At 63.8% G+C, this 57,671-nt stretch carries 48 protein-coding genes and 6 tRNA genes (2 of these 54 only partly in view); 26 read left to right on the top strand and 28 right to left on the bottom strand.

The features are described 5' to 3' along the window. The 12 genes from CLAM6_RS03435 to hemA form a co-directional block, all read right to left on the bottom strand. Positions 1 to 89, bottom strand: partial view of a glutamine synthetase family protein gene (locus CLAM6_RS03435; protein WP_052384404.1) — the beginning only. The gene continues 1,294 nt to the left of window position 1, outside the view; the window shows 89 of its 1,383 coding nt (coding positions 1-89); the start codon lies at positions 87 to 89; its stop codon lies beyond the left edge, outside the window. A gap of 73 nt (positions 90 to 162) precedes the next feature. Further along, positions 163 to 1,227, bottom strand: a complete 1,065-nt coding sequence (locus CLAM6_RS03430; protein ID WP_153635159.1) for an ABC transporter substrate-binding protein — start codon at positions 1,225 to 1,227, stop codon at positions 163 to 165. 69 nt (positions 1,228 to 1,296) lie between these two features. Next, positions 1,297 to 2,361: an ABC transporter substrate-binding protein gene (locus CLAM6_RS03425; RefSeq protein ID WP_153635158.1), complete on the bottom strand. Its 1,065-nt coding sequence runs from the start codon at positions 2,359 to 2,361 to the stop codon at positions 1,297 to 1,299. 112 nt (positions 2,362 to 2,473) lie between these two features. After that, a complete protein-coding gene (locus CLAM6_RS03420) occupies positions 2,474 to 3,274 on the bottom strand; it encodes an ABC transporter permease (RefSeq protein ID WP_153635157.1) in 801 nt (266 codons plus the stop codon). After that, entirely contained in the window at positions 3,271 to 4,194 is a 924-nt protein-coding gene (locus CLAM6_RS03415) for an ABC transporter permease (RefSeq protein WP_107335442.1), read from the bottom strand. Before CLAM6_RS03415 ends, CLAM6_RS03420 begins: the two co-directional genes overlap by 4 nt. 2 nt (positions 4,195 to 4,196) lie before the next feature. Further along, the gene (locus CLAM6_RS03410; protein ID WP_242007734.1) at positions 4,197 to 5,525 is read right to left on the bottom strand and encodes an ABC transporter ATP-binding protein; all 1,329 of its coding nucleotides are present in this window, start codon (positions 5,523 to 5,525) and stop codon (positions 4,197 to 4,199) included. A gap of 75 nt (positions 5,526 to 5,600) precedes the next feature. After that, entirely contained in the window at positions 5,601 to 6,938 is a 1,338-nt protein-coding gene (locus CLAM6_RS03405) for an NAD(P)/FAD-dependent oxidoreductase (protein WP_153635156.1), read from the bottom strand. A gap of 267 nt (positions 6,939 to 7,205) precedes the next feature. Beyond that, positions 7,206 to 7,958, bottom strand: a complete 753-nt coding sequence (locus tag CLAM6_RS03400) for a HesA/MoeB/ThiF family protein (RefSeq protein WP_153635155.1) — start codon at positions 7,956 to 7,958, stop codon at positions 7,206 to 7,208. A 72-nt stretch (positions 7,959 to 8,030) separates the two neighbouring features. Next, a complete protein-coding gene (locus tag CLAM6_RS03395; RefSeq protein ID WP_043335877.1) occupies positions 8,031 to 8,531 on the bottom strand; it encodes an Lrp/AsnC ligand binding domain-containing protein in 501 nt (166 codons plus the stop codon). A 287-nt stretch (positions 8,532 to 8,818) separates the two neighbouring features. Beyond that, entirely contained in the window at positions 8,819 to 9,667 is an 849-nt protein-coding gene (gene prmC, locus CLAM6_RS03390) for a peptide chain release factor N(5)-glutamine methyltransferase (RefSeq protein WP_107335445.1), read from the bottom strand. A gap of 1 nt (position 9,668) precedes the next feature. Then, positions 9,669 to 10,754, bottom strand: coding sequence for a peptide chain release factor 1 (prfA, locus tag CLAM6_RS03385; protein WP_043335881.1), 1,086 nt, complete (start codon positions 10,752 to 10,754; stop codon positions 9,669 to 9,671). After that, positions 10,751 to 12,022: a glutamyl-tRNA reductase gene (hemA, locus tag CLAM6_RS03380; RefSeq protein ID WP_043335883.1), complete on the bottom strand. Its 1,272-nt coding sequence runs from the start codon at positions 12,020 to 12,022 to the stop codon at positions 10,751 to 10,753. The genes prfA and hemA overlap by 4 nt, the downstream gene beginning before the upstream one ends. Positions 12,023 to 12,620: 598 nt before the next feature. Between hemA and CLAM6_RS03375 the strand changes: the two genes are divergently transcribed. The 8 genes from CLAM6_RS03375 (at position 12,621) to ychF (ending at position 20,016) form a co-directional block, all read left to right on the top strand. After that, a complete protein-coding gene (locus CLAM6_RS03375; protein ID WP_172978615.1) occupies positions 12,621 to 14,387 on the top strand; it encodes a tetratricopeptide repeat protein in 1,767 nt (588 codons plus the stop codon). Positions 14,388 to 14,509: 122 nt separating this feature from the next. Next, the gene (gene lolB / locus CLAM6_RS03370; protein WP_153635153.1) at positions 14,510 to 15,154 is read left to right on the top strand and encodes a lipoprotein insertase outer membrane protein LolB; all 645 of its coding nucleotides are present in this window, start codon (positions 14,510 to 14,512) and stop codon (positions 15,152 to 15,154) included. A 62-nt stretch (positions 15,155 to 15,216) separates the two neighbouring features. Further along, positions 15,217 to 16,089 carry a 4-(cytidine 5'-diphospho)-2-C-methyl-D-erythritol kinase gene (ispE, locus tag CLAM6_RS03365; protein ID WP_131431347.1) on the top strand — a complete coding sequence of 291 codons (873 nt, stop codon included), beginning with the start codon at positions 15,217 to 15,219 and terminating at the stop codon, positions 16,087 to 16,089. A gap of 29 nt (positions 16,090 to 16,118) precedes the next feature. After that, positions 16,119 to 16,193 (top strand) — tRNA-Gln (locus tag CLAM6_RS03360). Positions 16,194 to 16,265: 72 nt separating this feature from the next. Then, the gene (locus CLAM6_RS03355; protein WP_172978614.1) at positions 16,266 to 17,207 is read left to right on the top strand and encodes a ribose-phosphate pyrophosphokinase; all 942 of its coding nucleotides are present in this window, start codon (positions 16,266 to 16,268) and stop codon (positions 17,205 to 17,207) included. Between the two features lie 179 nt (positions 17,208 to 17,386). Beyond that, positions 17,387 to 18,022 carry a 50S ribosomal protein L25/general stress protein Ctc gene (locus CLAM6_RS03350; protein ID WP_043335898.1) on the top strand — a complete coding sequence of 212 codons (636 nt, stop codon included), beginning with the start codon at positions 17,387 to 17,389 and terminating at the stop codon, positions 18,020 to 18,022. Positions 18,023 to 18,051: 29 nt separating this feature from the next. Next, positions 18,052 to 18,636 carry an aminoacyl-tRNA hydrolase gene (gene pth, locus CLAM6_RS03345; protein ID WP_043335900.1) on the top strand — a complete coding sequence of 195 codons (585 nt, stop codon included), beginning with the start codon at positions 18,052 to 18,054 and terminating at the stop codon, positions 18,634 to 18,636. Between the two features lie 288 nt (positions 18,637 to 18,924). Then, complete coding sequence (ychF, locus tag CLAM6_RS03340) at positions 18,925 to 20,016, top strand: redox-regulated ATPase YchF (RefSeq protein ID WP_153635152.1); 1,092 nt, start codon at positions 18,925 to 18,927, stop codon at positions 20,014 to 20,016. A 184-nt stretch (positions 20,017 to 20,200) separates the two neighbouring features. Here ychF and CLAM6_RS03335 read toward each other — a convergent pair whose 3' ends face one another. Beyond that, positions 20,201 to 21,151, bottom strand: coding sequence for a LysR family transcriptional regulator (locus tag CLAM6_RS03335; protein WP_153635151.1), 951 nt, complete (start codon positions 21,149 to 21,151; stop codon positions 20,201 to 20,203). Between the two features lie 194 nt (positions 21,152 to 21,345). Here CLAM6_RS03335 and CLAM6_RS03330 point away from each other — a divergent pair, with 194 nt between their 5' ends. Together CLAM6_RS03330 and CLAM6_RS03325 are read left to right on the top strand one after the other, a co-directional pair. Beyond that, positions 21,346 to 22,680: a D-amino acid dehydrogenase gene (locus CLAM6_RS03330; protein WP_153635150.1), complete on the top strand. Its 1,335-nt coding sequence runs from the start codon at positions 21,346 to 21,348 to the stop codon at positions 22,678 to 22,680. Between the two features lie 81 nt (positions 22,681 to 22,761). Next, positions 22,762 to 22,838, top strand: a tRNA-Met gene (locus CLAM6_RS03325). A gap of 212 nt (positions 22,839 to 23,050) precedes the next feature. On the opposite strand, the gene CLAM6_RS03320 is transcribed toward CLAM6_RS03325, so the two are convergent. Then, positions 23,051 to 24,379: a M18 family aminopeptidase gene (locus CLAM6_RS03320; RefSeq protein WP_153635149.1), complete on the bottom strand. Its 1,329-nt coding sequence runs from the start codon at positions 24,377 to 24,379 to the stop codon at positions 23,051 to 23,053. A 293-nt stretch (positions 24,380 to 24,672) separates the two neighbouring features. Here CLAM6_RS03320 and CLAM6_RS03315 point away from each other — a divergent pair, with 293 nt between their 5' ends. Then, positions 24,673 to 26,781, top strand: a complete 2,109-nt coding sequence (locus CLAM6_RS03315) for a carboxy terminal-processing peptidase (RefSeq protein ID WP_054555131.1) — start codon at positions 24,673 to 24,675, stop codon at positions 26,779 to 26,781. A gap of 503 nt (positions 26,782 to 27,284) precedes the next feature. Here CLAM6_RS03315 and CLAM6_RS03310 read toward each other — a convergent pair. From CLAM6_RS03310 to CLAM6_RS03290, 5 genes are all read right to left on the bottom strand, one after another. After that, positions 27,285 to 27,360, bottom strand: a tRNA-Asn gene (locus CLAM6_RS03310). 97 nt (positions 27,361 to 27,457) lie between these two features. Further along, positions 27,458 to 27,533, bottom strand: a tRNA-Asn gene (locus CLAM6_RS03305). Between the two features lie 78 nt (positions 27,534 to 27,611). After that, positions 27,612 to 27,687: transfer RNA gene (locus tag CLAM6_RS03300), tRNA-Asn, on the bottom strand. A 174-nt stretch (positions 27,688 to 27,861) separates the two neighbouring features. Beyond that, positions 27,862 to 27,938, bottom strand: a tRNA-Met gene (locus CLAM6_RS03295). Between the two features lie 86 nt (positions 27,939 to 28,024). After that, complete coding sequence (locus tag CLAM6_RS03290) at positions 28,025 to 28,978, bottom strand: choline ABC transporter substrate-binding protein (protein ID WP_441303503.1); 954 nt, start codon at positions 28,976 to 28,978, stop codon at positions 28,025 to 28,027. Between the two features lie 402 nt (positions 28,979 to 29,380). Here CLAM6_RS03290 and betI point away from each other — a divergent pair, with 402 nt between their 5' ends. From betI to CLAM6_RS03270, 4 genes are all read left to right on the top strand, one after another. After that, positions 29,381 to 30,037, top strand: coding sequence for a transcriptional regulator BetI (betI, locus tag CLAM6_RS03285; RefSeq protein ID WP_197738702.1), 657 nt, complete (start codon positions 29,381 to 29,383; stop codon positions 30,035 to 30,037). Continuing rightward, entirely contained in the window at positions 30,030 to 31,511 is a 1,482-nt protein-coding gene (gene betB, locus CLAM6_RS03280; RefSeq protein WP_043335915.1) for a betaine-aldehyde dehydrogenase, read from the top strand. Before betI ends, betB begins: the two co-directional genes overlap by 8 nt. Before the next feature lie 348 nt (positions 31,512 to 31,859). Further along, positions 31,860 to 33,575, top strand: a complete 1,716-nt coding sequence (gene betA / locus CLAM6_RS03275) for a choline dehydrogenase (protein WP_153635148.1) — start codon at positions 31,860 to 31,862, stop codon at positions 33,573 to 33,575. Between the two features lie 361 nt (positions 33,576 to 33,936). Beyond that, a complete protein-coding gene (locus CLAM6_RS03270; protein WP_153635147.1) occupies positions 33,937 to 36,405 on the top strand; it encodes an acyl-CoA dehydrogenase in 2,469 nt (822 codons plus the stop codon). A gap of 147 nt (positions 36,406 to 36,552) precedes the next feature. Here the strand turns inward: CLAM6_RS03270 and CLAM6_RS03265 are convergent, their stop codons facing one another. Beyond that, the gene (locus CLAM6_RS03265; protein WP_054555137.1) at positions 36,553 to 37,140 is read right to left on the bottom strand and encodes a hypothetical protein; all 588 of its coding nucleotides are present in this window, start codon (positions 37,138 to 37,140) and stop codon (positions 36,553 to 36,555) included. 365 nt (positions 37,141 to 37,505) lie between these two features. Between CLAM6_RS03265 and ugpB the strand changes: the two genes are divergently transcribed. The 7 genes from ugpB (at position 37,506) to CLAM6_RS03230 (ending at position 44,765) form a co-directional block, all read left to right on the top strand. Then, entirely contained in the window at positions 37,506 to 38,876 is a 1,371-nt protein-coding gene (ugpB, locus tag CLAM6_RS03260; RefSeq protein ID WP_153635146.1) for a sn-glycerol-3-phosphate ABC transporter substrate-binding protein UgpB, read from the top strand. 200 nt (positions 38,877 to 39,076) lie between these two features. Next, complete coding sequence (gene ugpA / locus CLAM6_RS03255; RefSeq protein WP_043335922.1) at positions 39,077 to 39,952, top strand: sn-glycerol-3-phosphate ABC transporter permease UgpA; 876 nt, start codon at positions 39,077 to 39,079, stop codon at positions 39,950 to 39,952. Then, positions 39,952 to 40,797 (top strand): sn-glycerol-3-phosphate ABC transporter permease UgpE, encoded by an 846-nt coding sequence (ugpE, locus tag CLAM6_RS03250; protein WP_043335925.1) that lies wholly within the window; start codon positions 39,952 to 39,954, stop codon positions 40,795 to 40,797. The genes ugpA and ugpE overlap by 1 nt, the downstream gene beginning before the upstream one ends. Positions 40,798 to 40,899: 102 nt before the next feature. Further along, positions 40,900 to 42,015: a sn-glycerol-3-phosphate import ATP-binding protein UgpC gene (locus tag CLAM6_RS03245; protein ID WP_153635145.1), complete on the top strand. Its 1,116-nt coding sequence runs from the start codon at positions 40,900 to 40,902 to the stop codon at positions 42,013 to 42,015. A gap of 180 nt (positions 42,016 to 42,195) precedes the next feature. Continuing rightward, complete coding sequence (locus CLAM6_RS03240) at positions 42,196 to 43,023, top strand: glycerophosphoryl diester phosphodiesterase (protein ID WP_153635144.1); 828 nt, start codon at positions 42,196 to 42,198, stop codon at positions 43,021 to 43,023. After that, complete coding sequence (locus CLAM6_RS03235; protein WP_153635143.1) at positions 43,020 to 43,841, top strand: DeoR/GlpR family DNA-binding transcription regulator; 822 nt, start codon at positions 43,020 to 43,022, stop codon at positions 43,839 to 43,841. The genes CLAM6_RS03240 and CLAM6_RS03235 overlap by 4 nt, the downstream gene beginning before the upstream one ends. A 105-nt stretch (positions 43,842 to 43,946) precedes the next feature. After that, on the top strand, positions 43,947 to 44,765 hold the full coding sequence (locus CLAM6_RS03230) for an HAD-IIB family hydrolase (RefSeq protein WP_153635142.1): 819 nt from the start codon (positions 43,947 to 43,949) through the stop codon (positions 44,763 to 44,765). Between the two features lie 156 nt (positions 44,766 to 44,921). Here CLAM6_RS03230 and trpC read toward each other — a convergent pair whose 3' ends face one another. The 5 genes from trpC to CLAM6_RS03200 all read right to left on the bottom strand — a co-directional run bounded on the left by trpC (position 44,922) and on the right by CLAM6_RS03200 (position 50,206). Further along, positions 44,922 to 45,746 (bottom strand): indole-3-glycerol phosphate synthase TrpC, encoded by an 825-nt coding sequence (gene trpC, locus CLAM6_RS03220; protein WP_153635140.1) that lies wholly within the window; start codon positions 45,744 to 45,746, stop codon positions 44,922 to 44,924. Continuing rightward, complete coding sequence (gene trpD / locus CLAM6_RS03215; RefSeq protein WP_043335260.1) at positions 45,746 to 46,792, bottom strand: anthranilate phosphoribosyltransferase; 1,047 nt, start codon at positions 46,790 to 46,792, stop codon at positions 45,746 to 45,748. Before trpD ends, trpC begins: the two co-directional genes overlap by 1 nt. Before the next feature lie 76 nt (positions 46,793 to 46,868). Further along, positions 46,869 to 47,504: an anthranilate synthase component II gene (locus CLAM6_RS03210; protein ID WP_107336649.1), complete on the bottom strand. Its 636-nt coding sequence runs from the start codon at positions 47,502 to 47,504 to the stop codon at positions 46,869 to 46,871. 322 nt (positions 47,505 to 47,826) lie between these two features. Next, positions 47,827 to 49,314, bottom strand: coding sequence for an anthranilate synthase component I (trpE, locus tag CLAM6_RS03205; protein WP_043335326.1), 1,488 nt, complete (start codon positions 49,312 to 49,314; stop codon positions 47,827 to 47,829). A 187-nt stretch (positions 49,315 to 49,501) separates the two neighbouring features. Then, positions 49,502 to 50,206 carry a phosphoglycolate phosphatase gene (locus CLAM6_RS03200; protein ID WP_043335263.1) on the bottom strand — a complete coding sequence of 235 codons (705 nt, stop codon included), beginning with the start codon at positions 50,204 to 50,206 and terminating at the stop codon, positions 49,502 to 49,504. Positions 50,207 to 50,457: 251 nt separating this feature from the next. On the opposite strand from CLAM6_RS03200, the gene CLAM6_RS03195 reads away from it, so the two are divergent. Then, positions 50,458 to 51,759: an NAD(P)/FAD-dependent oxidoreductase gene (locus CLAM6_RS03195; RefSeq protein WP_153635139.1), complete on the top strand. Its 1,302-nt coding sequence runs from the start codon at positions 50,458 to 50,460 to the stop codon at positions 51,757 to 51,759. 100 nt (positions 51,760 to 51,859) lie between these two features. Here CLAM6_RS03195 and CLAM6_RS03190 read toward each other — a convergent pair whose 3' ends face one another. After that, on the bottom strand, positions 51,860 to 52,198 hold the full coding sequence (locus CLAM6_RS03190; protein ID WP_153636769.1) for a GIY-YIG nuclease family protein: 339 nt from the start codon (positions 52,196 to 52,198) through the stop codon (positions 51,860 to 51,862). Between the two features lie 7 nt (positions 52,199 to 52,205). After that, positions 52,206 to 52,913 (bottom strand): ribulose-phosphate 3-epimerase, encoded by a 708-nt coding sequence (gene rpe, locus CLAM6_RS03185; protein WP_043335268.1) that lies wholly within the window; start codon positions 52,911 to 52,913, stop codon positions 52,206 to 52,208. Positions 52,914 to 53,276: 363 nt separating this feature from the next. On the opposite strand from rpe, the gene ggt reads away from it, so the two are divergent. The 3 genes from ggt to CLAM6_RS03170 all read left to right on the top strand — a co-directional run bounded on the left by ggt (position 53,277) and on the right by CLAM6_RS03170 (position 57,294). After that, positions 53,277 to 55,037 (top strand): gamma-glutamyltransferase, encoded by a 1,761-nt coding sequence (gene ggt, locus CLAM6_RS03180; RefSeq protein ID WP_107335466.1) that lies wholly within the window; start codon positions 53,277 to 53,279, stop codon positions 55,035 to 55,037. Positions 55,038 to 55,202: 165 nt separating this feature from the next. Next, entirely contained in the window at positions 55,203 to 56,486 is a 1,284-nt protein-coding gene (locus CLAM6_RS03175) for an MFS transporter (protein ID WP_242007733.1), read from the top strand. 202 nt (positions 56,487 to 56,688) lie between these two features. Beyond that, positions 56,689 to 57,294, top strand: coding sequence for a YajG family lipoprotein (locus tag CLAM6_RS03170; RefSeq protein ID WP_153635138.1), 606 nt, complete (start codon positions 56,689 to 56,691; stop codon positions 57,292 to 57,294). A gap of 138 nt (positions 57,295 to 57,432) precedes the next feature. Here CLAM6_RS03170 and tmpT read toward each other — a convergent pair whose 3' ends face one another. Then, positions 57,433 to 57,671, bottom strand: partial view of a thiopurine S-methyltransferase gene (gene tmpT, locus CLAM6_RS03165; RefSeq protein ID WP_242007732.1) — the 3' end only. Its footprint extends 433 nt past the window's final position; only the last 239 of its 672 coding nucleotides appear in the window; its start codon lies beyond the right edge, outside the window; its stop codon occupies positions 57,433 to 57,435.

Here is a 57,671-nt window from a genome sequence, read left to right as displayed (position 1 = left end):
AGACATTCCACCTCGGTGATGCCATGTGCCGTGAACCATTCCTGCAGCACGGCTTCGTCGTCTTCGCGACCAGTGGGTTCGTACTTCATGACACCTTCCTTGAACGCTACAGGGCAGGCCACGCGCTCGGCAGCCTGCTTCGATAGACCCGATTGCCAGCGCTCAGCGCGCCTTCACCTCGGACCACAGCTGCTGGAAGATCTGCAGCTGCTCGCCGGAGAGACTCGGTGAGAAACGCAGTCGCGCCATGTCCTCTTCGGAGGGCTGAATCGGTGGCTGAGTCAGCACCTCATCCAGATACGGCTCTGCCGCGGCGTTGGGGCTGGCGTAGTAGTTGTAGTTGGAGAGCTGCGCGCCGACCCGGGCATCGAGAATGAAGTTGATGAAGGCATTCGCCAGCTCCGGGTGCGGCGCCCTGGCCGGAATCATCATCGAATCCACCCACTTCTCGGTGCCCTCTTCGGGGATGACGAACTTGATGTCAGAGAAGGAGTCCGGATTTTCCTCCCGGTAGAACACATAATCGCCATTGAAGGACAGCCCGGCATGCGTGACCTTGCGCGCCAGCTGCTGAAGCGCGGGCGTGCCGTCGGAGAAGCCGCTGAAATTGCCGCGATGCTTGGTCTCGATCAGCAACCTGGCGGCCTCGCGCCAGTCGTCGAGATCCGTGCAGTCATAGCCATGGCCGAGATAGGCGCAGGCGATGCCCATGCTGACCTGACCACCGGTCATCAAACCGAACGGCCAGGCATCATTGACGGTCGGATCAAACACCATCGACCAGCTCTTGGGCGCTTCCTTGAAGGTGCTGGCGTTGTAGACAAGCCCGGTGACACCCCACTGATAGGGCGCGGCATAGTCGAGCCCCTCCCCCAGCACCGGATCACGGAACTGCTCGGCGAGATTGGCCAGATTCGGCACCTTGTCCTTGTCGAGCTTCTGCACCAGGCCCATCTCGATCAGGCGCGGTACGTAGTAGCTGGAGGGCACGATGATGTCGTACTGGGAGACCCCCCCGGCATTCAACTTGGCGACCATTTCCGGCTGCGAGTTGTAGTAGTTCTCGACCACCTCGACGCCGAACTTCTCCTCGAAGGCGGTGATGATTTCCGGGTCCATGTACTGGGTCCAGTTGAAGAGATACAGCTTCCTGTCTTCGGCCTGGACGCCACCGGCCAGCAACAGACTGGCGATGGCCGCAGCGAAACGCAGCGTGTCAGTTGTCATCGTGATGCTCCATGCGTGGCTTCGACTCAGACATCAATCAGAGCTCCTTCGGTTCAGAGCTCCCTCGGTTCAGCGCGACTGCACCTCAGACCACAGTTGCTGAAATACCTGCAGTTGCTGGCCGGAGAGACTCGGCGAGAAACGCAGGCGCGCCATGTCATCCTCAGAGGGCTGAATCGGTGGCTGAGTCAGCACCTCATCCAGATACGGCGCAGCGGCGGCGTTGGGGCTGGCGTAGTAGTTGTAGTTGGAGAGCTGCGCGCCGACCTTGGCATCCAGAATGAAGTTGATGAAGGCGTTCGCCAGCTCCGGGTGCGGTGCCTTGGCCGGAATCATCATCGAATCCACCCACTTCTCGGCACCTTCGTCAGGAATCACGAACTTGATGTCAGCGAAGGACTCCGGGTTTTCCTCCAGATAGAACAGGTAGTCGCCGTTGTAGGACAACGCGCCATGGGTGACCTTGCGCGCCAGCTGCTGAAGCGCCGGCGTGCCATCGGAGAAGCCGCTGAAGTTGTCGCGGTGCTTGGTCTCGATCAGTAGCCTGGCGGCTTCGCGCCAGTCATCCAGGTCGGTGCAGTCGTAGCCGTGTCCCAGATAGGCACAGGCAGACCCCATGCTGACCTGGCCGTCACCCATCAGGCTGAAGGGGTAATCGCCATTGACGGCGGGATCAAACAGCAAGGACCAGCTCTTGGGAGCGTCCTTGAAGGTACTGGCGTTGTAGACCAGCCCCGTCACGCCCCATTGATACGGGGCGGTATATTCAGCACCCGGATCGAAATTCGGGTCACTGAACTGCTCGGCGACATTGGTCAGATTCGGCACCTTGGCCTTGTCGATCTTCTGCACCAGGCCGGTTTCGATCAGACGCGGCACGTAATAGTTGGACGGCACGATGATGTCGTACTGGGAGACGCCGCCCGCGTTGAGCTTGGCCAGCATCTCCGGCAGCGAGTTGTAGTAGTTCTCGACCACCTCGACGCCGAACTTCTCCTCGAAGGCGGTGATGATTTCCGGGTCCATGTACTGGGTCCAGTTGAAGAGATACAGCTTCTTGTCTTCGGCCTGGACGGCACCTGCCAGCAGCAGACTGCCGATGGCGACAGCGAAACGCAGCGTGTTGTTTGTCATTGTGATGCTCCGCTCAACGTGCTTGAGAAATGATGGGATGTGCGTGATGAATGATCAGGCCCGACGTCGGCAAGGACAGCAGTGTCAGACCGCCTGTGGATATTGCGTATGCTCACGACGCCGCGCGCCGGCGCGACAGCACCAGACTGATAAGCGCCGCCAGGGCGACCGCCGCCATCATCAACGTGGCGATGGCATTGATTTCAGGAGTCACGCCCTTGCGTATCGCGCTCCAGATGTAGATGGGCAAGGTGGCGCTCTCCGGTCCGGCGGTGAAGAAACTGATCACGAAATCATCCAGCGACAGCGTGAAGGAAAGCAGGAAGCCCGAGATCAATGCCGGCTTGAGTGTCGGCAACATGAAGAACTGCACGCGCTGCCGCGGTGTCGCATAGAGGTCCTTGGCCGCCTCGAACAGCGCCGGGTCCAGCCCGACGAAGCGCGAGTAGACGATCAACGCCACGAACGGCACCTGGAAGGTGACGTGTGCAATGGTCATGGTGGCCAGTCCCGGCGACAGCAGACCGGTCAGCTCATTGATCTTGACGAAGAAGGTCATTTCCGAGATCCCGAACACGATGTCCGGCAGCACGATGGGCAGATAGATCAGCACGATCAGCCAACCCAGCTTGCGGTGACGATGGCGATACATGCCATACCCGATCAGCGTGCCGATCATCAGCGCCAGCAATGACGACACCACCGCCAGCAGCAGCGAATTGCCCAGCGCCGACAGAATCGCGTCATTGCCCAGCAGGCGCCGATACCAGCGCAGCGACACGCCAGTGAAGCTGGCGGCACTGTTGGAGGCATTGAAGGAAAACAGCATCACCACGATCAGCGGCAGATACAGAAAACCGAGCGTCAGCCACCAGAAGCCCCGCAATCCCTTGTGAAAACCACCGCGCCTCATATCACCACCTCTTCACCGCCGCCCAGCCGCTTGCCGATGCGGCGCATGGCGTAGAGACCAATGAAAGTGGCGATCAGCATCAGGATCGCGCCCGCCGCCCCCAGCGGCCAGTTGGCGCTGCCAGCGAACTGATTGGCGACCAGATTGCCCAGCATCATGCCCTTGCCGCCGCCCAGCAGCTCCGGAATCACGTACATGCCGAAGGCCGGAATCGCCACCAGCACGACACCCGCCAACAGCCCCGGCAGCGTCTGGGGGAAGACCGCGTGCCAGAAGGCCTTGAGCGGCGAGGCGTAGAGGTCCTGCGCCGCCTCCACCAGTGAAAGATTCAACTTCTCGAAGGCGGCGTACAGCGGCAGCACCATGAACGGCAGGAAGTTGTAGACCAGCCCCAGAGTGACCGCGAAATTGGACGGATAGAGCCCCATGTTGGGCGCGATCATGCCCATGGCTTCCGCCAGCTCCGCCAGCGGCGTGCCCGGCGCCAGCAGATTCATCCAGCCGAAGGTGCGAATGACCTGATTGGTCCAGGACGGCACCACCACCGCCAGCAGCATGATCGGCCGCCAGCGCTGGTCTGACTGCGAGATGTAATAGGCGATCGGATAGGCCACCAGCACCACCAGCACAGTGGAAAGCACGGTCTGCCACAGCGAGCGCCCCAGCGTCATCAGGTTGCCCGGGCTCCAGCCGAGAAAGCCCTGTCCGGCCAGCTGCTGAAACGAGGTCAATGACAACGGCATTTCCGGCAGCCCATAGGGGCCGTTGGTCATGAAGGCCACGCTCATCAGATAGAGACTGGGCAGCACCAGAAAGACGATGATCCACAGTGCACCGGGCGCGACCGTCAGCAACAGGTGGCGTGACTCGGCGACCACCGCGCGGCTGCGCGCAGTGGCCAGGGTTGCGTGATAGGCCATCGTCATTCCCCCAGCGTGATCAGGTCTTGCGCGGCGACCACCACATCGACCTGGTCGCCGACTTCCGGCAACTGGCCACCCCGGTTGTTGACCACCACCTGCACGCTGACACCCGCTACCTCGACACGATATTCGGCGTGGCTGCCGCGGTAGAGTCGCTCCTGCACTCGGCCCGGCAAGTGGTTCTCCAGCACGTCGTGACGCTCGAACTCGCTGGCGGGTCGCCGGCGCAGGTCCAGCGTCTCGGGACGCAACAGCAGCAGACTGCCAGTGCCCGGCGCCTGTGCGGTCAGTACGCCCAGCGGCGTGGTCAGTCGGATGGCGTCACTGCGGCTGTCATCGCGAGCCGTGACGTCGAACAGATTGGCATGGCCCATGAAGCGCGCCACGAAGGCATTGGCCGGACGCTCGTAGATCTCACGCGGCGAGCCCACCTGCTGGAGGCTGCCGCTGTCGAGCACCGCAATGCGGTCCGACATCACCATCGCTTCCTGCTGATCATGGGTGACGAAGACGAAGGTCATGCCCAGGCGCTTCTGCAGGCGCAGCAGCTCGATCTGGATCTGGCTGCGCAGGCCGGCATCCAGCGCCGACAGGGGCTCATCCAGCAGCAGCACATCCGGCTCGCAGACAAGCGCCCGCGCCAGCGCGATGCGCTGACGCTGTCCACCGGAGAGCTGGTCGACCCGGCGATCGATCAGGCTGCCCAGCTTGATGAACTCCGCCATCTCGGCAACCCTGGCCTCGCGCTCCCGGGGGGCGACACCGCGCATCTTCAGGCCGAATGCCAGGTTGTCGCGCACCGACAGATGCGGAAACAGCGCATAGGACTGGAAGACCGTGTTGACGCTGCGCTGATGCGGCGGCACCTCGGTGACATCCCGCCCGCCGATCACCACCTGACCTTCATCCAGCGCCTCGAGACCGGCCAGAATCCGCAACAGTGTCGTCTTGCCACAGCCCGAAGGCCCCAGCAGCGTGAAGAACTCGCCGGGCTGGATGCTCAGGTCCACGCCATCCAGCGCCGCCACCTCATTGCCGAAGCGCTTGTGCAGCCCCTTGAGCTGGATGGAGGATGCCGCGCGTCGCGGCAGCGCGGGCTGATCCGCCTTCGCGCCTTGGCTCTCGCCGATGCTCTCATTGACAGTATCGCCAAGGTTCTCACCGGCGTTATCGTCGAAGCTCTCACCGACATGCTCACTGACGCTCTCGCTGGCGTGCGTGCCGCCAGGCGCCCGCGCGCCGGCAGGCTTTCTCGTCGTGTGCTGCTCGGGCGTACCAGCGTCCTTGCCATCCACCGCGCTCATCGCGCCTCCCTTGCGATTACTCACCAGTCGTTTCCAGCTCTTGGGCTGTCGGGGTGTTCAACAGTGTCAAATGTGCAGCACCTTCATCATGGCCTCGGCCTATAGCCGATCACGCAACGTGTAGAAGCTGGTCGCCAGGACCAGCAGAGGAGTTCGCAGCCAGCGCCCACCCACGAAGGGGCGGTGCGGCATGGCGGCAAAGATATCGAAACGTTCTGCCTGACCGGCGATGGTCTCGGCGACCAGCTTGCCCGCCAATCCTGCAAGCGACATGCCATGTCCCGAGTAGCCCTGGGCGTAATAGACATTCGGCGCAAGACGCCCGAAGTCCGGCGCGCGATTCATGGTGATGGCCACGTCACCGCCCCAGCGGTAATCGATCGCCACGCCATCGAGCACCGGAAACAGGCGGCGAATCTTGCTGTCCATGCGCGCCTTGAGGCCACGCGGCTCCTGACCGGTATAGCTCACCTCACCGCCATACAACAGGCGCCTGTCGGCAGAAAGACTGTAGTAGTCGAGGACGAAGTTGGCATCGGAAAGCGCGTCATCCTGCGGCAGGACCTGCGCGGCCTGAGCCTCGCTGAGCGGTTCGGTGGCGACGATGTAATTGGCGACGCGCATGATGCGCTCTTCCAGCGAGGCGACGAGGCCATTGAGGTAGGCATTGGTGGCCACGACCACGAATTCGGCGCTCACGCAGCCATGCTCGGTATGGATACGAGCACGCCGTGATGTGCCATCGGGTGTATCGCCGCTCTGGCCGTGGTCGAGCTGACGCACCCGGCTCTGTTCGCAGAGCGTGACGCCGGCCTGCTGGGCAGCTCGCGCAAGTCCGAGGGTATAGTTGAGCGGATGCAGATGACCGCCCTCGCCATCATGCAACGCGCCCGGATAGGCGTCGGTGACGACCCGCTCGCGCAGCGCATCGCCCTGCAGCCACTGCAGCGCGTGATAGTCGTAATCGCGTGCCATGCGCGCCTGGAACTCCTGCAGTTCGCGCACATGACGCGGCTTGACCGCGGCATGCAGGTAGCCCTGGGTGAAATCGCAGGGAATCTGATGCCGGGCGACCAGCTCGGCGGTCAGGCGCACGGACTCGCGGCTCATCTCCCAGATGGCGCGTGCCTGCTCGCGCCCCAGCGCCTTCTCGACCGTCGCGATATCGGTGCCGAGCCCCGGCAGGATCTGGCCGCCACTGCGCCCGGAGGCCCCGAAACCGATGGTCTGCGCTTCCAGCAGAATGACCGAATAGCCACGCTCGGCGAGATGCAGCGCAGCGGAGCAGCCCGTGACACCGCCGCCGATCACGCAGACATCGGCACGCTGCTCACCAGCTAGAGGCGGGCATGGGTCAAGCGTCACACGCTGGCTGGCCTGGTAGTAGGAATACGAGCCAGCACACTCGCTCTGCGTGCCTGATCTGAAGCCGCCCATGCACCTCCTCATCCGCTCTTGTTGAGTTTATTCACCATCGACTGGAATATTTTCGATATTTACCACACGTTTCGCTGGAATGCTGCATGTTGATTGCGCTGCATGGGAGAAATCTTCAACACCCCACGGCATTGGCGCACCCTGGTGGTGCGCACACGCGGCATGCGCAGCGCCGGCCGCTCCACCACAACATGCGACAAAAAAGCCCCACCAGCCAGAAAGGCTGCGGGGCTTTTTAGAGATATACCGTCGATTTGACCGGCTACATCATGACGCTTGACCACACACCTGGCAGCCGGGGTCGCGCTTGAGGCCCATGCGCCGCCATTCACCACTGAGGCCATCGAAGGTCGCCAGGCCGCGATGCACGCTGCCGGCACCACTGATCAGCTTGAGCGCTTCCAGCGCCTGGAAGGCGCCGATGATGCCGACCAGCGGCGCGATGACCCCGCTCTCGGCACAGGTCAGCTCTTCGTCCCCCAGCTCATCCGGCGGATACAGACAGCCATAACACGGCGCCTGTGGCTCACGGCGATCAAACACCGCCAGCTGGCCGGAGAAGCGTATCGCGGCGCCGGAGACCAGCGGGGTGCCCGCTGCCACGCAGGCGGCGTTGATCGGGAAGCGCGAGCTGAAGCGATCGGTGCAATCGAGCACCACGTCTGCGGCGGCCACCTGCTCGGCCAGCGCCTCACCCTGCAGTCGCTCAGACAACGCGATCACCTCGGCATCGGGGTTGATCGCCAACAGCGAGGCGGCGAGTGATTGCGCCTTGGGCTGATCGATGTCGGCGTCACCATGGGCGATCTGGCGCTGCAGATTGGACAGCTCGACGTGGTCATCATCGGCCACCACCAGGGTGCCGATGCCCGCGGCTGCCAGATAGAGCGCTGCCGGGCAACCCAGACCACCCGCCCCGATCACCAGAACCCGCGCCGCCAACAGGCGCTGCTGCCCGGCGATGTCGACCTGAGGGAGCAGGATCTGGCGCGAGTAGCGCAGCAATTGCGAATCTTGCATGGGAGAAAAGCCGCCTATCGGTAAATGAAGTGAGAAGCCACGCGCCCTGCCTGGCAACAACAGGGCTTGCCATTACTTGGCATCCAGCTCCTCGATATCGGGCACATGCAGCGAGAACTGCTCCTTGACCTCTTCCATCACCACATAACTCTTGGATTCCTTGACGCCGGGCAGCGTCAGCACCACATCGCCGAGCAGCTGACGATAGGCGGACATTTCCGGAATCCGGCACTTGAGAATGTAGTCGAACTGACCGGAGACCAGATGACATTCCTGGATCTGCGGCAGCTTGGAGACGGCGCGGCGGAATTCATCGAACACCGACGGCGACTGCGTCTCGAGACTGATCTCGACGAAGACCAACAGATTGGCCTTGAGCGCCTTGGGGTCGAGCACCGCCTTGTAACCGCGGATGACGCCGGCACGCTCGAGGCGTTTGACGCGCTCCAGGCACGGCGTGGTGGAAAGGCCGACTTCCGAGGCGAGGTCGACATAGGAGATACGGGCATTCTCTTGCAGGCAACGCAGAATCTTGAGGTCGATGCGGTCCAGAGAGCGTGATTTTGCTTTCATTGTAATAGTTTTCCCAGCAGGGTGACTTGCAGCAGGATCATCCGTGCTCCTGGCTTCCGTGCAGTCAGGCCGTCGGATAACAAGGGGGTTATCAGATGACCATGCCAATCATGCAGGTTCATTACTACCATACCCGGCCAACAGGGGATACGCCTTCACTGGCGGTACTGTGACGAGGATTCCACGCAGACTCCACTGAAAACGGTGGAATGCACTACAGGGGTGCCAAGCGCGAGGATGTCAGTGGGGAGCACGCACGGGCACCGCTAGACGGCGCCCGGCGAGCATCAGGCCAGCTTGCCCAGCGTGATGCGTTCGCGCCCGCCCAGGTCTTCCAGGGTCTCGACGTCGACGAAGCCGCCGGCACGCAGTGCCTCGCGCACTTCATTGCCCTGGGTAAGGCCATGTTCCAGCATCAGGTGACCGCCTGCGGCCAGGTGCTGCGGCGCAGTGGCGATCAGATGCAGGAAGTCCGCCAGCCCTGACTCGGCCGCGACCAGCGCCGAGCGCGGCTCGAAGCGCACATCGCCGAGCGCGAGATGCGGGTCATCATCGGCCAGATAAGGGGGGTTGGCGGTAATCAGCGCAAAGCCGCTCTCGGTGACGGCACTGAACCAGTCACTTTGGCGGAATTCGGCATTGGCGATCGCCAGACGCTCGGCATTGCCGCGTGCAAGCTGCACGGCCTCCTCGATGAGATCGACCCCCAACACCTGCCACTGCGGGCGATGACGCGCAAAGGCCAGCGCGATGGCGCCGGTGCCGGTGCCGAGATCCAGCAGCTTGCCGCTGGTGGCCTCGGCCAGTTCCAGCGCGCACTCCACCATCACCTCGGTGTCCGGGCGCGGAATCAGTGTGGCCGGCGAACAGGCCAGCGTCAGGCCATAGAACTCACGCCGCCCGAGCAGATGCGCCACGGGATGGCCCTCGGCCCGACGTGCCAGCAGCGCCTCGAAACGTGCCACGCCCTCGGCGCCGGCCTCGCTCTCGAGATCACGATCGCCCCAGGTGTAGAACCAGGTGCGCTCACGCCCCATTACCTCGCCCAGCAGCAACTCGGCATCCAGACGCGGAGAATCGCTGCCCGCCTCGCTCAGACGGGCAGTCGCGGCTGCCAGGGTGACATCGATTCTCACCTTATTGCTCCTGCAGTGCGGTCAGCTGATCGGCCTGGTATTCCACCACCAGTGGCTCGATCACTTCGTCCAGCTGGCCGGCGATCACTTCATTGAGCTTGTAGAGCGTCAGGTTGATGCGGTGATCGGTCAGACGCCCCTGCGGGAAGTTGTAGGTCCGGATGCGCTCGGAGCGATCCCCGGAGCCGACCAGCTTGCGACGGGCATCGGAGGTGGCCTGTGCCTGGGTGTCCACGGCGGCCTGCTTGAGGCGCGCCGCCAGCAGTGACATGGCACGCGCACGGTTCTTGTGCTGGCTGCGCTCATCCTGACACTCCACCACCACGCCGGTGGGCAGGTGGGTGATGCGAATCGCGGAATCGGTAGTGTTGACGTGCTGACCACCGGCGCCGGAGCTGCGATAGGTATCCACGCGCAGGTCGGCCGGATTGATGTCGACGTCACCGACTTCATCGGCCTCGGGCATCACCGCCACGGTGCAGGCCGAGGTATGGATACGCCCCTGGGATTCGGTGGCGGGCACACGCTGTACGCGGTGCGCGCCGGACTCGAACTTGAGGCGCGAGTAGACGCCCTCGCCCTTCACGCGGGCGATGACTTCCTTGAAGCCGCCGTGCTCGCCGTGGCTGGCGCTGACGGTCTCGACCTTCCAGCCCTTGAGCTCGGCGTAGCGCGAATACATCTTGAACAGGTCACCGGCGAACAGCGCCGCCTCGTCACCGCCCGTACCAGCGCGCACCTCGAGGAAGACGTTGGCGCCGTCATCCGGGTCACGCGGAATCAGCAGCTGGGTGATCTCGGCTTCCAGCGTCTCGAGCGCCGCATCGGTATCGCGGACTTCCTCACGCGCCATGTCGCGCATCTCGGGATCACTGTCCTCCGCCATCGCCAGCGCGGCGTCACGGTCTTCGTTCAGGCCGCGATGGCGGCGCCATGCCTCGATCAATGGCTCAAGCTCGGCATACTCCCGCGACAGGTCGCGGAACCTGGCCTGGTTCCCGATCACTTCAGGCTCCGACAACAGTGCGGAGATCTCCTCGAAGCGGTCATGGAAGGTGTCGAGCTTGGTGATGAGGCTGTCTTTCATGAAGGGTCCTGTGATGAATCAGCCGGCGCGAGCAGAAGCGTCTGGGCCGTCTGAAGAATATCCTGGCGATCGTCTCCCGAGGCCTGGCGCAGTGCCAGCGTCGGGTGATGCATGAAGCGATTGGCCAGCTGGCGTGCCAGCTGCGCGACCACTTCCTGGGGGTCGCGTCCCTGATCGAGCTCCGCCAGCGCCTGCGCCTCGCATTCGGCGCGCAGTTGCTCGCCATGGCTGCGGTAGCGCTTGATGACTTCGCCGCCACTGCGCACCCGCTTGAGGTGCAACCAGGCGTTGACGCCCTGGCGAATCAGCTCTTCTGCCTGGGCAGCGGCCAGCTCACGGTGGCGACGATTCTCGTCGATCACTTCCTGCAGGTCATCGACCGTATAGAGGAAGACGTCGTCGAGGTCACCGACCTGCGGCTCGATATCTCGCGGCACGGCGATGTCGACCATGAACACCGGCTTGTAGCGGCGCTTCTTGAGCGCGCGTTCCACCATGCCCTTGCCGAGAATCGGCAGCTGGGAAGCGGTGGAGGCTATCACGATATCGGCATTCTCGAGGGCATGCGGAATGCCTTCCAGGCCGATGGCGGTCCCGCCCAGCTCATCGGCCAGACGCTCGGCGCGCGACACGGTGCGGTTGGCGATGCACAGGTTGGCGATGCCCGCTTCCTTGAGATGGCGCGCGACGAGTTCAATGGTCTCGCCGGCACCGATCAACAGGGCATTGGCCCGCGAGAAGTCATCGAAGATGTGGCTGGCCATGCTGACGGCGGCGTAGGCCACCGAGACGGGGTTCTCGCCGATACCGGTCTCGGTACGTACCTGCTTGGCGACCTGGAAGATATGCTGGAAGAGCTGCTCGAGCTCACCGCCCAGCCCCACCGAGTTGCGCGCGAACTGATAGGCGTCCTTGAGCTGGCCCAGAATCTGCGGCTCTCCCAGCACCATCGAGTCCAGCCCCACCGCGACACGGATCAGGTGGCGTACCGCCTCTTCTCCCAGGTGCTGATAGCTGCAACGCGACAGCTCCTCCACCGGCAGGCGGTGAAAACGCCCCAGCCACTCGAGCACCGACTTGGCGCCATCGCTGGTCACGCAGTAGAGCTCGGTACGGTTGCAGGTCGACAGCACCGCCGCTTCGGAGACCGCCGGCAGGCGCTTCAATTCGCCCAGCGCGGCATCGAGCTGCGCAGGCGTGAAAGCAACGCGCTCGCGCACGTCAACGGCGGCGGTGCGGTGATTGATGCCAAGGGCAAGAAGGGTCATGGAGTCAGTCGTCAGGGTCTGGCCGGCAGGAATCGGCGTCAATGTCAGGCGGCTCTCGGTGCTGGCCTGCCGCGCGGCCAAGGCCAGGACAGCAGGTAATCCGCGCAGGCTCGGTGCCTTTACACCTGTCGACTCAATGGGGACAAAGGCGGCTGACATAAAGGCACACAGGGCTGCCGAAGCGGCTGAGATCGTAATATTAGCGCGCTCATTCTACCACAGCGTCTGTACCACGCGACCCCGCAGCATGTCGCAGCCGATGAGGATTTTCCATGATGCTGGCAGGCTATCGCTATCAGCCCGCGCGGCGTATCTGTCGGCATACGAGGCGTCCGGTGGGTCATGCCACTTGCTTGCATCGGCAACGCTATCCCCGCTCGCCGCCAGCCGTTATGCTGCGAGACACGACGCCTTCGTCAGCGCCACGCTGCGCGCATGACCCGGCCTGCGGCTCGACCGCCCTGTTCCCTCATCCTGCTCCCACTGACAAATGCGAGGTTGCATGCACGCTTCGACTGCCGCTGAACATAGCCCCCCGCACGCGCACGCCTGCCTTGATGCCCCCCGTCGCCCGCGCGCCGGGTGGAAGTCCTGCGTCGTGGGCGGATTGCTGCTGGGCTTGACCGGCTGTCAGTCGATGAGCGACTCCGCGCCCCTGATGGCGCAGCCCGACCCGCTGGCCACGGCGCCGCCCATCCAGCAGGGCCTCGATGCCGACAGCCTCAATCAGCTGCTGAGCGCCGAACTCGCCGGACAGCGCGGTGACTATCCCCGCGCCGCCAATGGCTATCTGGCCGCCAGCCGTCACTTCGATGACCCGGAACTGGCGCGCCGCGCCGTGCTCGCGGCTCGTTTCGCCGACAACCCGGCCCTGCTGGAGCGCGCCGCCGAACGCTGGCAGCAACTCGATGAGTCCGCCAGCGAGCCCGGCATCATCCGCGCGCGCCTGGCGGTCGAGCGAGGCGACTGGCAGGCCGCACTCGAGCAGCGCCTGATGCTCACCGCCAGTGGCGGCAATGGCAATCTGGCGACCCTGGCCGAGCAGGCGATCGATGCCGGCGCCGAGCTCGAACCCCTGCTGGCGATGCTGGAGACGCATATCGCCCAGTATCCCGAGCAGCCGATGCCCGAGATAGCCGCGGCACTGTTCGAGGCAGCGCTGGGCAATGAGACAGCGGCGCGTGCACGCCTGGTGCGCCTGGAAAGTGCTCACGCCACGTTGGCGGAGCTCTGGCTGGCGCGCAGCGAGATCGAACGCAGCGCGGGGCGTCTCGAGGCGGCGCGGCGTGCGGTGGCCCAAGGCCTTGAGATCACCCCCGATGACAGCCGCCTGATCCTGAGCGCCGCGCAGACCGAACTGGCCAGCGGCGATCTGGACGCGGCACGCGAGCGCATCGACAGCCTCATTGCCCGCCATCCCAACGCGCCACGCCTGCGCCTGGCGCTGGCCAGCCTCTATCTTGATGCCGATTCCCCCGAGGACGCCCATCGCCTGCTGCTGCCGCTGCTCGACGAAGACCCGGTGCCGGACGCCGCCTATGCCCTGCTGGGGCTGGCCGCCGAGTCCAGCGGCGACGTCGACAACGCCATCCTTTACTACCGTCAGGTGCCGGACGGCGAGCGCTACATTTCCAGCCGCGCCCGTGCCGCCCAGTTGCTGGTCGAACATGAGCGCACGGACGAGGCCCGTCAGTTCCTGGCCGTGGAACGCCTGCGCCATCCGCGTCATGCCATGACGCTGCTCAGCTTCGAGATCGACCTGCTCGACTCCCAGGAGGCGCATGCCGAGGCCGAGGCCCTGCTGAGCAGCAGCATCACCACGCGCCGCAAGGCGCTCAAGCAAGCCATCGCCACCCAGGAGACCGACACGCGCAACACGCTGGAAAGCGAGCTGGGCAGCCTGTTGTTCCTGCGCGGCATCCGTCGCCTGGAAGATGATCAGCTGGGCGGCATGGAAGAAGACCTGCGGGAGGTCATCGCGCTGGAGCCCGACAACGCCAGCGCCTACAACGCGCTCGGCTACACCCTGCTGGTGGAGACGGACCGCCTCGAGGAAGCACTGGCCTTGATCGAGCGCGCCCATGCGCTGTCGCCCGACGACGCGGCCATTCTGGATAGCCTCGGTTGGGGCCGCTATCTGACCGACGACCTCGACAATGCGCTGGCACCACTGGAAGCCGCCTGGGCCCAGCAGCAGGATGCCGAGATCGGCGCCCATCTCATCGAGGTGCTATGGGCGCTGGGCCGCGAGGATGAAGCCCGTGGCCTGGCGGTAGAGCTGAGCGAGCGCTTCGAAGAAGCCAGCGAGCTCGAAGCCCTGTTCCAGCACATTCCGGAACTGCGCCCGGTCGTCGACGCGCCCTGAAGGGCACTGCCACGCTACCCGGCACTTTCTGCCCACTGGCGAGTCCATTATCCTGACCCGTCAGTGGGTGGAGTCTCACTCACCGTCACTCATCTTCTCGCCATCCGGAAGGCCTTCGCGTCATGATCACTTCTCCCCTGTCACTCCCCCTGCTGGGCCAGGCACGCCGCCTGCTCGGGCCAGCCCTGCTGGCCATGACACTGGTACTCAGCGGCTGCGCCAGCCAGATGGCCAGCGACAATGCCGGTGATCTGACGCGCAGCGACGGCGACTGGCAGCAACAGGACGCGCAACTTGCCGCCCTGACCCACTGGCAACTGGCAGGCAAGGTCGGCATTCGCACCCCCGAGGAAGGCCACAGCGCCAACCTCGACTGGCAGCAGGACGGCGATGACTACCACATGCTGATCACCGGGCCGCTGGGCGCGGGGCGCACGACCCTGGTGCGCGACGACGAAGGCGTGCGCCTCTCCTCCTCCGAGGGGGACTTCGAGGCCCCGGATGCCGAGAGCCTGATGCTGGCGCAACTGGGCTGGTCATTGCCGCTGGGCGCCCTCGACAACTGGGTGCGCGGTGTACCGGCCGCTGGCGAGCATGACATCGAGGCAGATGAGCTGGGCTTCCCGACCACCCTCTACCAGGACGGCTGGGAAGTGGACTATCAGGACTGGACCCGCGCCGAAGGCCTGTGGCTGCCGCGCAAGATGAAACTCTACTACGGCGACCTCACCGCCACTCTCATCGTCAACCAGTGGCAGGCGCTGTGATCGTGACACCTTCTCCTTCTTCCATGACGCCCCCGACAGCCGCAGCCGCATCCGCATCGACCATGACTCTCACCCTGCCCGCCCCAGCCAAGCTCAACCGCATGCTGCATATCACGGGCCAGCGAGCCGATGGCTATCACGAGCTGCAGACGCTGTTCCAGTTTCTCGAGCACGGCGACAGCCTCAGCTTCACGCTGCGCGACGATGAGGCCATCCGCCTCTCGCCGCCTATTGAAGGTGTGCCCGAAGAGGCCAACCTGATCGTGCGCGCCGCGCGCCTGCTGCGAGAAGCCGCACACGCGCAGGGCAAGGTCGCGTCACCCACCGCATTGCCCGGTGTCGATATCACGCTGGAGAAAGTGCTGCCGATGGGTGGCGGCCTGGGGGGCGGCAGCAGCGACGCCGCCACGACCCTGCTGGCGCTGGACAGACTCTGGGGGCTCGAGCTTGGCGAAGACGCCCTCGCCGAGCTCGGCCTGTCGCTTGGCGCGGATGTGCCGGTGTTCGTGCGCGGCTTCGCCGCCTGGGCCGAAGGCATCGGTGAACGGCTGGTGCCAGCCCCGCTGGACACCCCATGGTTCGTGGTGATCCACCCCGGCGTCGAGGTCGCGACACCCGCCGTGTTCGGCCACCCGCAATTGACACGTTCCAGCCTCGCGATTAGTATGGCGCGCGCACTGCAGGGGGGCCGCAACGACTGTGAAGTCGTGGTGCGCACTTTGTACCCGGCAGTCGCCGACGCCCTGGACTGGCTGGACCAGTTCGGCACCGCCAGACTGACGGGCACCGGCGCCTGTGTGTTCTGTGCGTTTGACGACGCACGACAGGCCAGCGAGGTGCTGGGTCGACTCGAACTCGAGCGCCCGATGTGGCACGCCTTCTCGGCACGCGGTTGCAATATCTCCCCTCTACATGCCGCTCTGGCTTCGGCCTGAGCACAGCAACTGGTTGAAGTGAACGTTGCTGGGGTATCGCCAAGTGGTAAGGCACCGGTTTCTGGTACCGACATTCCCAGGTTCGAATCCTGGTACCCCAGCCAATCCTGGCCGTTCCCGGTCAACCCGGAATTCTCCACTCCCGAGATCCCACAAGACTCCAAAGGTGGCTGCGCGTGTCAAAACTGATGGTATTCGCGGGGAATGCCAATCCCGCTCTCGCCCGCAAGGTAGCTGAAGCCCTCGATACCCGCCTGGGCCATGCAACCGTCGGTCAGTTCAGCGATGGCGAGATTGCGGTAGAAATCAACGAAAACGTTCGCGGCAAGGACGTCTTCATCATGCAGTCCACCTGCGCACCGACCAACGACAACCTGATGGAGCTGATCCTGATGGTGGACGCGTTGCGTCGTGCGTCTGCGGCGCGTATCACTGCGGTCGTTCCCTACTTCGGTTACGCCCGTCAGGACCGCCGCGTGCGCTCTGCTCGCGTGCCGATCTCGGCGAAGGTGGTCGCGGACATGATGGTCAAGGCTGGCGTCAATCGCGTCATGACCATGGACCTGCATGCCGATCAGATCCAGGGCTTCTTCGATGTGCCGGTGGACAACGTCTACGGTTCACCGATCCTGCTCGACGACATCGAACGTCAGAACTATGACAACCTGATCGTCGTCTCCCCGGATGTGGGCGGCGTAGTACGTGCCCGTGCCATCGCCAAGCAGCTCAACTGCGAGCTGGCCATCATCGACAAGCGTCGTCCCCAGGCCAACCAGGCCCAGGTGATGAACATCATCGGTGATATCAAGGACCGCACCTGCGTGCTGGTCGATGACATGATCGATACCGCCGGCACCCTGTGCAAGGCGGGCGAGGCACTCAAGGATCATGGCGCCAACCGCGTCGTGGCCTATGCGTCCCACGCGATCCTGTCTGGCCCGGCGGTCGACAACATCACCAACTCCGTCCTCGACGAAGTGGTGGTTGCCGACACCATCCCGCTGTCCGACGCCGCGCGTCGTTCCGGCAAGATCCGCCAGCTGACAGTCGCTGGCCTGATCGCCGAGGCGATCCGTCGCGTCAGCAATGAAGAATCCGTCAGCGCCATGTTCCACTGAGTCCTGTCGGCGGGCCCTGCTCGCCGCTGCTCGAGGAAGAGGCACTGACAACGGCAGATGATCCGTCATCTGCCGACAAGCGGCCGGCCCGGAAATCTCCGGGCCGGCCTCATGGATCCGGTAGCGCTCTGGTCGCGGGGGCTACCGGATTCTCATTAGACCCTTGAGGTATCTGCAAAATGAAACTGTTCAAACTGAATGCTGAAGTTCGTGAAGACCTGGGGAAAGGTGCGAGCCGCCGCCTACGTCGTACGAACGACTTCGTGCCGGCCATCATCTACGGTGCCGACCAGGCTCCGACTCCGGTCATGATCGACAAGCCGAGCCTGTACAAGGCGGTTGACGATGAGGCGTTCTACTCCTCCATCATCACCCTGAATGTTGCGGGCAAGACCGAGAAAGTCGTCATCCGTGACCTGCAGCGTCACCCGTTCAAGCCGCTGCTGACTCACGTCGACTTCCTGCGCATCGATCCGACCCACAAACTGACCATGAACGTGCCGCTGCACATCACTGGTCAGGAAGCCTGTGTCGGTGTCAAGGACCAGGACGGCGTCCTGCACGTCCTGGCGACTGACGTCGAAATCAGCTGCCTGCCGGAAGCCCTGCCGGAATACCTGGAGCTGGACGTGTCCAAGCTGGAAGTTGGCCACACCCTGCACCTGTCCGACATCGCTCTGCCGGAAGGCGCCGAGTCCGTTGCCCTGTCCCACGGTGCCGATCACGACACCGCTGTGGTCAACGTCACTCGTCCGAACATCTCTGCTGACGCAGAAGATGCTGCTGAAGGCGAAGAAGCACCTGCTGCAGAATAACGCAGCCTGATCAAGGAGCCAGACAGCGCATGTCACGAGTGAAAGCGATCATCGGCCTCGGTAACCCGGGGAACGAATACGAAGACACCCGTCACAATGCCGGCGTCTGGCTCCTTGACGCTCTTGCGCGCCACGGTCACACCACGTTGCGTCCGGAACGCAAGTTCCATGGCCAATACGCGAAGGTCCACTTCGCCGGCCAGGATCTGCATTTGCTGTTCCCATCGACGTTCATGAATCGCAGCGGTCAGGCCGTGGCCGCATTGTGCAACTTCTACAAGCTCGCCCCGGATGAGCTGCTCGTCGCCCACGATGAGCTGGACATCGACCCCGGCACCGCCCGCTACAAGCAGGGTGGCGGCCATGGCGGTCACAACGGGTTGCGCGACATCATCAGTGCACTGGGCAACGACAAGTCGTTCCATCGGGCCCGCATCGGCATCGGCCACCCCGGCAATGCCAAGCTGGTGACCAACTTCGTGCTCGGACGTCCCGGCAAGGCTGAACGCCAGGCCATCGACGACGCCATCGACGAAGTGGTGATGACCCTCCCTGACGCCATCAGTGGCGAATGGGCACGGGCCATGAATCGCCTGCATTCCTTCAAGAGCTGAACCTCTGCATCACCCCTCTCCGAATTTCGGTGATTCGCTCAGCGCATCACCTCGCTTGCGTGCGCGCGTCTCGCCACGCGATCAGCAGCAAAAGGCATCATTTGTCGCGCGACATGCGCCCAATGGATGACCTCGGCGGCATGAGGCCTTACACTTCCCGCCTGTCTTCATTCCGTGCCTGCCCACTCGTTTCCCCGCATGCCCAGTGCCTGTGCACTCAGAGCCTGCTGGTCGAGACGACTGCCAGTGCCACGCCCCATTCGATACGTCACACCAGGATCTAGCGCCATGGGTTTCAATTGCGGCATCGTCGGCCTGCCGAACGTCGGCAAGTCCACTCTCTTCAATGCATTGACCAAGTCTGGCATTGACGCCGAGAACTTCCCCTTCTGCACCATCGAGCCGAACACCGGTATCGTGCCGATGCCTGACCCTCGCCTGAACGCGCTGGCCGAGATCGTCAAGCCGGAGAAGGTGATCCCGACCACCATGGAATTCGTCGATATCGCGGGTCTGGTCGCGGGCGCTTCCAAGGGCGAAGGTCTGGGCAACAAGTTCCTGGCCAACATCCGCGAGACCGACGCCATCGCGCACGTGGTGCGTTGCTTCGAGGATGACAACGTCATCCACGTCGCCAACCACGTCGACCCGGCCGCCGACATCGAGACCATCAACATCGAGCTGGCCCTGGCCGATCTCGACAGCGTCGAGCGCAGCATCCAGCGTCTGGCCCGCGTCGCCAAGGGCGGCGACAAGGAAGCCATCGCCACCAAGGCCGTGCTGGAACGCATCCAGCCGCACCTGGCCGAAGGCCAGCCGCTGCGCAGCTTCGGCCTCAGCGATGACGACCTGAAGATCGTGCGCGGCTTCGGCTTCCTGACCCTCAAGCCGACCATGTACATCGCCAACGTCAGCGAGGAAGGCTTCGAGAACAATCCCTACCTCGATATCGTGCGCGGCATTGCCACCAACGAAGGCGCCAGCGTCGTGCCGGTGTGCAACAAGATCGAAGCCGAAATCGCCGAGCTGGACGAGGAAGAGCGCGAGATGTTCCTCGACGAGCTGGGCATGGAAGAGCCGGGCCTGGACCGCGTCATCCGCGCCGGTTACGAGCTGCTGGGTCTGCAGACCTACTTCACCGCTGGCGTGAAGGAAGTGCGTGCCTGGACCGTCAAGATCGGCGCTACCGCACCGGAAGGCGCTGGTGTCATCCACACCGACTTCCAGAAAGGCTTCATCCGTGCCGAAGTCGTCTCCTATGACGACTTCATCGCCTACAAGGGCGAGCAAGGCGCCAAGGATGCCGGCAAGTGGCGCCTGGAAGGCAAGGACTACATCCTCAAGGATGGCGACGTGGTGCACTACCGCTTCAATGTCTGATGGCTCACCGGTGCCCGGTGACGCCCGGGCCCAGCTGACGCCCTGACAGCCTATCCTGACAGAACGGCCCTGATCTCTCACGAGGTCAGGGCCGTTCTGCGTTGTGGCGCGGCAAACTGTACAAACAGGGACACCGATCAAGCCATGGAGGTCTCAACCAGCGAAGGGCTAAACAGCGGAAGGCTCAGACCGTAGAGGGCTCTGCCAGCGGCACCTGCAGCCACTGCGCGGCCTGCCTGGCGAGCTGGTCTGCCAGCGACTGCGCCAGTCGCGAACGCCCCGCCTCGCGTCGCCACACGGCACTCAGCACCAGCTCACCCGCCTGGGGCAGCTGACGAGCGCTCAAGCCGCGCTCCGTAGTGGCGGCATGCGCCGTGAGCGCATCGACCACCGCCAACCCCTCCCCCGCCTGAACCAGCGCTGCCGCCAGTGGATAGGTCTGCACACGCGTCACGATGCGCGGCGAAGATGGCAAAGTGCTTGAAGCTTCCTGCGCTACGCTCGCCAGCAGACCATCGAGTCGCCGCGCCAGCGGGTCGTGCGCTCCCAGCGCGATCAGGCGCTGACCGGCAAGCTCCGCCACCGTCATCGACGCCTGCTGACAGTCCTGTGCCCAATACCCTGCGGGCGCGAGCACCAGCAGCGGCATGCGCACCAACGGACGCGTCATCAGTGCAGGATGTGTCGGCGCACTCAGCGTGAAGGCGATATCGACCTCATGCAGCAACAGGGCATCGACGATCTCGCGGGTATGCTGGGTCGCCAGCTCACAGCTGACTCGCGGCTGACGCCTGCGCCACTGACCCAACGCCTGCGGCAGCAATTGCTGGGCGATGGCAGGCGTCGCCACCACCTTGAGCGTGCGCGCCTCGCCCTCACGCAAGCCATCGACCAGCCGCCTCACATCGTCCAGCTGACCGAGCATCCCCTGACTGGCCGCTTCCAGCTTGCGTGCCTCCTCGGTGGGATAAAGCTGCCCTGCACTGCGCGTGAACAGCGTGATGCCCCACTGGCGCTCGACCTGCTGCAGCGCCTTGCTCGCCGCCGGCTGAGAGATATGCAGCAACCGCGCCGCGCCGGTCACGCTGCCGGCCTGCAGGACGGCGTGAAATATCTCCAGGTCCCTGAGCCGCATGCGCTATCTCCCTGTCCGGTCGTCTAGTGGGCTTACTTGAGGGCGAACTTGAGGGCGCACTTGAGCGCCTGCGCATCAGGTTACCCCATAACCTCGGGTTATGGCGCGGCACATCCTTTTCATTCGCCACTCACGCAAGCGACCGGCAAGCTCGAACACAACGCAACACGACCTTCACGACCCGGGAGCCCAGCATGCAACGCCACGTGACCGTCATCGGAGGCGGCGTGATCGGCCTCGCCAGTGCCCACGCCCTGGTACGCGCCGGCCACTGCGTGACCCTGATCGACGCCCATGCCGAGGTCGCCAGTGAGACCAGCCGCGCCAATGGCGGCCAGCTGAGCTATCGCTATGTGGCGCCACTGGCCGATAGCGGCGTGCCCCGCCAGGCCATCAAGTGGTTGCTGGCAGGCAATGAGGCACCACTGAAACTGCGCCCGAATATGGACCCCGCACAATGGCGCTGGATGGCCCGCTTTGTGGCCGCCTGCAATCACCATACCCACCAGGCCAGCACTGCACAGATGCTCTCGCTGGCGCTGCACAGCCAGGCGATCATGAGCGAGTGGCGCACTCGAGATGCGCTCGGCGACTTCGCTTGGCAGCAGCGCGGCAAGCTGGTGATCCATCGTGATCCCAAGTCGCTCGACAAGGCGGCCGCCGAACGTGTCGCCCCGCAGGACCAGCAGGTGCTCGATGCGCGCCAATGCATCGCGCTGGAGCCCTCACTGGCCCATCAGCAAGCCCACCTGTCAGGCGCCATCTTCAGCGCCTCGGACGAGACAGCGGATTGCCATGCCTTCTGTCAGGCGCTGGAGCGCAAGCTGCAGGCCTCCGGGCGCTATACGCGCATCGCCAACACGCGCGTCGCCCCGCTGAGCGCACGCAACGGTCGCATCGCGCAGCTCGAGCTCAGACACCTTGATGGCCGCCGAGAATGCCTCGCCGTCGAAGAGGTCGTCATCGCGGCCGGCAATCATGCCGCCGAGCTGGTGCGCCCACTGGGCATCCACCTGCCCCTGCAGCCGCTCAAGGGTTATAGCCTCACCCTGCCACTGGCAGCTGACACCCCGGAGACGGCCGCGCCGCGCATCAGCGTCACCGACTCGGCACGCAAGGTGGTCTACGCCGATCTGGAGTCGTCGGCATCGCGTCAGCTGCGCGTCGCGGCGATGGTGGATATCGGCCAGCGGGAACGCGACAGCTTTCACCCCGAACTGGATGAGCAGCGCATTGCCGCCCTGCGCAAGCTGGCCAGCGACACCTTCCCCGAAGCCGACGATTTCGCGCAGGCCACTCCCTGGGCCGGACTGCGCCCCAGCACGCCCAAGGGGCCGCCGATCCTCGGCCGTCCCCGGCAAGCGAACAGCCCGGACAATCTGTGGCTGAACGTCGGCCATGGCAGCCTGGGTTTCACGCTGGCCTGCGCCAGTGGCGACCTCATCGCACGCGCCATCTCGCGAGAGGCTCTCCCCAGCTCTATCTCCGACAGCCTACCTGATGCCCTCGCTGCGCGGCCGGGACGCTAGCCTGATGAATTCCCTGCCACTTTTTCGCGCTGATACGTTGACAACATCACGGGCAATCCGTAATATTCGCCTCCGTTGGACGGCTACATAGCTCAGCTGGTTAGAGCACATCACTCATAATGATGGGGTCCCCTGTTCAAATCAGGGTGTAGCCACCAACCAAGATTCGAAAGGCCTGACTGCTTGCAGTCAGGCCTTTTTCGTTGGGCGCGATCCATACGCAAGACTCGCGCATCCGGCGCCCTGCGCCACAGCCCTCGAGCCAGGTCACAGGCATCAAAAAGGGCGACCCGCAGGCCGCCCTTTTCCAGGCTCGTCTTTTTACGATATTACGCTACGCGCCCGCTCTCTCAGCACAATCCGGCTCGACTCAGTCCAGCTGCTCGCGATTGCAGAAGGCTACCAGCACCTTGATCAGCATGGCGACATCGGCACTGCCGGATGTCTCACGAATCGAGTGCATGCCCCACTGCGGCAGCCCTACATCCAGAGTCGGCACCCCCACCTCGCTGGCGGTGATCGGCCCGATGGTGCTGCCACAGCCCATGTCGGCACGACTGACGAAGGTCTGCACCGGCACATCCTGCTCACGACACATCTCGCGGAACAGCCCGGCCGTGGTGCTGTTGGTGGCGTAACGCTGATTGGCATTGACCTTGATGACCGGCCCGGCATTCAACTTCGGCCCATGCCCCGCATCATGCTTGTCCGCGAAATTGGGGTGCACGGCGTGGGCATTATCGCAAGAAATCATCAAGGAGCGCTGCACGAGGCACTGATAGCCTTCTTCGCTGTCCAAGCCGACGTAGTGATTGATGCGCTTGAGCACATCGGCCAGGAAGGACCCCTGGGCACCACAGGCGCTGGCACTGCCGACTTCTTCATGATCGGTGGTGACGAACAGCGCCCCCTGACTGCCATCGGCCTCCAGCAGTGCCTCGAGACCGACGAAGCAGGACAGCAGATTGTCGAGGCGCGCACTGGTGATCAACTCACCCTTCAGCCCCGACTGCGCCGCCGGCTGCAGATCATGCAGGCCCAGCTCGAAGTCGACGACATCCGCGACCCGCACGCCGTGCTGCTCCTCGATCAGCTCGATCAACAGCGCATTGAAGGCCTCCGCGGGCGTCCCGGCCTCTTCCCCAAGCTGCATGACCACGGCTGACATCTGGGTCTGGGCATTGATGGCACGCCCGCTGTTGACGTCACGATCCAGATGGATCGCCAGGCTCGGCACGCAGGCAAACGGACGCATGACCGTCAGCAGCAGCGTCTCGCGACGACCGTCCGCATGCCGCACCTGGACACGGCCCGCAAGCCCCAGATCGCGATCGAACCAGGTGCTCAGCAACACGCCGCCATAGGTCTCGACGCCCAGCGTCAACCAGCCCTGACTGGCCTGTGCCGGATTGGGCTTCAGGCGCAGACAGGGCGAATCGGTGTGCGCACCGATCATCCGAAGTGAGCTCAGCGACGTATCACCCTTCGGGAGCTGAAAGGCGATCAACGAGGAATCATTGCGCGTGACATAGGCGCGCTCACCGGGCGCCAGCTGCCAGGAAGACGTCTCGCTGAGGCGACGATAGCCCGCCTGTTCAAGACGCTGCGCCATGGAAGCTGTCGCATGCCATGGCGTGGGAGAAGAAGACAGGAAGTCGAGCAGTGCGGGAACGCGGGAATCCGCAATCGCATGAGTCATGATGGCGTCTGGTCCTCGAAGATATATGCAAGGCACTGTATAAGAAGAAACATGATGGGGAAAACCTGTGACGACCCTTCGATGACATGACTGCCATTCAGTCACCATTCAGCGGGGCGTCGAGAAGCGCGGCATGCCAGCCAAAGCCCTGCGCTGACAGAGTTTTCACAACCCCAACGCATCAACGCCAGACAACTGTGTATGGTGCGTGAGACTGCTACAATGCCCGCTCGACCCCCTGCGGGGAGGTCGTTCAGGGAGCAGAGTGTACATGAATCGGGAGTGCTTCATTGATGAGCCTGTTCGCAAACGTCCGGCGCACGGCATTCGTTGCCCTGTGTCTTGCCATGGCCGGCCCTGCCAGTGCCGCGGTCACCCCTACTGACGCCGATGCACAGGCTGCTCGCGAAGTTGCCGAGTCTTTGCGCTATGGGCATTACGAAGATGTGACCCTGGATGACCACTGGGCCAACCGCGCCTTTACGCAATACCTCAAGACTCTCGACCCCCAGAAAGCCTATCTGCTGGATGCGGACATCAGCGAGTTCAGCGACCTGCGTCACGATTTCGACGACGCCATGGTCGATGGTGATCTCGAGCGCATCTATGGGCTCTACGAGCGCTATCAGCAACGCCTCACCGCACGCCTCACCTGGCTGGTGAAGACGCTGGACGCCAAGCCGAGCTTCGATTTCGACAAGGACGATCGCCTGGCGCTGGACCGCAAGGACAGCCCGTGGGCCGATAGCGAGCAGGAGCTCGACGAGCTGTGGCGCAAGCGCCTCAAGAATGCCTGGCTGTCGATGTCGCTGTCCGACAAGAGCGATGACGAGATCGCCAAGACGCTCAGCGAGCGCTATTCCAACCAGCTCAAGCGCATCAAGCAGACCAACGATGAAGATATTCTGACGCTGGTGATGCATGCCGTGACCGGCAGCATCGACCCGCACAGCGAATACTTCTCGCCGCGTCAGGGCGAATCCTTCGATATCCAGATGAAACTGTCGCTGGATGGCATCGGCGCCCTGCTGCAATCCGAAGGTGAATACGTCAAGGTCTCGAGTCTCGTGCCCGGCGGCCCTGCCGAGAAGGATGGCGAGCTCAAGCCGGCCGACCGCATCGTAGCCGTCGGCCAGGGTCAGGGCGACAGCGAGTGGACCAACGTGGTCGGCATGCGCCTGGATGACGTCGTGGACTTGATCCGCGGCCCGAAGGGCTCCGTCGTGCGCCTGGAAGTGATTCCGGCCCAGTCACTGGATGTCACCAAGACGCGTGAACTGGATATCACCCGCGACACCGTCAAGCTCGAGGACCAGGCTGCCAATGCCAAGGTCATCGACGTCAAGCGCGATGACGGCGTCCACAGGATCGGTGTCATTCATGTGCCCGCCTTCTATGTCGATTTCGATGCCTGGCAGGCCGGTGAAGACGACTATCGCAGCACCACCCGCGACGTGGCGCGCCTGATCGATGAACTGAAGGCCAAGCAGGTGGAAGGCATCATTCTCGATCTGCGCAATAACGGCGGCGGCGCCCTGCAGGAAGCCAATTCGATGATCGGCCTGTTCATCGATCGCGGCCCCACCGTGCAGGTGCGTGATGCACGCGGCCGTATCAGTCTCTACGGCGATACCGATGCCGGCACCCACTATGACGGCCCGCTGACCGTGCTGGTCAACCGCCTCTCGGCCTCGGCATCCGAAATCTTCGCCGGTGCGATCCAGGACTACGGCCGCGGCCCGATACTCGGCAGCCAGACCTTCGGCAAGGGCACGGTGCAGACCATCTCCTCGCTGAGCGAAGGCGAGATCAAGCTGACCCGCGCCAAGTTCTATCGCATCTCCGGCGACTCGACCCAGAACAAGGGCGTGAAGCCGGACATCGCCTTCCCCAGCGTCATCGACCCGCAGGAGATCGGCGAATCCAGCCTCGACTATGCGCTGCCCTGGGATCAGGTACGCCCGGTGAAGTATCGCCGCTACGGTGATCCGGCACGCTATCTGGCCGCATTGCGCGCCCGCCACCAGAGCCGCGTCGAACAGGACCCCAACTTCAGCTACCTGAAGAGCGAAGTCGCGCTGTCAAAGGCACTGCGCGCGCAGCAGACCAGCATCAGCCTCAATCGTGAGCAGCGCAAACGCGAGATGGATGCCCAGGAAGCCGAGCAGCTGGCACTGGAAAACAAGCGCCGTCGCGCCCTCAACCTCGAGCCACTGACAAGCTTTGCCGAACTCGATGCCGCCAGCGACCACATCTCTTCCCCCGAGAGTGATCCCGAGCAGGAAGCCGATATCGAAGAAGGCAGCAGCGACAAGGAAGCCAAGGACCCGATCGATCAGGCCCAGCTTCAGGAAAGTGCCGAGATCCTGCTCGACTACGCCCACCTCACCGGTGATCGCTAGACTCTCGTGACTCGTACCACGGCCACCGTCTGACGAAGCTGGTCGACCGCCAAGGCCCCTGCTCTCATGCAACACCGAGCGCAGGGGCTTTTTTCATGCCACAAAGAAAGTCTATGGCACGCAGCATCACGGCCGCGCGAGGCAGCAACGCGCGCACAACAACGCACAGGCAGCAACACATACGAAGCAACGACAAGACAGAAAACGTAACAGCAGAAACGGAATGGCATGCATCGCAACGCCAGGCAGCTGCCGCGCAGAGGATGACAGCAGAATGCTGTCGACGCGGGAACACGCTCTCGAGGCAGAAAGCACGAAATGCCGAAGCAGCACGAAATACCAAAGCAAGATGCGGAGCAGGAGTGGACTGACGAGCAGAACTGAGGAAGCTGGGTTTGCGAACAGAGCTCAGAAACAGGGCTTATGGTCAGAGCCAACAAGCAAAGCTCAGGCAGCGATGATGCGACCAGCAGAGAACACGAGGGGAAGCAGGGAAGTGATATTGGCTCCTCGAACAGGACTCGAACCTGTGACCCAATGATTAACAGTCATTTGCTCTACCAACTGAGCTATCGAGGAACAACAAAATATCGATCGATATCAGGGCGATATCGAAGCTGACGACGAGGAACTCATCTATCAGCGTCATTTCCGGCATTGGCAGGAAGCCTTGGATTGGCTCCTCGAACAGGACTCGAACCTGTGACCCAATGATTAACAGTCATTTGCTCTACCAACTGAGCTATCGAGGAACGACCGGAAATCCATCTGTCAGTGACATCATCATGGATGCTATCAGGCTGACATTTCAAGCATGCTGCATGTGCTATTGGCTCCTCGAACAGGACTCGAACCTGTGACCCAATGATTAACAGTCATTTGCTCTACCAACTGAGCTATCGAGGAACAACCTTGAACACGCGACGAATTATACGGAAATACTCAATGGCGTCAACCACCTTCGGCCATTCAGACCACCGCAGAACTCGCTCGATTCCTCCTGCCGGATCCACCTCCGAAAGCGCACGAAGCGACATCCAGATGTGACAAGGCCCGCACGGATGCAGGCCTTGGAATCACTGGTGGCTACACCCTGATTTGAACAGGGGACCCCATCATTATGAGTGATGTGCTCTAACCAGCTGAGCTATGTAGCCACACGACGAGGCGTATATTGCAGGTCAGGCTGCTGAATTGCAAGCACTTTTTATCAAAAGCTCAACAGACGAGCCCGACGGGCCGATCAGATCCCCAGCGATGTCTTCACCGCGGCAAGGCCAGGCTGACCCTCCACGGTCTCGACTCCCTTGAGCCAGGCCTCCAGCACCTGAGGGTTCTGCTTGAGCCAACTGGCCGCCGCATCATCCGGATCTTCGCCGCCATCCATGATGTCGCCCATCAGCTGGTTTTCCATCTCCAGGGTGAACTCGAGATTGGAAAGCAGGGCCCCGACGTTGGTGCATGCCTCGCTGTAGCCCGCGCGAGTATTGGTATACACCGTCGCACCACCCAGATTCGGCCCGAAGTAATCATCGGCCCCTTCCAGATAGCCCATCTCGAAGCGGGTATTCATCGGGTGCGGTTCCCAGCCGAGGAACACGACCCACTCCTCGGCGGCAATCTTCGACTTCACTTCCGCCAGCATGCCGGCTTCCGAGGAGTCGATCATCTCGAACTCGCCCATGCCGAAGGCGTCGTCATCGATCATGTCGGCAATGATCATGTTGCCGTCGTTGCCCGCCTCTATCCCGTAGATGCGGCCGTCGAACTTCTCGAGATTGTCGGCAAGGTCCGCCACCGAGGTCACGCCGGCATCCAGTACATACTGCGGCACCGCCAGGGTGTATTTCGCGCCCTGGAGATTGGCGCGCGGGCGATCGACCTGCCCCTTGTCGATGTAAGGGTCACTGATGGAGGCCATCGACGGCATCCAGTTGCCCAGGAAGACGTCGAAGTCATCATTCTTCATGCCGGCATAGGCGATCGGCACCGAGATGGTGTCAGAGGTCGTCTCATAACCCAGCCCCTCCAGCACGGCACGCGTCAGGGCGGTGGTGGCCGTGATGTCCGTCCAGCCAACTTCGGCGAAACGTACCGTGCGACATTCTTCCGGCACGGCGGCCTGGGCCTGATTCGCCATGACCGGCACGGCGATGACGCCCAGTGCCAACAGCACCTTACCAGGTGATCGTTTCATGCTAACCCCTTGTTTTATTGTTCGTTGTCATTCAACTCTCGAGCGTCGGCGCAACGTTCAACCTACGTTGAGATCGACATGCTGCCCCTCCATGTTCTACCGCACTGTAGCGCTTTTACCAACCGGCCTCGCCAACCCACAGTCTTGAACGCCCGCCTGTCACTGGCCGCCACCGGCCCTCGATGCCTCGCCCGCCTCCCCCTCCTGACCATCCCTGACCGCCCCACCTTGCCTCAACTTGACGCATCGGGAACCAGCCTCTACACTTTTTGTTAATTGAACGTTCAATAAAAACTTTGCGCACGACAGCATGGTGCAGCGCTCGCGGCAAACCGGTGATGATCCAGTACCATGGCCACACCAAGTGTCACACCGACCCGATATACGAAAAGGACTCCGTTGATGCCCAAAGTGGGAATGGAACCTATCCGCCGCCGCCAGTTGATCCAGGCCACCATGCAAGCCATCGATGAGGCAGGACTCGCCGACGCGACCGTGGCCCGCATCGCCCGTCACGCAGGTGTTTCCACCGGCATCATCAGCCACTATTTCGGCGGCAAGGATGGCTTGATGGAAGCCACCATGCGCCAGATTCTCACTGACCTGCGCAGCGCCGTCAGTGAGCGTCGCGCCGCACTGGCCGACGATGACGTCCGCAGCCATCTGCGCGCGGTGATCGACGGCAACTTTGACCGCAGCCAGGTCAGTCAGAGCGTCTCCAAGACCTGGCTGGCCTTCTGGGCCTCCAGCATGCACCGCATTCCGCTGGAACGCCTGCAGCGAGTCAACGACAGGCGGCTGATCTCCAATCTGTGTGCCCTGTTCCGCCGCTGCATGCCGCTGAACGAGGCACGTGATGCCGCGGCCGGACTGGCCGCCTTGATCGACGGCCTGTGGTTGCGCGGCACGCTGGACCCGACCGGCCTCGATGTCGAGCGCGCACACCGCCTCGCCTACGAATACGCTGACTACCAGCTGACACGTCACATGGCAGCATCCCTGAACGCGACAGACTCCCCCACTTCCCCTGAACCCAGTAAGGAGCGCACGCATGGCTAACGGCAACGCAAGCTTCCCGACCCAGACCCTCTACATCGGTGGCCGTCGGGTCGAGGCTACCTCCGGCGAGACCTTCGAGACCGTCAACCCGGCCACCGGCGAAGTCATCGCCGAGATCCAGCAGGCCAGCGGTGCCGACGTCGATACCGCCGTCGAAAGCGCCCTGCAGGGTCAGAAGGTGTGGGCCGCGATGACCGGCATGGAGCGTTCACGCATCCTGCGTCGCGCCGTGGACCTGCTGCGCGAGCGCAACGACGAACTGGCGCTGCTCGAGACTCTCGACACCGGCAAGCCGCTGTCCGAGACCGAAGCGGTCGACATCGTCACCGGTGCCGATGCACTCGAGTACTACGCGGGCCTCGCGCCGGCCATCGAAGGCAGCCAGATGCCGCTGCGCCAGGAAGCCTTCGTCTATACCCGCAAGGAGCCGCTGGGCGTCATCGGCGCCATCGGTGCCTGGAACTACCCGATCCAGATCGCCTGCTGGAAGTCTGCCCCGGCTCTCGCCGCCGGCAACGCCATGGTCTTCAAGCCCAGCGAAGTCACTCCGCTGAGCGCACTGAAGCTGGCCGAGATCTTCACCGAAGCCGGCCTGCCGGACGGCGTGTTCAACGTCGTGCAGGGCGATGCCCGCGTCGGCGTGATGCTCACCGAGCACCCGGATATCGCCAAGATCTCCTTCACCGGGGAAGCCGGCACCGGCAAGAAGGTCATGTCCGCGTCCGCCTCTTCCAGCCTCAAGGAAGTCACCATGGAGCTGGGCGGCAAGTCCCCGCTGCTGGTGTTCGCCGACTCCGATCTCGACCGTGCCGCCGACGGCGCCATGATGGCCAACTTCTACAGCTCCGGTCAGGTGTGCACCAACGGCACCCGCGTGTTCGTCGAAGCCAGCGTCAAGGACGCCTTCGAAGCCAAGATCGTCGAGCGCGTCGCGCGCATCAAGGCCGGCGACCCGCAGGACCGCGCCACCACCTTCGGACCGCTGGTCAGCTTCGAGCACCTGGACAAGGTCGTCTCCTATCTGGAGATCGCCAAGCAGGACGGCGCACGTCTGCTGGTCGGCGGCGAGCGCATGAGCGAAGGCGACTTCGCCAAGGGCGCCTGGGTCGCACCGACCGTCTACACCGACTGCAGCGATGACATGCGCATCGTGCAGGAAGAGATCTTCGGTCCGGTGATGTCCATCCTGTCCTTCGACAGTGAAGAGGAAGTCATCCGTCGCGCCAACGACACCACCTATGGCCTGGCGGCTGGCCTGTTCACCGAGAGCCTGAACCGCGCGCATCGCGTGATTCACCAGCTCGAAGCCGGCATCTGCTGGGTCAACACCTGGGGCGAGTCGCCGTCCGAAATGCCGGTCGGCGGCTACAAGCAGTCCGGTATCGGTCGCGAGAACGGTGTCGAGACGCTGTCTCACTACACCCAGACCAAGTCCGTGCTGATCGAGATGGGCCCGTTCGAGTCCGCCTTCTGAGCCATCATTGGCCGCAAGGCCTGATGACAGCAGCACCCTCTGGCGCCAGAGGCTGAAGTACCGGCTCTCAAGACCGGGCCTCAAGCACGACCAAGCGCCAGATGCCCCACCTGCCGGCATGTCGAACACTCGCCATGCCGGCTGCACGCCGCGTCGCTCACCAGCGCCGCGCGCAGTGCCCGAATCCCGATGAGTCGTTGAGCCCCCGATGGCAGCTTGCTGTCATGCGGTGCCCCGACGACTCACCACAGACAAGCAAACGTATCCAGCAGCCCGGCAGTGGCCACTCCCCGTCGTGAACGGGGCGTCATGTGCCCGCATGTGGCACCCGATACGAGAGGACCTTCCATGAGCCAATTCGAGCGTGAATACGACTACGTCATCATCGGCGCCGGCAGCGCCGGCAACGTGCTGGCCACCCGCCTGAGCGAAGACGCCGACGTCAGCGTGCTGTTGCTGGAAGCCGGTGGCCGCGACCACCGCTTCGACTTCCGCACCCAGATGCCCGCCGCCCTGGCGTACCCGCTGCAGGGTCAGCGCTACAACTGGGACTTCAAGACCGATCCCGAGCCGCACATGAACAACCGTCGCATGGAATGTGGTCGCGGCAAGGGTCTGGGCGGCTCCTCGTTGATCAACGGCATGTGCTACATCCGCGGCAACGCGCTGGATTACGACAACTGGGCCAAGGACCCCATCCTGGCCGACTGGAACTATCGTGAGTGCCTGCCCTACTTCCGCAAGTGCGAGACGCGCGATATCGGCCCGAATGACTACCATGGCGGCGACGGCCCGGTGTCGGTCACCACGCCCAAGCAGGGCAACAACGAGCTCTATCACGCCTTCATCGCGGCAGGCATCGAGGCGGGCTATCCGGCCACCGAAGACGTCAACGGCTACCAGCAGGAAGGCTTCGGCCCGATGGACCGCTTCGTGACCAAGGAAGGCCGTCGCGCCTCCACCGCGCGCGGCTATCTGGATACCGCCAAGAAGCGCTCCAACGTGACCATCGAGACGCGTGCCACCACCGACGTCATCCTGTTCGAAGGCAAGACGGCGGTCGGTGTGAAGTACGAGCGCAAGGGCCATGACCACCGCGTACGTGCGCGCAAGGAAGTGCTGCTGTGCGCCGGCGCCATCGCCTCGCCGCAGATCCTGCAGCGCTCCGGTGTCGGCAACCGTGAACATCTCGAGCCGCTGGGCGTGAAGATGGTCCATCACCTGCCGGGCGTGGGCGAGAACCTGCAGGACCACCTGGAGCTCTACATCCAGTACGAGTGCACCCAGCCGATCTCGCTGTATCCGTCCCTCAAGTGGTACAACCAGCCGCCCATCGGTCTGGAATGGATGCTCAAGGGCACCGGTGTCGGTGCCAGCAACCAGTTCGAGGCCGCCGGCTTCATTCGCAGCGATGACAACGAAGCCTGGCCGAACCTGCAGTATCACTTCCTGCCGATCGCGATCAGCTACAACGGCAAGAGCGCAGTGCAGGGCCACGGCTTCCAGGCGCACGTCGGGTCGATGCGCTCCCAGAGCAAGGGCCGCGTGCGCCTGACCTCACTCGATCCCAAGGCCGCGCCGTCAATCTTCTTCAACTACATGGCCGAGGAGCGTGACTGGGAAGAGTTCCGCGCCGCCATCCGCCTGACCCGCGAGATCATCGCCCAGCCCGCGCTGGACCCCTACCGCGGCCGCGAGCTGGCACCGGGCGCCCAGGCGCAGACCGACGCAGAGCTCGACGAGTACGTGCGCAACCACGCCGAGACCGCCTACCACCCGTGTGGAAGCTGCCGCATGGGCAGCGACGAGACTTCAGTGGTCGATGGTGCCGGTCGCGTGCATGGCCTCGACAACCTGCGCGTCGTCGATGCCTCGCTGTTCCCGGTCATCCCGACCGGCAACCTGAATGCGCCGACGATCATGCTGGCCGAGAAGATGGCCGACAAGATTCGTGGCCGCGCGCCGCTGCCGCCCTCCGACGCCGATTACTTCGTGATCGAACCCGGCACGCCGGCCAAGAAGCCCGCCAAGCGCAAGATCGACTCCGCTCCGATCAATGGCTAAGCACTGATCAATGACTGAGCACTGATCAACGCCAGAACCCGTGCGAGTCAACGCCTGCGACAGGTAGTCTGACCTCACGCACGCAAGCGCTATCGATCGTCCAAGGCCCCGCATTGCGGGGCCTTTTTCATGCCTGCCAGACAGCTTTCACTCAGCCCGGTCTGGCGCTCGCCGACTGCCTCCCCCGGGCGACTGCCCTTTTCAAGAATGAATCCGCAAACCTTAGACCTTGGACGTACTGCAGGGTCGGGCAACATGGGATACGCTGAAGAGAATTCAAACAACTGTTCTAAACGCATGGCTGCTACGCTGTAGAAACGCCATGCAAAGACACCATCCCTCGCCACCCGGAGATCCTGCCATGACGCAGCTCATCCTCATCCTTGTCGCCGTTGCCGGTCTGTTGGCCGTCATGGCACGCGAAGCCGGGGCCCTCGCGGCCATCGGCGTTCTCGCCATCATCGGTATCGTCGGCCTGGCGGTCGACGCGCCGGTGCTAGGTTGCCTGCTGCTGATCGGCGCGGCACTGGTCGCGGTGTGTGGCCTGCCGGCCCTGCGCAGCAAGTGGCTCAGCCCGCGTCTGTTCGCGATGTTCAAGAAGGTCTCCCCCAAGGTCTCGGACACCGAGAAGGTGGCGCTGGAAGCCGGCACCGTGTTCTGGGACGCCGAGCTCTTTTCCGGCAAGCCGCAGTGGGACACCCTGACCGCACAGCGCAACGACGGCATCTCCAGCGAAGAGCAGGCCTTCATCGATGATCAATGCTCTGTCGCCTGCGGCATGACCAACAGCTGGGAGATCGCGCGTGAGCGTGCCGATCTGCCCGAAGCGCTGTGGGAATACCTCAAGCGCGAGAAGTTCTTCGGCATGATCATTCCCAAGGAATATGGTGGCCTGGGCTTCTCGGCCAAGGCGCAGTCGCTGGTGCTGCAGAAGCTGGCGGTCAACGAGACGCTGATGGTCACCGTCGGCGTGCCCAACTCCCTCGGCCCGGGCGAGCTGCTGCTCAAGTACGGCAGCGAAGAGCAGAAGAACCATTACCTGCCGCGTCTGGCCGATGGCCGCGAGATTCCGTGTTTCGGCCTGACCGGCCCGCGTGCCGGCAGTGATGCGACCTCCATCCCGGACACCGGCATCGTGTGTCGCGGCATGCATGACGGCGAGGAAGTCGTCGGCATTCGCCTGAACTTCGAGAAGCGCTGGATCACCCTGGCGCCGGTCGCCACCGTGGTCGGCCTGGCCTTCCGCATGTTCGACCCCGAGCACCTGCTGGGTGACGTGGAAGACATCGGCATCACCTGCGCCCTGATTCCGCGTGACACCGACGGCATGGACATCGGCCGTCGTCACCACCCGATCGGCGCGCCGTTCATGAATGGCCCGATCTTCGGCAAGGACGTCTTCATTCCGCTCAGCTATCTGATCGGCGGTGAGCAGATGGCCGGCCAGGGCTGGAAGATGCTGGTCGAGTGTCTGTCGGTGGGTCGCTGCATCACCCTGCCGTCCGGCTCCGCGGGCATCTCGCGCTACGCACTGGGCTGGAGCGCCGGCTTTGCGCGCATCCGTCGTCAGTTCAATCTGCCGGTGGCCGAAATGGAAGGCGTGCAGGAGCCGCTGGCACGCATGGCCGCGATGAACTACATCAGCCAGGCGTCGGTGCTGCACACCGCCAACATGATCGACAACGGCCACAAGCCGGCGGTGCCCTCCGCCATCCTCAAGAGCCAGCTGACCGAGATGGCCCGCTCGCTGCTGGCCGACGGCATGGACATCCACGGCGGACGCGGCGTGACGCTTGGCCCGCGCAACTACATCGGCGTGGCCTACGCCGGCACTCCGGTCTCGATCACGGTGGAAGGCGCCAACATCATGACCCGCAACCTGATGATCTTCGGTCAGGGCGCAATCCGCTGCCATCCTTACGTGCTGGAGGAGCTGGCCGCCAAGGACGCCGATGACCTGAACGCCTTCGACAAGGCCTTCTTCCGCCATGCCGGCCTGATCTTCGGCAACGCGGCACGCGCCTTCACCCAGAGCTTCGGCATCGGCGGCAAGGCCACCGGCTTCGACGCCGTCGCCACGCCCTACGCCAGCCACATCAACCGCTTCAGCGCCGCCTTCTCGCTGTCCGCCGATGCGGCCATGGCAAGTCTCGGTTCCAGCCTCAAGGCGCGCGAGATGCTGTCGGCACGCCTGGGCGACGTGCTCTCCAACCTCTACCTGGCGTCACTGACGCTCAAGCAGTGGCATGAATCCGAGGCCTGCGAACACGAAGAGGCGCTGTTCCACTACAGCATGCAGTGGCTGCTGCACCGCGCGGAAAAGGCACTGGATGAGCTGTTCGCCAACCTGCCCAACCGTGCGCTGGGCACTGCTCTGCGCGTGATCGCCCTGCCGCGTGGCCGTCAGTTCGCCATGCCCAAGGACAGCCTGACCCGCGAGATCGCCCGCGCCGTCTCCACCGACACTGCACTGCGTGCCAAGCTGACCGACAACACCTGGGACGCGCAGGACGAAGGCCAGCAGGACAACGCCCTCGCCCGCTACAACGCGCTGCTCAAGGACTATCCGCGCGCCGAGCCGATCTACAAGGCGCTGGCCAAGGCCTACCACAAGGGCGAGATTCCGGCCGACGCACTGTCACCGGAAGCGCGTATCGAAGCGGCGGTCGAGGCAGGCATCCTGTCCGCCGAGGATGGCGGCTTCATGCGCGTCTTCGAAGCCGAGGTACTCGACATGCTGACCGTCGACCACTTCGAATTCGACGCCTTCGTGCGCAAGCCGATGGCGAGTGACGGCACCGCCTCCAACCCGCAGCAGGACGCCGCCTGATGACTGGCCGACGCCCGCTTGATCGACGCCCACCTGATCGATGCAGTAACTGATCGCTGATCGCCGATCGCAGAACCACAAAGGCCCCGCTCAATGAGCGGGGCCTTTGTCTTGGTGAGCATGTCATTCGCTTGCGTCATCTCATCCTCAGATATGACGCGCGAAGTGCTCCAGATCACGTACGAAGGCGTTCTTGTAGGTCTCGAAGTCCTTCGGCCGTGCCTTGAAGGAGCGCTTGATGCGCTCGCGATCCAGACGCAGCGGCGCGTCGAGGGCCGCCAGGTTGCCGACACGCGCCGCCGGATTCATGCCGACCAGCTCGCGCGGTTGATCGCCTTCGGCCTCGGCCTCCAGCCAGTCGTTGATGCCGGCGCGACGCAGCACGCTGACCAGTGAGCTGTCGGTGATGCGCACCTGCAGGCGGCCGTGATCGGACAGCTGGGAGACCAGCGCGATGCCGTGGTCGTGACCGCGATGCACCGTCGGCGTCGCCCACAGCGCCAGATTCAGGCCACGTGCGTTCTCGTCGAGTACCAGCAGCGCGGCAGAGTGGATGCGCTCGGCATCGTCGACCAGCGCGAACAGGCGCGCCATCTCGTTCTCGAACCACACCCCACGCACGCCGGCGTAACTCACCAGCGCATCCAGACCCCCTTCGCGGCCATGGACTTCGGCGCACAGCATCGCCAGACAGGCATCACGTCGGGCACCGGCACTCACTTCAACCACTTTCATCGCATTCTCCGCCACAGGCATTTTCAGCGCGCAAGACTAGCACACTCGCTCGCCGGCCGCTTATTCCGGCCTTGAGTTACCCCCGGCGCCTCGCTTGCCAGCCTGAGCCGAGCTGGCGGCGCCACACACTCGCTGCTCATTCACAAACTCAGTCACAAATTCAGCCATAAGCTCAGCCTCGCTCGAATGAACATCTTCCTGTCACAAAGTTGTAAGGCGGGCGCTATAGAGTCGTCTACGCTTTTCGGACGATCATCAAAAGAACAAGAAAATGTTCACTTGATCGTCGCCATCGATCGTCAGCGGCCAGCGTCCTTCTTCTTTGTTGCGGAAGCTGGCCAGGGGAACCTCTCAGGAGTTTGACCATGCGCCGCCCGACTCATCATGCAAGCACCCGTACGACTGCCACCGCGACTCGTCGCCTCGCCAGCCTCGCGCTGGCCATCGGTTTCGCCTCCGCCTCCGCCAGTGCCCTCGCCGCCATCGAGGTGGAATGGTGGCACGCCATGGGGGGCGGGCTCGGCAAGAAGGTCGACGAGATCGCGGCCGACTTCAACGCAAGCCAGGACGATTACGTCGTCAAGCCGGTCTTCAAGGGCAACTACTCCGAGACCATGACCTCCGCCATCGCCGCCTTCCGCGCCGGCAAGGGTCCGGACATCGTGCAGATCTTCGAGGTCGGCACCGCCACCATGATGAGCGCCAAGGGCGCGATCGTCCCGGTGCATCAGCTGATGGCAGACTTCGCGCCGCAGGAAGGCACCGCCTTCGACCCGAACGCCTACCTGTCTGCCGTCACCGGCTATTACACCGACACCGACGGCAAGATGCTGTCGATGCCGTTCAACTCCTCGACGCCGGTGACCTACTACAACAAGGACGTGCTGGCCAAGGCGGGCGTCGACTCCCTCCCGCAGACCTGGCAGGAAATGGGCGCTGCGCTCAAGAAGGTCGTCGATTCCGGCGCCGCCAGCTGTGGCCTGACCACCACCTGGCCGTCCTGGGTGATGCTGGAGAACTTCTCGGCGCGCAACGACGTGCCCTTCGCCAGCCAGGCCAATGGCTTCGCCGGCACCGATACCCGCCTCGAATTCAACACGACCGCCGTGGTCGATCACATCCAGCGTCTCGATGACTGGCAGGCCGACAAGCGCTTCGTGTTCGGCGGTCGCTTCGATGACGCGGCGCCCAAGTTCTACTCCGGCGAGTGCGCGATGATGATGGGCTCTTCCGCCAGCTATGCCGGCGTCAAGGAAAGCGCCAAGGGCTTCGAATTCGGCGTGGCGCCGCTGCCCTATGACAGCGACGTGATCGAGACGCCGCAGAACTCCATCATCGGTGGCGCCTCGCTGTGGGTGCTGTCCGGTCACAGCGATGAGGAATACCAGGGCGTCGCCAAGTTCTTCCAGTACCTCTCCAAGCCTGAAGTGCAGGCCGACTGGCACCAGTTCACCGGCTATCTGCCGATCACGACTGCCGCGGCAGAACTGACGCGCGAACAGGGCTTCTACGCCGAGAACCCGGGCACCGACGTCGCCATCACCCAGATGACCTCCGCGACGCCGACCGAGAACTCCAAGGGCCTGCGCCTGGGCAACATGGTGCAGATTCGTGACGTGATCAATGAAGAGCTGGAAAAGATCTTCTCCGGCAAGGAAAGCGTGCAGGACGGTCTCGACAACGCCGTCAAGCGCGGCGATTCGCTGCTCGAGAAGTTCGAACGCGCCAACGGCTGATCATCGCCACACCGGGGGCGGGCCCATGCCGGGCTCGCCCTCCCGCTATTTTCTCCAGCCAGAGAGCGGAAAGCGCATCCGACATCCGGTGTCCTTTCCCTTCTCTCACGGCTTGATGGCGCAGGAGCGGCCGAGGCTTGCCGACTCCGTGCTACCGACGGAACCACCCAGTCCTTCCTTGCTTGCGAGACCCCTGCTGCATGGCCCATTTCAATCGACACCCCATCACGCCCTGGATACTGCTGGCGCCTCAGCTGCTGATCGTGGCCGTGTTCTTCTTCTGGCCGGCCTACCAGGCCATCGAACAGGCCTTCTATGTCGAAGATGCCTTCGGGCTCTCGCGGGAATTCACCGGGCTGAGCAACTTCGTCAGCGTGCTGAGCGAGCCGGAATATCTGACGACACTATGGACGACCACCTATTTCTCCTTTGCGGTGGCCTTCGGCGCCATGGCATTGGCGCTGGGGCTGGCCGTACTGGCCGACCGCGTGCTGCGCGGCGCACACGCCTACAAGACCCTGCTGATCTGGCCCTACGCCGTGGCGCCCGCCGTGGCCGGGGTGCTGTGGCTGTTCCTGTTCGACCCGACGCTGGGCATTCTGCCGGAGCTGCTGTCCGCCATCGGCATCGACTGGAATCACAAGCTCAATGGCGATCAGGCCATGTTGCTGGTGGTGCTGGCCTCGATCTGGAAGCAGATGAGCTACAACTTCGTGTTCTTCCTCGCAGGTCTCCAGGCGATCCCCAAGAGCCTTCTGGAAGCGGCCGCGATGGACCGCGCCGGCCCCTGGCGGCGTTTCTGGACCATCACCTTCCCGCTGCTCTCGCCGACCAGCTTCTTCCTGCTGGTGATGAACGTGGTCTACGCCTTCTTCGAGACCTTTGGCACCATCGATGCCACCACCCAGGGCGGCCCGGCCGGCTCGACCCGCACCCTGGTCTACAAGGTCTATGAAGATGGTTTCGTCGGGCAGGACCTGGGCTCGAGTGCTGCCCAGTCCGTGCTGTTGATGGTCATCGTCGGCGTGCTGACGCTGATCCAGTTCAAGTATGTCGAGAAGAAGGTGCAGTACTGATGCGCTACAACCGCCCCGGGCTTGATATCGCAAGCCATGCCCTGCTGATCGTCGGCTGCGCACTGTTCTTCCTGCCGGTCTGGATCGCCTTCAGCGCCAGTACCCACGAGATGGGTGACCTCTACTCCAACGTCGCCCCCGTCTGGATCGGCGAGGCTGGCCTGGACAACTACCGCCAGCTGCTGGCAGACCCGGTCAGCAGTCTCGGCGCCGACGTGATGACCCTGCTGTTCAACTCGATGCTGATGGCACTGGGCATCGCCATCGGCAAGATCATCATCTCGGTGCTGGCCGCCTACGCGATCGTCTTCTTCGAGTTCCGCTTCCGCAAGCTGTGCTTCTGGCTGATCTTCATCACCCTGATGCTGCCGGTGGAGGTGCGTATCCTGCCGACCTTCAAGGTGGTGGCCGACCTCAACATGCTGGACAGCTACGCCGGTCTGATCCTGCCGCTGATCGCCAGCGCCACCGCGACCTTCCTGCTGCGTCAGTTCTACCTGACCATTCCGGCGGAACTGGTCGAGGCCGCGCGCATCGATGGCGCCGGGCCGTGGCGCTTTCTCAAGGACATCCTGCTGCCGCTGTCGAAGACCAACATCGCGGCACTGTTCGTGATCATGTTCATCTACGGCTGGAATCAGTATCTGTGGCCGCTGTTGATCACGACCGATGCCGACTATCTGACCATCGTCGTCAGCCTCAAGCGCATGCTGACCACCGGTGATGGTCTGGTGCCGTGGCAGGACGTCACCGCCACCACGCTGCTGGCCATGGGCCCGCCGGTACTGGTGATCCTGTTCATGCAGCGCTACTTCATCAAGGGCCTGGTGGACAGCGAGAAGTGATCTCGCGCTCCGACCCGCGACACCTCGCCCCAAGCCCCCTGATTCCGTTACGCCGTGATGGACAGACTTGCCCGTCACGCCACCGCTCTGGATACACAACTCATGGCAACACTGGCGCTCAAGCAGCTCAAGAAGCAGTACCCCAATGGCTACCAGGCCCTGCATGGCATCGATCTGGCCTTCGGCGAAGGCGAGCTGATCGTCATCGTCGGCCCGTCCGGCTGTGGCAAGTCGACCCTGCTGCGCACTCTGGCGGGCCTGGAAGACATCTCCGAGGGCGATCTGGAGATCAACGGCAAGCGCGTCAATGAGCTGGAACCCGCCGAGCGCGACATCGCGATGGTGTTCCAGAACTACGCGCTCTACCCGCACATGAGCGTGTTCGACAACATGGCCTACGGCCTCAAGAACCGGCGCACGCCCAAGGACGAGATCCAGCAGCGCGTCAGCGAGGCCGCCGAGCTGCTGGGCCTGACCGAACTGCTCGATCGCCGCCCAAAGCAGCTCTCCGGCGGCCAGCGCCAGCGTGTCGCCATGGGGCGCGCCATCGTGCGCAAGCCGCAGGTCTTCCTGTTCGATGAGCCACTCTCGAATCTGGACGCCAAGCTGCGTGTGCAGATGCGTCTCGAGATCCGCCGTCTGCAGAAGCGTCTCAAGGTCACTTCCGTCTACGTGACCCATGATCAGACCGAGGCCATGACCCTGGCGGATCGTCTGGTGGTGATGAATGGCGGCCATGTCGAGCAGTTCGGCACGCCGATGGCGCTCTACGATCAGCCCGCCAGCCAGTTCGTCGCCGGCTTCATCGGCTCGCCGGCGATGAACTTCCTGAGCGCCACCCAGGCAGATGCAGGCCTTGCGCTGCCGTGTGGCGCAACCATTGCCCTGCAGGGCGAAGACCTGACCACGGGCGCTGAGCTGACCCTCGGCATTCGCCCCGAGCACCTGCAGGTACTGGGAGCAGCCGATGCCCTGCCCGCAGGCGCCGCGGAGCTTGAGGCGCGCATCGAGCTGGTCGAACCGCTGGGCGCGGACACCCTGGCGTACTGCCGACTGCAAGGCCAGAGCGAGCCGCTGGTGGTGAGACTGGATGGCGAGCACGCCGTCGCGGAAGAACAGACGCTGCGCCTGGCCATCCTTCCGGCGCGTGCCCATCTGTTCGGCGCCGACGGCAAGCGGCTGGCAACCCGCGAGCAGGCGACAGCGGCCATCGAATGAGCGCTTTCGTCCTGTCGCGGGCCGACGGAACCCCTTGCCCTGATAACGTCATCATTGGATGGTAATGCTTGAGACCTGCCCTGATCAGTCTCGCGTCTGAGCATCAGTGATCCGCCTCGACCGATCAGCGCCACAGCTGCGTGGCGGGCAGACATGCCATTCTTTCTGTGAGGATTCACCATGGTTTCATCGTCACATTCAGCCGACACATCACATTCAACTGACAGCGTCCTGTCTCTGCCCCTGGCGATCGCACATCGCGGCCTGTCGGCCTATGCGCCGGAAAACACCCTGGCCGCCATTCAGGCGGCGCATGAGGCAGGCTTTCAATGGGTGGAACTGGACGTGCAGTTGCTGGGCGATGGCACGCCGGTCATCTGGCACGATGCCGGCGTGAATCGCTGCTCGGATGGGCGTGGCAAGCTCAAGAATCTGGATTGGGACAGCGTGCAGACCTTCGATGTCGGCAGCTGGTTCAATGCGTGCTTTGCCGGTGAGCGCATGGCCTCTCTCAAGCAGGCGCTGGAGCTGATCGCGCGCCTGGACATGCGCCTGAATCTGGAACTCAAGCTCAGCCCTGGCCACGATGCCCAGGCGCTGGTCGATGCCGCCATCCCGATGGCCAGTGCCCATCTGCCCGCCTCACACCTGATCATCTCGTCGTTTGATCCCCAGGCGCTGCGCCTGACGCGTCAACGCGACCCGCAGGTGCATATCGGCCTGCTCTACGATGACATCCCCGACGACTGGCAGAGCCTGGCCGATGAGCTGAACGCAAGTTCCGTGCATGCCGACTGGCGCGCCCTGACGCGGGCCGCGGCCAGTGGCATCACCAGCCGGGGCCACAAGCTGCTCTGCTACACGCCCAATGATGCGGCCGCCTTCGCGCCGCGCTGGGCCTGGGGTGTGGATGCCGTCATCAGCGATGACCCGGCCATCTTCAGCGAGGAAGACCGCGAGCCCACTCTACCGAACGACACCACCACGCAAGGGCTACCCCAGACATGACCCCGGGCATCGAGCGCGACAGTCGCAGCGTCGAACACGCCAGCAATGAGGCACTGACGCCGCGCCAGCAACAGATACTCGAGCGACTGGCCCGCGAGGGCCAGTTGGCGGTCGACCCGCTGGCCCATGCCTTCGACGTCACGCCCCAGACCATCCGGCGTGACCTGGGCGTGCTGTGTGAGCGCGGGCTGGCGCGTCGGCGCCACGGCGGCATCGAGCGCCCACCGGGCGGCTACAACCTGGGACACTCCCAGCGCATCATGCTGGCGCGCACTGCCAAGCAGGCCATGGCAGCCAGCGTGGTCGCCGAGATTCCCGATGGCGCCACCCTGGCGCTGGGCATCGGCACCAGCGTGGTGGCGGTCGCCGAAGCCTTGCTTGCCCGGCGCGGCCTGCGCGTGATCACCAACAATCTGCAGGTGGCGCAGGCGCTCTCGACCCATCCGGATGTCGCCGTCCAGTTGGCGGAAGGACAACTGCGCCCGCAGGATCTCGACGTGGTCGGCAGTGCCACCGTGGCCTTCTTCGCGCGTCATCAGGTCGATATCGCGGTCCTCGGCTGTGGCGGTCTCGATGCCGGTGGGCTGCTCGATTTCGATCCGGAAGAAGCCGCGGTCAGCCGTGCGCTGGTCCATCACGCCCAGCGCCGGATTCTGGTCGCCGATGCCAGCAAATGGGGGCGCGCCGCCATGTGCCGCATCGCCCCGCTCGAGGAGATCGATCTGCTGGTCACCGATGAGCTGCCCCATCAGCCCGATTATCGCAGCGCGCTGGAGACTGCCAGCCAGCAGAGCCTGTCAGTGCGCTTCACTGCCTGAACCGAGGCGCGTCGCGCAAGCCGGCACGCATCGACGATACTGAAGGGACACGCGACTGATGACAGCCGCGCTCCCGCTTACCTTCTGAGGATTTCTGGAATCACCATGCAAGCCTTCGCCCACTGCCCTGCCAGCACCCTGTCGGGTATCCGGTATCTGTTGACCGATATCGATGACACCCTCACCCATGAAGGGCGTCTCGCGGCATCGACGCTGGCGGCGCTGGAGCGTCTGGATGCCGCCGGCATCAAGGTCATCCCCGTCACGGGCGGCTGTGCGGGCTGGTGCGATCACATCGCACGCGCCTGGCCGGTCGCCAGCGTGATCGGTGAGAACGGCGCCTTTGCCTTCCGCCGCCAGGGGCAGCGCATCCTCACCACCTGGTGGGAAGACGAGCAGCGCCTGCGCGCTCGCCAGCGCCACGTCATGACCGTCGCCCGCCAGCTGCTGCTCAACCATCCACGCGCGGCACTGGCCCAGGACCAGCCCTTCCGCTTCGCCGATGTCGCGGTGGACCACTGTCAGGCGGTCAGCCCGCTGGCCCAGAGCGAGATTCGCGCCATCATCGCCGGCTTCACGGCCGCCGGTATTCAGGCGCGCGCCAGCTCCATCCACATCAATGCGTGGCAGGGCGAGTTCGACAAGGCGCGCATGGCGGTGCGGGTCCTCACCGAAACCTTCGGCCTGGACCGCATGCAGCTGGAGCAGGAGGTGATGTACGTCGGCGATGCCCCCAATGATGCGCCGATGTTCGCCACCTTTCGCCACACCGTGGGCGTGGCCAACATCATCCAGCACCGCGCGGCACTCGGTTGGGAGCCCAGTTGGGTGACACGCCACAGTCATGGCGCCGGGGTCGAGGAAATCGCCGAGGCTCTGCTCATGGCACGCAAGGGAGTCGAGAGCGTCAAGACAGACGCCTGAGCCTGTGACTGATGGCGGCCACAGGCCTTTGGACAGAAGACAGAAGACAGAAGACAGAAGACAGAAGACAGAAGACAGACATGAAAAAGCCCGCATGGCAATGCCATGCGGGCTTTTGTTATCCATAAGATAACAAGTGGCGTTAACTGCCGACCATCAGTCAGCGAAGAACAATCCCCGCAGACCCTCGCCCGGATCATCAAAGCGCATGAAGGCCTCCCCTACCAGGAAGCCGTGGACGCCAGCGTCGCGCATCTTCGCCACATCGTCACGGGTATGGATGCCGGATTCGGTGACCACGCGCACGCCCTGCGGCATGTCGGCCAGCAGGTCCAGCGTCGTCTCCAGCGACGTCTCGAAGGTGCGCAGGTCGCGGTTGTTGATGCCGACCAGTTCGATGCCCAGCGCCAGTGCACGCTTGAGCTCTTCGCCGTCATGCACCTCGACCAGCACATCCATGCCCAGCTCACGCGCCTGACGATACAGAGCGCTCAGGCGCGCATCGTCCAGCGCCGCGACGATCAACAGGATGCAGTCGGCGCCGATGGCACGCGCTTCCAGCACCTGATACGGGTGGATGATGAAGTCCTTGCGAATCACCGGAATCGAGACGGCGTCGCGCGCCTCGATCATGAAGTCCTCATGCCCCTGGAAGAAGTCGGCATCGGTGAGCACCGACAGGCAGGCCGCACCGGCCTGCTCGTAGGCCACGGCGATCTCGGCGGGCACGAAGTCTTCACGGATCACGCCCTTGGAGGGTGACGCCTTCTTCACTTCGGCGATGATGGCCGGCTCGCCACGGTCGATACGCGACGTCAGCGCCTCGATGAAGCCGCGCGGCGCGTTCTGCTTCTCGGTCAGGGTCTGCAGGTCCGCCTCGCTCACCGCGGCGCTGCGCTCGGCGATCTCTTCTTCCTTGCGCGCCAGAATCCTGGCCAGGATAGTCGGCAATGCCTTGTCAGTCGTCTGCTCGGTGCTCATCAGCGGGTCGCTCCTTCATCATTGACCTGGGCGTAGACACGGGTGAAATCCGCCAATTCCTTCATCTTCTCGAACGGCAGCTTGCTGGCCTGCACGTCCTCGGCAATGCTGACACCCTCCTTGAGACTGTCCGCGATGCCCGCCACGTAAAGGGCCGCACCGGCATTGAGTGCCACGATGTCGCTGGCCGGGCCTTCATCACCGCGCAGCGCCTGCTGCACCAGCTTGAGGCTGGCGTCCGAGGTCTCCACCGCCAGACTTTCCAGCGACTGGCGCGCGATGCCGAAGTCTTCCGGCGCGATGCGGTATTCGCGGATCTCGCCATCCTTGAGCTCATTGACCAGCGTCGGTGCCGCCAGCGAGATCTCGTCCAGACCATCATCGCTGTGCACCACCAGCACATGCTCGGCCCCGAGGCGCTTGAGCACCTCGGCCATCAGCGGTACCAGCGCCGGGTCATAGACCCCCAGCACCTGACGGGTGGCGCCGGCCGGATTGGTCAGCGGACCGAGGATGTTGAACATGGTACGCACCCCCATCTCGCGGCGCGGGCCGATCACGTGCTTCATGGCGGCATGATGATTGGGCGCGAACATGAAGCCGACCCCGATATCATCGATACAGCGTGCGACCTGCTCGGCGTCCAGCGCCAGATTGATGCCGGCCGACTCAAGCAGGTCGGCACTGCCGGATGATGACGAGACACTGCGGTTGCCATGCTTGGCCACATGGCCACCGGCGGCCGCCACCACGAAACTTGCCGCCGTGGAGACATTGAACAGGTTGGCACCATCACCGCCGGTGCCGACGATATCCACTGCATCGGTGGCGCGCACCGTGACGCGCGTCATCAGCTCACGCATCACCTGGGCGGCGGCGGCCAGCTCATCGACGGTCTCGCCCTTCATCGACAGCGCCATCAACAAGGCCCCGATCTGCGCCTGGGTCGCCTCGCCGGTCATGATGGCCGTCATGACCGCATGAGTGTCGTCGTAGCTCAGGTGCTGGCGGCGCATCACGGCGCCAATCGCCTCACGCATCTGCATGTTGTGTCTCCGCAGGCGCCAGCCTCGGCGGCTGACGCATGAAAAATTAGATGTGACTCTTGCGATCAACGCCCACTCAGGCGGCTTTCGCAGCCTCGCCGCGGCGCAGGAAGTTAGCCAGAAGCTCATGACCCTGCAATGTCAGGATCGACTCAGGGTGGAACTGGACACCTTCGACATCCAGCTCGCGATGGCGCAGGCCCATGATCAACTGAGGCGTGACATCGTCATCATCCGTCCAGCTGGTGACGATCAGACACTCGGGCAGGCTTTCGCGATCGACCACCAGCGAGTGATAGCGCGTGACTTCCAGCGGCTCGGCCAGCGCGGCAAAGACACCACTGTTGTCGTGACGCACGGCGGAGGTCTTGCCGTGCATCACCTGGGGCGCACGTACCACCTTGCCGCCGTAGACCTGACCGATGGCCTGGTGACCGAGACACACGCCCAGAATCGGCAGCTTGCCGGCGAAGTGGCGAATGGTCTCCAGCGTGATGCCGGCCTCGTTGGGCGTGCACGGCCCCGGACCCAGCACCAGATGTGATGCACCGAGCGCCTCGATCTGCTCGAGCGTGATGGCGTCATTGCGCACGGTCAGCACTTCCGCGCCCAGCTCACTCAGGTACTGGACGATGTTGTAGGTGAAGCTGTCAAAGTTGTCGATCATCAGCACGCGTGGCGTGCTGGCGTCCTGCGAAGTGAATGTCTGCATGGTCAGTGTCCATTCTCGGGAGCGGATCATGCGCCGTGATTGACCGGCCTGCCCGCTCTCCTGTGGTGTCGTTCCCGCCGTCCAGCAACAAAAATGCCGCCCTGGTCGGCGGCATTCTTCTGGTCGTACGTCCTCGAACTTCAGACATGCGAAAGCCGCCCCCTTGTCAGGAGCGCCACCACTGCTGGCTGAGGTCGTGCGGGTTACGTAGCGTCATGGGTCAATAGTGCGTTGAGCTGCCAGGAGTGTCAATCACATGCGCCGTTGCAGGGAGTGACCCGCGAACACTGGCGAGTCACTCCCGAAATGCACGGCGCGCCGATCAGTCCAGATTGTCCAGACCGCGCTCCGCCATCGCCACGGCACGGAACAGGGCACGCCCCTTGTTGAGTGTCTCGTCCCACTCGGACTGCGGCACGGAATCGGCCACGATACCGGCGCCGGCCTGGACGTGCAGCACCTTGTCCTTGAGCACCGCGGTGCGGATCGCGATGGCGGTATCCATGTTGCCGTGCCAGGAGAGATAACCCACCGCGCCGGAATAGATGCCGCGCTTGACCGGCTCCACCTCGTCGATGATCTCCATGGCGCGAATCTTCGGCGCGCCGGACAGGGTGCCGGCCGGGAAGGTGGCCCGCAGCACGTCCATCGGCCCCAGGCCTTCCTTCAGCTTGCCGGTGACGTTGGAGACGATGTGCATGACGTGGGAATAGCGCTCCACCACCATCTGGTCCGTCACCTTGACGCTGCCGGTCTGGCTGATGCGACCGGCGTCATTGCGACCCAGGTCGATCAGCATCAGGTGCTCGGCGACTTCCTTGGGGTCTGACAGCAGGTCCTTCTCCAGCGCCAGGTCTTCCTCTTCGGTGGCGCCGCGCACGCGGGTACCGGCAATCGGGCGCACCGCGACCTCGCCATCCTCGAGACGCGAGAGAATCTCCGGCGACGAGCCGATGACATGGTGGTCATCCAGATTGAAGAAGAACATGTACGGCGAGGGATTCAGGCTGCGCAGTGCACGGTAGAGATCCAGCGGCGCGGCGCGGTAGGGAATCGACATGCGCTGCGACGGCACGCACTGCATGACATCACCGGCCAGCACGTATTCCTTGATCTTCTCCACTGCGCCCTTGAAGCCTTCCTCGGTGAAGCCGGAGGTGAAGTCGGTCTCCTTGACCGGCTCGCCGCCGGTGCCGGGGCTGACGGTATTCAGGGTCGCGCTGCGCAGCTGGATCTCGAGGCGCTCGAGACGCTCGCAGGCGGCCTCGTAGGCGTTGGGCGTTGCCGGGTCGGCGTGGGTCAACAGCGTCAGACGCCCGGACAGGTTGTCGAAGATCACCAGCTCGTCGGCGACCATCAGCAGGATGTCCGGCACGCCCAGCGGGTCCGGCTTCTCGACGCCGCGCAGGCGCGGTTCGATATAGCGCACGGTGTCATAGCCGAAGTAGCCGACCAGACCGCCATTGAAGCGTGGCGCACCGTCGATGACCGGCACACGGAAACGGGTCTGGAACTGCTCGATCCAGTCGAGGGGGTCCTCGACCTCGGTCATGCCGGTCTGCTCGCCATTGATCAGATGCGAGACCACCTGGCCACGCACCTCGATGCGCTCACGACACGGCAGGCCGATGATGGAGTAGCGCCCCCACTTCTCTCCGCCCTGCACGGACTCCAGCAGGAAGGTCCACGGCATGTCGGCCAGCTTGAGATAGGTAGACAGTGGCGTGTCGAGATCCGCCAGCACGTCACGGGTGACGGGAATGCGGTTGTAACCGGCTTCGGCCAGTTCAGCGAAGTGTTGTGGGGTCATCATGACCTGCAGTTCCTTCCACGGAGGGTGCGTTGCCGACACGGGGCCGGCTTGTCTGGGACTCAGTCTATCATCGCGGGTCGCTGGCGGCAGCGCTGGTGGAGGCAAGTTCTGCCATCTCATGCCTCACTGTGCGCCCGATCGGGGCACCAGCCTCGCTCTGTCAATTCCAATCAATCCGCGTCACTCAGCCAGCCACGACCAGCTCGGCAAGCGAGTCGACGAGGTAGTCCGGGTGGCTGCGCGAGATCGGCTCGCCATGGTTGTAGCCGTAAGGCACCGCCAGGGTACGGAAACCGGCGGCGCGGCCTGCCGCGATATCGTGACGCGAGTCACCGACCATCAAGGCCTGACGCGGCAGCACTCCCAGCCGCTCGGCGGCGAACAGCAGGGGCGCGGGGTCCGGTTTGCGCGTCGGCAGGCTATCGCCGCCCAGCGCCAGCGCGAAATGCTCGCTCAGCGCGAAGTGCGAAAGCAGCGGTTCGATGAAGGCTTCCGGCTTGTTGGTGATCAGTACCAGCGGGATCCCGGCCTGGCGCAGACCTTCCAGGCATTCCCGCACCCCGGGATAGAGTCGCGTACGCGAGCTGGGGTCGGCGGCGTAATGTGCCAAAAAGCTCTGATGCGCCTGCTCGACCCGCGCCAGGTCATCGGTCGCCAGGCCATGTGCTGCCAGGGCGCGCTCCACCAGCACCCGCGATCCATTGCCGACAAAGTCGCGCACCCGCGCCTCGCCCAGCGCCGCCAGCCCCTCTTGCTCAAGCATGCAGTCGATCGCATGGGCGAGGTCCGGCACCGAGTCGATCAGGGTGCCATCGAGGTCGAAGGCGACCATCTCGATCGCCCTGAGCGACGGATGTACCGGACCTGTGAATGTGGGATGATCGTGCATCCTTGCTCCTTTTCAGCGACAGAATTCGTGTAGGTGCCAAAAGCGCAACACCGAGTTCTCGCGTGCTCATGGCGAATATACGTAAAATAACGACATCTCGCGCATGCAGCACTATTTAGCACGCTCATTATCTTGTTATCATAGCGGTATCGCGACGCCAGTTATCGACTCCGGGCCTTGCATGTCCTGACTCGATAGCCGGCCGACACTTTTCACACCTTCCCATCAATCTTGTCACTGAGGAGCACTCAATGGCCATTCCCCGCATCGTAGTCGTTGGCGGAGGCGCCGGCGGTCTGGAACTCGTCACCAAACTGGGCCACAAGCTGGGCCGCAAGAAGAAAGCCGAGATCATTCTGATCGACCGCAATTCCACGCATATCTGGAAGCCGCTGCTGCACGAAGTGGCCACCGGCGTGCTGGATTCCGGTCTCGATGAAGTCTCCTACCAGGGCCATTCCAAGGCCCACGGCTACAAGTTCCAGCGCGGCACCCTGGAAAGCCTGGAGCGTGAAGAGAAGCAGCTGACCCTGGCCGCCATCCATGACGCCAAGGGCAACGTGCTGCTGCCCGCCCGCCAGCTCAGCTATGACTATCTGGTGCTGTCACTGGGCAGCGTATCCAATGATTTCGGCACCGAAGGCGTCGCCGAACATTGCCACTTCCTGGATAGCCCGCAGCAGGCCGAGAAATTCCGCCGCGACATGCTCGACACCTTCCTGCGTTTCAGCGCCAACGGTGAGGAATGTGAGCGCCAGCAGCTCAACGTCGCCATCATCGGTGCCGGCGCTACCGGGGTCGAGCTCTCCGCCGAGCTGTTCGATGCCTCCAAGATGCTGCATAGCTACGGCTTCTCCTCGCTGGAAGACCGCCAGGTCAAGGTCCACCTGATCGAGGCCGCACCGCGCATCCTGCCCGCCCTGCCGGAACGCATCGGCAAGCCGGTCGCCAAGGAGCTGACCAGGCTGGGCGTCGATATCCACGTCGATACCCGAGTGACCTGCGCCGACTCACGCGGCATCACCACTGCCGATGGCACCCTGATCGAAGCCGACCTGAGCGTGTGGGCCGCCGGTATCCGTGCGCCCGCCTTCCTGTCCGAGCTGGGTCTGTCCACCGAGCGCAACCATCAGGTCAAGGTGCACCAGACCATGCAGAGCATCGATGATGAGTTCATCTTTGCCCTCGGTGACTGTGCCAGCTGCCCGCAGCCGGATGATAAGCGCGTCCCGCCGCGCGCCCAGGCCGCTCACCAGCAGGCCAGCCTGATGGTCAAGAACCTGCGCGCCGCGATGGCCAACAAGCCGCTCAAGGACTTCGTGTTCAAGGACCACGGCTCGCTGATCTCGCTGGCGCACTTCGATGCCGTCGGCTCGCTGATGCGCGGTGCCTCGGCGCGTTCGCTGTTCATCGAAGGCCGCCTGGCCAAGTTCTTCTACGCCTCGCTGTATCGCATGCACCAGATGGCGATCCACGGCGTGGTCAAGACCGGCATGACGGTGGTGGTCGATGGCCTGAACCGCTACCTGCGCCCGAAGATGAAACTGCACTGAGACTGAGCCTGCCTGCCCGGCAGGGTCGCCAGTCAACAAAACGCCCCCGACGGATTCCGTCGGGGGCGTTTTCATTTCACGCATTCAATCAAGCAGACCGTCAGGACTCGCCGAGCAGGCTATCCAGCGCAAGCTCACCGGCGATCAAGCGGCGCTTGGCCGCCACGCTCAACTGCTTGACGCGATACTCGAGCTTGAGCGCCCGCGAGCGATCACCGACCACCTGTTGATAACACAGCGTCAGCGGCCCCTTGCCGCGCAGTGCCCGCGCACCGCGCTTGCCGCCCTCATGCTCGCTCAGGCGGCGCGCCACATCGGTACTGATACCGGTATAGAGGCGCCCCTGGGCCGTCTCGAGCACATACAGCGACCACTCGCTGAGCGCCGCGCCGTGAGCCGAGCCGTCGGCTGCCTCGCCAGCTCGCGCGCAGTCATCCATCACGCGATCAGCTGCGCACGCTGGCAAGCTCGGCACGCAGCTTCGCCAATACGCTGTCGTAGCGGTTGGCATCGCTGTCACTGCGCGCATTGAAGATGGCGGAACCGGCCACGAAGGTGTCGGCACCGGCACGCGCGATCTCGGCGATGTTGTCGACCTTGACGCCACCATCGATCTCGAGACGGATGTTGTAGCCGGAGGCATCGATGCGACGACGCGCTTCACGCAGCTTGTCGAGGGTGCCGGGGATGAACGACTGGCCGCCAAAGCCCGGGTTGACGCTCATCAACAGGATCATATCGACCTTGTCCATCACGTAGTCGAGGTAGGAAAGCGGCGTGGCCGGATTGAATACCAGACCGGACTTGCAGCCCGCATCACGAATCAGCTGCAGCGAGCGATCGACGTGGTCGGAGGCTTCCGGATGGAAGGTGATGTAGCTGGCACCGGCCTCGGCGAAGTCACCGATCATGCGGTCGACCGGCGTGACCATAAGGTGGGCATCGATCTCGGCGCTGATGCCGTAATCACGCAGCGCCTTGCACACCATCGGCCCGATGGTCAGGTTGGGCACGTAATGATTGTCCATCACGTCGAAGTGGACGATATCGGCCCCGGAGGCCAGCACATCCTCGACCTCCTGCCCCAGGCGGGCGAAGTCAGCGGACAGGATCGACGGGGCAATCTTGAAGTCATTCGGCAGTAGTTCAGACATGTCATCAGGCGCCAGCGAGAAGTGGAAGAGGCATTTTACGCCACCCTCTCACAAAAGACAGGCGCTGTGTGAATGTGCACCGCCAGCCTGCCGGTCCGTCGCTGCCGATCCGCCGGCGGCCCACGCCAAGCACTCCACTGCGACCCACACCCTCAAGCCGCCCTCACACCAGGACCTCATCCCCTTCCAAATCAGACACCAACAAGAATATTGCCGTGCAATGTTGAAATTGGTGCATTAGCAACTGATAGTTAAGCTGTTCTCTCGGCCCAGTGAGCAGCTCGCTGGCCTTCTGCGCATGTTCCTCGCACTGCACGCGTCATGTCGCATCTCTTATAACGATAACAGGAACCGACACCTCTCATGTTCGACACCTCTCTCGCAAACCGCAGACATCTCAAGGCGCTGGCCGCCGCCGCACTGTTGCCGCTGGCCGGCCTGCTACCGACGGCGATTCCCGCCGCCTTCGCCGAGTCTTCCGCGATTCTGGAAGGCGAGCGCTTCCACCCCCAGGAAGGCCAGCACGGCATGGTCGCGACCAGCCACTATCTGGCCTCTCAGGTCGCACGCGATGTGCTGGCCGATGGCGGCAACGCCGTCGACGCCGCCGTGGTGGCAGGCTTCGCGCTGGCCGTGACCCAGCCGCGCTCCGGCAACATCGGTGGCGGCGGCTTCATGCTGGTCTCCGATGAGAAGACCGGCGAAGTAGTGGCCATCGATTACCGCGAGAAGGCCCCGGCGGCGGCCAGCGAGACGATGTTCCAGGACGAGAATGGCGAGGCGGTCTCCGAGTGGTCACGCTTCACCCACCGCGCGGCAGGCGTGCCCGGCACCGTCGCCGGCCTGGCCAAGGCGCTGGAAGACTACGGCACCCTGAGTCTCGAGCAGGCGCTCGCCCCGGCCATCAAACTGGCCGAAGACGGCTTCGTGATTCCGACACGCTTCGCCAAGGGCTTGAGCGATGCCAAGGACCGCCTGGCCAAGTGGGACAGCACCGCCAAGGTGTTCTACAAGCCGGATGGCAGCAACTATCAAGCGGGTGAGCTGTTCAAGCAGCCGGAACTGGCCGCGACCCTCAAGCGCATCGCCGCCAATGGACCGCGCGAGTTCTACGAGGGCGAGACCGCCCGCCTGATCGTGGCCGAGATGGAGCGCCACGACGGCATCATGACGCTGGATGATCTGAAGGCCTACGAGCCGGCCATCCGCGAGCCGGTCCACGGTACCTATCGTGGCTATGACATCTTCTCGATGAGCCCGCCCTCCTCCGGCGGCGCGCACATCGTCGAGATTCTCAACATGCTCGAAGGCGATGACATCCAGGCGATGGGCTTCAATTCCGCCGCCACCATCCACGTGATGGCAGAAGCGATGCGCCGCGCCTACGCCGACCGCTCCGAGTATCTGGGCGACACCGACTTCGTCGATGTGCCGCTGTCGGGCATCATCTCCAAGGACTACGCCAAGGAATTGCGCGCCCAGTTCGAGCTCGACAAGGCCACGCCCTCCAGTGAGGTCAAGCCCGGCAAGCCGCAGCCCTATGAGTCCAATCAGACCACCCACTTCTCGATTGCCGATGGCAATGGTCTGGCCGTTTCCAATACCTACACCATCAACTTCAGCTACGGCTCCGGCATCGTGGTCGATGGCGCAGGTTTCCTGCTCAACAACGAGATGGATGACTTCTCCGCCAAGCCGGGCGTGCCGAATGCCTATGGCCTGATCGGCGGCGTCGCCAACAAGATCGAGCCGAACAAGCGCATGCTGTCCTCCATGAGCCCGACCATCGTGATGAAGGATGGCAAGAACTTCCTCGTCACCGGTAGCCCCGGCGGCTCGCGCATCATCACCACCACGCTGCAGGTGATCATGAACGTGATCGACCACGGCATGAACATCCAGTCGGCAGTCAGTGCGCCGCGCATCCACCACCAGTGGCTGCCGGACGAGATTCGCATCGAGGCGGGCATCAGCAAGGACACCATCCGTCTGCTCGAGGCGATGGGCCACAAGGTGGTGACCAAGGACGCCATGGGCGCCATCCAGTCGATCATGATCGACGACGGCACCTTCTACGGCGGTGCCGACCCGCGTCGCTCCACCTCTTCGGCCATGGGGCTGTAGACGACGGCTGCGACGGGGTAGTCTCTGCATCGCATCGCCGAGCTGCCCCATCAATGACGCCTTGACCCCATTGATGGGGCGGGCTATCTGTGACGGGCGACACTTCGGTGTCGCCCGTTCGCGTCTTGCTGCGCCATCACGCCCTCTGCCCTACAAGGTGCCCTCGTGTCCTCAACCAAGTCACTCACGCCGCCCATCTCTGGCTGGCGGCAATGGGCCAACCGCTATCCGGTCGCCTTGATCGCCCTGGCGCAGCTGTTCGGCACCAGCCTGTGGTTCACCCCCAATGCAGTACTCACGCCGATGATGGCGAGCTGGGGCTTCGCCGGCGATAGCGCCGCGGCACTCGGCCAGCTGACCTCCTCGGTGCAGGGCGGCTTCATCGTCGGCACCCTGGTGCTGGGGCTTGCCGGCCTGGCGGACCGTTTCGCGGCGCGCCATCTGTTCATGGCTTCCTGCCTGCTGGGCGCGCTGACCAATCTGGCGCTGTTGATCGCGCCGGGCCTGCTGAGCGCCTCAGGCTTGCGCGTGCTGACGGGGCTGGCACTGGCCGGCATCTATCCCATCGGCTTGAAGCTGATGGTGCAGACCGCTCCGGACCGTGCCGGTGCCGCGCTCGCCTGGCTGGTCGGCATGCTGGTGCTCGGCACCGGGCTGCCGCATGCGCTGGCCGCACTGCAACAGGGCGAAGGCATGCAGCTGCCGTGGGGCGCGGCCATCAGCACCGCCTCGCTGCTGGCCATCGTCGGTGCCGGTCTGGTCGCCTTGCTGGCTCCACCGGTGGCCAAAGCCACCTCAGCGCCCCGCCAAGCACCAGCGGCGAAAGACGGCCGCAACACCTTTCTCGCACGTGCTACACGAGGCTTGGCAGCCTGGCAATATCCCGGCTTCGTACGCGGCGCACTGGGCTACTTCGGCCACATGTGGGAGCTGTACACCCTGTGGGCCCTGACGCCTCTGCTGCTGACCCAGATGGCCAGCGCGACAGGCGTGACGCTCTCTCCTGCCACCCTGGCCTGGCATAGCTTCCTGGTGATCGCCATCGGCGCGCCCGGCTGCGTCATCGGGGGCTGGCTCTCGCGCAGCCGAGGCAGCCTGTGGGTCGCGCGTCTCGGGCTCGCCGGTTCGGTGACGCTGACGTTGGTCTTCGTCGCCGCCACGCAGCTTGAGGCCGGTTACGGCGTGCTGCTGGCACTGCTGGCGCTGTGGAGCCTTCTGGCCGTGATCGACTCGCCGCAGTTCTCGGCGCTCGCCGCGGGCGGCACCCCGGTCGAGCTGCAGGCCAGCGCCCTGGCGATGATGAATGCCTTCGGCTTCAGCCTGTCGCTGGTCTCGATCGCCTTGCTCACGCCACTGATCGCCGGCCACGGCAGCCTGCTGCTGCTGGCCTTGCTGCCCGGCCCGCTGCTGGGCCTGCTGGCCTTGAGCAGACGTGTCGACGGCGCATGAGCCATGGGCTACGGGCCATGAACCTCAACCACTGTCGCTTGCAGAGGACAGGCGTGAGCCTGAATTTCCACTACGCTCAGGCGCCACTCTGGCCCTATACTCGCGCCATTGTGCTCCGGCCATCCCGCGCGGCAGGCTCTATATTGGCAACGGATGGCCGAGATGACTCCCATGACAACCGGCCTCAGGCCCAGGAACCCCGATGATGATGCACACGTTGCGCACCACCTGCATGAGCGTGGCACTGATCGCCACGGCGGCACTTCTCAGCGCTTGCGGCACCAGCCCGCAGCGCCTGTACGTCAATCCGCAGGTCGGCGAGATGGGCGTGGTCGGCCACGGGCAACAGGTGGTGGTGGACGTGCTCGATGAGCGTCCGTCAGAGCGCATCGGCTCTCGCGATGGCGCCACCAATGCCTCGAGCTATCTGGTCGTGCCGACCGGCGACCTGACACCCAAGCTTGAGGCCCAGACCGTCAGCGCCCTGCGCCGCATGGGCTTCGTGCCGGTGTCCGCCGAGCAGGCCAACCAGGGCGCAGCAGAGCTGACCATCTCGCTGACCGAGCTGGCCTATGGCGTGAAGCGTGGCGGCCTGATCACCGATACCGCGACACTCAATGGCGTGATCAAGGCCGTCGCCGTGTCCGGCAAGCAGCGCTATACCGGCAGCTACACCGCGACGCGTGATCAGGGCTATGCCCTCAAGCCGAGCCAGGAGAAGAACACCGAGATGGTCTCTGAGGTGATCGGCGATGCGCTGACTCGCGCCTTCCAGGACACCACGCTGATCCGCCAGCTCGACCAGTAGGCTCGATCAGCAAGCTCGATCAGCACGTTCGCCACCAACGAAAACGCCACCGCCGCCCATTGGGCGGCGGTGGCGTTTTTCATGAGGACTGGGCTTTCAAGAAGACTGGATCTGACTGACAAGGCTACCCCTGAGTCGTCAGCGACGCGGTCCCTTGCGCACCAGCCCCCATACCGTCTCACGCAGGCCGCGCTCATCCGGGGCGCGACGCTCCAGCACCTCAAGCGTGAAGTTGGCGCTCAACAGCTGACGAATCTCGTCTTCGGCGACATGGAACGGCGGGCCCTGATGCTGCTCCGTCTGCCGCTCGAGACTGATCAACAGGCCACGCGCGCCCGGGGGCAGCAGCTGCGCCAGATGGAAGGCGTAACGCTGCC

The organism is Cobetia sp. AM6 (assembly GCF_009617955.1).
Taxonomy (GTDB): domain Bacteria; phylum Pseudomonadota; class Gammaproteobacteria; order Pseudomonadales; family Halomonadaceae; genus Cobetia; species Cobetia amphilecti.
This window is presented reverse-complemented; position numbering and strand designations above follow the sequence as displayed.

Coding starts and splice junctions, on each gene's coding strand:
- CLAM6_RS03430 (WP_153635159.1), bottom strand. CDS start 1,227: ATGACAACTGACACGCTGCGTTTCGCTGCGGCCATCGCCAGTCTGTTG.
- CLAM6_RS03425 (WP_153635158.1), bottom strand. CDS start 2,361: ATGACAAACAACACGCTGCGTTTCGCTGTCGCCATCGGCAGTCTGCTG.
- CLAM6_RS03420 (WP_153635157.1), bottom strand. CDS start 3,274: ATGAGGCGCGGTGGTTTTCACAAGGGATTGCGGGGCTTCTGGTGGCTG.
- CLAM6_RS03415 (WP_107335442.1), bottom strand. CDS start 4,194: ATGGCCTATCACGCAACCCTGGCCACTGCGCGCAGCCGCGCGGTGGTC.
- CLAM6_RS03405 (WP_153635156.1), bottom strand. CDS start 6,938: ATGGGCGGCTTCAGATCAGGCACGCAGAGCGAGTGTGCTGGCTCGTAT.
- CLAM6_RS03400 (WP_153635155.1), bottom strand. CDS start 7,958: ATGCAAGATTCGCAATTGCTGCGCTACTCGCGCCAGATCCTGCTCCCT.
- CLAM6_RS03395 (WP_043335877.1), bottom strand. CDS start 8,531: ATGAAAGCAAAATCACGCTCTCTGGACCGCATCGACCTCAAGATTCTG.
- prfA (WP_043335881.1), bottom strand. CDS start 10,754: ATGAAAGACAGCCTCATCACCAAGCTCGACACCTTCCATGACCGCTTC.
- hemA (WP_043335883.1), bottom strand. CDS start 12,022: ATGACCCTTCTTGCCCTTGGCATCAATCACCGCACCGCCGCCGTTGAC.
- lolB (WP_153635153.1), top strand. CDS start 14,510: ATGATCACTTCTCCCCTGTCACTCCCCCTGCTGGGCCAGGCACGCCGC.
- ispE (WP_131431347.1), top strand. CDS start 15,217: ATGACTCTCACCCTGCCCGCCCCAGCCAAGCTCAACCGCATGCTGCAT.
- CLAM6_RS03350 (WP_043335898.1), top strand. CDS start 17,387: ATGAAACTGTTCAAACTGAATGCTGAAGTTCGTGAAGACCTGGGGAAA.
- pth (WP_043335900.1), top strand. CDS start 18,052: ATGTCACGAGTGAAAGCGATCATCGGCCTCGGTAACCCGGGGAACGAA.
- ychF (WP_153635152.1), top strand. CDS start 18,925: ATGGGTTTCAATTGCGGCATCGTCGGCCTGCCGAACGTCGGCAAGTCC.
- CLAM6_RS03335 (WP_153635151.1), bottom strand. CDS start 21,151: ATGCGGCTCAGGGACCTGGAGATATTTCACGCCGTCCTGCAGGCCGGC.
- CLAM6_RS03330 (WP_153635150.1), top strand. CDS start 21,346: ATGCAACGCCACGTGACCGTCATCGGAGGCGGCGTGATCGGCCTCGCC.
- CLAM6_RS03320 (WP_153635149.1), bottom strand. CDS start 24,379: ATGACTCATGCGATTGCGGATTCCCGCGTTCCCGCACTGCTCGACTTC.
- CLAM6_RS03315 (WP_054555131.1), top strand. CDS start 24,673: ATGAGCCTGTTCGCAAACGTCCGGCGCACGGCATTCGTTGCCCTGTGT.
- CLAM6_RS03290 (WP_441303503.1), bottom strand. CDS start 28,978: ATGAAACGATCACCTGGTAAGGTGCTGTTGGCACTGGGCGTCATCGCC.
- betI (WP_197738702.1), top strand. CDS start 29,381: ATGCCCAAAGTGGGAATGGAACCTATCCGCCGCCGCCAGTTGATCCAG.
- betB (WP_043335915.1), top strand. CDS start 30,030: ATGGCTAACGGCAACGCAAGCTTCCCGACCCAGACCCTCTACATCGGT.
- betA (WP_153635148.1), top strand. CDS start 31,860: ATGAGCCAATTCGAGCGTGAATACGACTACGTCATCATCGGCGCCGGC.
- CLAM6_RS03270 (WP_153635147.1), top strand. CDS start 33,937: ATGACGCAGCTCATCCTCATCCTTGTCGCCGTTGCCGGTCTGTTGGCC.
- CLAM6_RS03265 (WP_054555137.1), bottom strand. CDS start 37,140: ATGAAAGTGGTTGAAGTGAGTGCCGGTGCCCGACGTGATGCCTGTCTG.
- ugpB (WP_153635146.1), top strand. CDS start 37,506: ATGCGCCGCCCGACTCATCATGCAAGCACCCGTACGACTGCCACCGCG.
- ugpA (WP_043335922.1), top strand. CDS start 39,077: ATGGCCCATTTCAATCGACACCCCATCACGCCCTGGATACTGCTGGCG.
- ugpE (WP_043335925.1), top strand. CDS start 39,952: ATGCGCTACAACCGCCCCGGGCTTGATATCGCAAGCCATGCCCTGCTG.
- CLAM6_RS03245 (WP_153635145.1), top strand. CDS start 40,900: ATGGCAACACTGGCGCTCAAGCAGCTCAAGAAGCAGTACCCCAATGGC.
- CLAM6_RS03240 (WP_153635144.1), top strand. CDS start 42,196: ATGGTTTCATCGTCACATTCAGCCGACACATCACATTCAACTGACAGC.
- CLAM6_RS03235 (WP_153635143.1), top strand. CDS start 43,020: ATGACCCCGGGCATCGAGCGCGACAGTCGCAGCGTCGAACACGCCAGC.
- CLAM6_RS03230 (WP_153635142.1), top strand. CDS start 43,947: ATGCAAGCCTTCGCCCACTGCCCTGCCAGCACCCTGTCGGGTATCCGG.
- trpC (WP_153635140.1), bottom strand. CDS start 45,746: ATGAGCACCGAGCAGACGACTGACAAGGCATTGCCGACTATCCTGGCC.
- trpD (WP_043335260.1), bottom strand. CDS start 46,792: ATGCAGATGCGTGAGGCGATTGGCGCCGTGATGCGCCGCCAGCACCTG.
- CLAM6_RS03210 (WP_107336649.1), bottom strand. CDS start 47,504: ATGCAGACATTCACTTCGCAGGACGCCAGCACGCCACGCGTGCTGATG.
- trpE (WP_043335326.1), bottom strand. CDS start 49,314: ATGACCCCACAACACTTCGCTGAACTGGCCGAAGCCGGTTACAACCGC.
- CLAM6_RS03200 (WP_043335263.1), bottom strand. CDS start 50,206: ATGCACGATCATCCCACATTCACAGGTCCGGTACATCCGTCGCTCAGG.
- CLAM6_RS03195 (WP_153635139.1), top strand. CDS start 50,458: ATGGCCATTCCCCGCATCGTAGTCGTTGGCGGAGGCGCCGGCGGTCTG.
- CLAM6_RS03190 (WP_153636769.1), bottom strand. CDS start 52,198: ATGGATGACTGCGCGCGAGCTGGCGAGGCAGCCGACGGCTCGGCTCAC.
- rpe (WP_043335268.1), bottom strand. CDS start 52,913: ATGTCTGAACTACTGCCGAATGACTTCAAGATTGCCCCGTCGATCCTG.
- ggt (WP_107335466.1), top strand. CDS start 53,277: ATGTTCGACACCTCTCTCGCAAACCGCAGACATCTCAAGGCGCTGGCC.
- CLAM6_RS03170 (WP_153635138.1), top strand. CDS start 56,689: ATGATGATGCACACGTTGCGCACCACCTGCATGAGCGTGGCACTGATC.